The sequence below is a fragment of the Paenibacillus sp. EKM211P genome (assembly GCF_011066175.1).
GTDB classification, from domain to species: domain Bacteria; phylum Bacillota; class Bacilli; order Paenibacillales; family Paenibacillaceae; genus Paenibacillus; species Paenibacillus polymyxa.
Map to the genome: position 1 here is coordinate 57,672 of NZ_JAAMNS010000018.1, position 57,671 is coordinate 115,342.

At 44.6% G+C, this 57,671-nt stretch carries 52 protein-coding genes and 1 pseudogene (2 of these 53 cut by a window edge); 11 read left to right on the plus strand and 42 right to left on the minus strand.

The genetic code is table 11. The features are described 5' to 3' along the window. Positions 1-552, plus strand: the 3' portion of a protein-coding gene (locus G9G57_RS21525) for a DUF421 domain-containing protein (protein ID WP_019687077.1). Its footprint begins 318 nt before the window's first position; 552 of the gene's 870 nt are visible here — the last part of the coding sequence; its start codon lies off the left edge, out of view; it ends in the stop codon at positions 550-552. A gap of 120 nt (positions 553-672) precedes the next feature. On the opposite strand, the gene G9G57_RS21530 is transcribed toward G9G57_RS21525, so the two are convergent. Beyond that, positions 673-1,002 carry an antibiotic biosynthesis monooxygenase family protein gene (locus G9G57_RS21530; RefSeq protein WP_164965530.1) on the minus strand — a complete coding sequence of 110 codons (330 nt, stop codon included), beginning with the start codon at positions 1,000-1,002 and terminating at the stop codon, positions 673-675. A 131-nt stretch (positions 1,003-1,133) separates the two neighbouring features. Between G9G57_RS21530 and G9G57_RS21535 the strand changes: the two genes are divergently transcribed. Continuing rightward, a complete protein-coding gene (locus G9G57_RS21535) occupies positions 1,134-2,000 on the plus strand; it encodes a LysR family transcriptional regulator (RefSeq protein ID WP_164965531.1) in 867 nt (288 codons plus the stop codon). Here the strand turns inward: G9G57_RS21535 and G9G57_RS21540 are convergent. Then, positions 1,997-3,193 (minus strand): GTP-binding protein, encoded by a 1,197-nt coding sequence (locus G9G57_RS21540; protein ID WP_164965532.1) that lies wholly within the window; start codon positions 3,191-3,193, stop codon positions 1,997-1,999. The genes G9G57_RS21535 and G9G57_RS21540 overlap by 4 nt on opposite strands. A gap of 183 nt (positions 3,194-3,376) precedes the next feature. On the opposite strand from G9G57_RS21540, the gene G9G57_RS21545 reads away from it, so the two are divergent. Further along, entirely contained in the window at positions 3,377-4,357 is a 981-nt protein-coding gene (locus tag G9G57_RS21545; protein ID WP_164965533.1) for a DMT family transporter, read from the plus strand. Between the two features lie 69 nt (positions 4,358-4,426). Here the strand turns inward: G9G57_RS21545 and G9G57_RS21550 are convergent, their stop codons facing one another. The 6 genes from G9G57_RS21550 to G9G57_RS26060 all read right to left on the minus strand — a co-directional run bounded on the left by G9G57_RS21550 (position 4,427) and on the right by G9G57_RS26060 (position 11,353). After that, entirely contained in the window at positions 4,427-5,401 is a 975-nt protein-coding gene (locus G9G57_RS21550) for an aldo/keto reductase (protein WP_164965534.1), read from the minus strand. Between the two features lie 272 nt (positions 5,402-5,673). After that, the gene (locus tag G9G57_RS21555; RefSeq protein WP_113050554.1) at positions 5,674-8,349 is read right to left on the minus strand and encodes a YhgE/Pip domain-containing protein; all 2,676 of its coding nucleotides are present in this window, start codon (positions 8,347-8,349) and stop codon (positions 5,674-5,676) included. 446 nt (positions 8,350-8,795) lie between these two features. Next, a complete protein-coding gene (locus G9G57_RS21560) occupies positions 8,796-8,969 on the minus strand; it encodes a hypothetical protein (RefSeq protein WP_164965513.1) in 174 nt (57 codons plus the stop codon). A 309-nt stretch (positions 8,970-9,278) separates the two neighbouring features. Next, complete coding sequence (locus tag G9G57_RS21565; RefSeq protein ID WP_017428360.1) at positions 9,279-9,908, minus strand: sugar O-acetyltransferase; 630 nt, start codon at positions 9,906-9,908, stop codon at positions 9,279-9,281. A gap of 69 nt (positions 9,909-9,977) precedes the next feature. Continuing rightward, complete coding sequence (locus tag G9G57_RS26055) at positions 9,978-10,526, minus strand: MATE family efflux transporter (protein WP_232795417.1); 549 nt, start codon at positions 10,524-10,526, stop codon at positions 9,978-9,980. 101 nt (positions 10,527-10,627) lie between these two features. Continuing rightward, positions 10,628-11,353 (minus strand): MATE family efflux transporter, encoded by a 726-nt coding sequence (locus G9G57_RS26060; protein WP_238799332.1) that lies wholly within the window; start codon positions 11,351-11,353, stop codon positions 10,628-10,630. Positions 11,354-11,473: 120 nt separating this feature from the next. On the opposite strand from G9G57_RS26060, the gene G9G57_RS21575 reads away from it, so the two are divergent. Continuing rightward, a complete protein-coding gene (locus tag G9G57_RS21575; protein ID WP_019687072.1) occupies positions 11,474-12,364 on the plus strand; it encodes an AraC family transcriptional regulator in 891 nt (296 codons plus the stop codon). A gap of 197 nt (positions 12,365-12,561) precedes the next feature. Here G9G57_RS21575 and G9G57_RS21580 read toward each other — a convergent pair whose 3' ends face one another. From G9G57_RS21580 to G9G57_RS21610, 7 genes and pseudogenes are all read right to left on the minus strand, one after another. Continuing rightward, positions 12,562-13,362: a Cof-type HAD-IIB family hydrolase gene (locus tag G9G57_RS21580; RefSeq protein ID WP_017428357.1), complete on the minus strand. Its 801-nt coding sequence runs from the start codon at positions 13,360-13,362 to the stop codon at positions 12,562-12,564. Continuing rightward, on the minus strand, positions 13,355-13,543 hold the full coding sequence (locus tag G9G57_RS21585) for a hypothetical protein (RefSeq protein ID WP_113050553.1): 189 nt from the start codon (positions 13,541-13,543) through the stop codon (positions 13,355-13,357). The genes G9G57_RS21580 and G9G57_RS21585 overlap by 8 nt, the downstream gene beginning before the upstream one ends. 172 nt (positions 13,544-13,715) lie before the next feature. Further along, a pseudogene (locus tag G9G57_RS26065) lies at positions 13,716-14,015 on the minus strand (transposase); the annotation flags it as partial. A gap of 203 nt (positions 14,016-14,218) precedes the next feature. Then, the gene (locus G9G57_RS21595; protein ID WP_016821089.1) at positions 14,219-14,827 is read right to left on the minus strand and encodes a DUF2062 domain-containing protein; all 609 of its coding nucleotides are present in this window, start codon (positions 14,825-14,827) and stop codon (positions 14,219-14,221) included. A 134-nt stretch (positions 14,828-14,961) separates the two neighbouring features. Further along, complete coding sequence (locus tag G9G57_RS21600; RefSeq protein ID WP_016821088.1) at positions 14,962-17,415, minus strand: glycogen/starch/alpha-glucan phosphorylase; 2,454 nt, start codon at positions 17,413-17,415, stop codon at positions 14,962-14,964. 46 nt (positions 17,416-17,461) lie between these two features. Beyond that, the gene (glgD, locus tag G9G57_RS21605; protein WP_016821087.1) at positions 17,462-18,565 is read right to left on the minus strand and encodes a glucose-1-phosphate adenylyltransferase subunit GlgD; all 1,104 of its coding nucleotides are present in this window, start codon (positions 18,563-18,565) and stop codon (positions 17,462-17,464) included. Positions 18,566-18,588: 23 nt separating this feature from the next. Continuing rightward, positions 18,589-19,734, minus strand: coding sequence for a glucose-1-phosphate adenylyltransferase (locus tag G9G57_RS21610; RefSeq protein ID WP_016821086.1), 1,146 nt, complete (start codon positions 19,732-19,734; stop codon positions 18,589-18,591). Between the two features lie 255 nt (positions 19,735-19,989). Between G9G57_RS21610 and G9G57_RS21615 the strand changes: the two genes are divergently transcribed. Further along, on the plus strand, positions 19,990-20,127 hold the full coding sequence (locus G9G57_RS21615; protein WP_013370876.1) for a hypothetical protein: 138 nt from the start codon (positions 19,990-19,992) through the stop codon (positions 20,125-20,127). Between the two features lie 128 nt (positions 20,128-20,255). Here the strand turns inward: G9G57_RS21615 and G9G57_RS21620 are convergent, their stop codons facing one another. The 6 genes from G9G57_RS21620 to G9G57_RS21645 all read right to left on the minus strand — a co-directional run bounded on the left by G9G57_RS21620 (position 20,256) and on the right by G9G57_RS21645 (position 27,498). After that, positions 20,256-21,068 carry a DUF3891 family protein gene (locus G9G57_RS21620; protein WP_016821085.1) on the minus strand — a complete coding sequence of 271 codons (813 nt, stop codon included), beginning with the start codon at positions 21,066-21,068 and terminating at the stop codon, positions 20,256-20,258. A gap of 135 nt (positions 21,069-21,203) precedes the next feature. Next, a complete protein-coding gene (locus G9G57_RS21625) occupies positions 21,204-22,004 on the minus strand; it encodes a response regulator transcription factor (RefSeq protein ID WP_113050552.1) in 801 nt (266 codons plus the stop codon). Further along, positions 21,994-23,916, minus strand: coding sequence for a sensor histidine kinase (locus G9G57_RS21630; protein WP_016821083.1), 1,923 nt, complete (start codon positions 23,914-23,916; stop codon positions 21,994-21,996). The genes G9G57_RS21625 and G9G57_RS21630 overlap by 11 nt, the downstream gene beginning before the upstream one ends. Positions 23,917-23,960: 44 nt before the next feature. Then, positions 23,961-25,607, minus strand: a complete 1,647-nt coding sequence (locus G9G57_RS21635) for an extracellular solute-binding protein (protein ID WP_016821082.1) — start codon at positions 25,605-25,607, stop codon at positions 23,961-23,963. A gap of 26 nt (positions 25,608-25,633) precedes the next feature. Beyond that, a complete protein-coding gene (locus G9G57_RS21640) occupies positions 25,634-26,521 on the minus strand; it encodes a carbohydrate ABC transporter permease (protein WP_016821081.1) in 888 nt (295 codons plus the stop codon). Positions 26,522-26,535: 14 nt separating this feature from the next. Further along, complete coding sequence (locus G9G57_RS21645) at positions 26,536-27,498, minus strand: ABC transporter permease (RefSeq protein ID WP_016821080.1); 963 nt, start codon at positions 27,496-27,498, stop codon at positions 26,536-26,538. Between the two features lie 255 nt (positions 27,499-27,753). Between G9G57_RS21645 and G9G57_RS21650 the strand changes: the two genes are divergently transcribed. Further along, the gene (locus G9G57_RS21650; RefSeq protein WP_016821079.1) at positions 27,754-28,644 is read left to right on the plus strand and encodes a hypothetical protein; all 891 of its coding nucleotides are present in this window, start codon (positions 27,754-27,756) and stop codon (positions 28,642-28,644) included. A 168-nt stretch (positions 28,645-28,812) separates the two neighbouring features. Here the strand turns inward: G9G57_RS21650 and G9G57_RS21655 are convergent, their stop codons facing one another. The 4 genes from G9G57_RS21655 to G9G57_RS21670 form a co-directional block, all read right to left on the minus strand. Beyond that, on the minus strand, positions 28,813-29,670 hold the full coding sequence (locus G9G57_RS21655) for a DNA-binding protein (RefSeq protein ID WP_016821078.1): 858 nt from the start codon (positions 29,668-29,670) through the stop codon (positions 28,813-28,815). Positions 29,671-29,847: 177 nt separating this feature from the next. After that, entirely contained in the window at positions 29,848-30,294 is a 447-nt protein-coding gene (locus G9G57_RS21660) for an acetyltransferase (RefSeq protein WP_016821077.1), read from the minus strand. A gap of 124 nt (positions 30,295-30,418) precedes the next feature. Further along, entirely contained in the window at positions 30,419-31,918 is a 1,500-nt protein-coding gene (locus G9G57_RS21665; RefSeq protein ID WP_045243827.1) for a UxaA family hydrolase, read from the minus strand. A 17-nt stretch (positions 31,919-31,935) separates the two neighbouring features. Beyond that, the gene (locus G9G57_RS21670) at positions 31,936-33,429 is read right to left on the minus strand and encodes a tagaturonate reductase (RefSeq protein ID WP_164965535.1); all 1,494 of its coding nucleotides are present in this window, start codon (positions 33,427-33,429) and stop codon (positions 31,936-31,938) included. Between the two features lie 314 nt (positions 33,430-33,743). On the opposite strand from G9G57_RS21670, the gene poxB reads away from it, so the two are divergent. After that, complete coding sequence (gene poxB, locus G9G57_RS21675; protein ID WP_164965536.1) at positions 33,744-35,468, plus strand: ubiquinone-dependent pyruvate dehydrogenase; 1,725 nt, start codon at positions 33,744-33,746, stop codon at positions 35,466-35,468. A gap of 102 nt (positions 35,469-35,570) precedes the next feature. Here the strand turns inward: poxB and G9G57_RS21680 are convergent, their stop codons facing one another. The 3 genes from G9G57_RS21680 to uxaC all read right to left on the minus strand — a co-directional run bounded on the left by G9G57_RS21680 (position 35,571) and on the right by uxaC (position 39,637). Continuing rightward, a complete protein-coding gene (locus G9G57_RS21680) occupies positions 35,571-36,575 on the minus strand; it encodes a LacI family DNA-binding transcriptional regulator (RefSeq protein ID WP_016821073.1) in 1,005 nt (334 codons plus the stop codon). Positions 36,576-36,661: 86 nt separating this feature from the next. Beyond that, positions 36,662-38,062, minus strand: coding sequence for an MFS transporter (locus tag G9G57_RS21685; RefSeq protein WP_016821072.1), 1,401 nt, complete (start codon positions 38,060-38,062; stop codon positions 36,662-36,664). Between the two features lie 150 nt (positions 38,063-38,212). After that, a complete protein-coding gene (gene uxaC, locus G9G57_RS21690) occupies positions 38,213-39,637 on the minus strand; it encodes a glucuronate isomerase (RefSeq protein ID WP_164965537.1) in 1,425 nt (474 codons plus the stop codon). 514 nt (positions 39,638-40,151) lie between these two features. On the opposite strand from uxaC, the gene alsS reads away from it, so the two are divergent. Both alsS and budA read left to right on the plus strand, forming a co-directional pair. Continuing rightward, positions 40,152-41,861 (plus strand): acetolactate synthase AlsS, encoded by a 1,710-nt coding sequence (gene alsS, locus G9G57_RS21695; protein WP_026065499.1) that lies wholly within the window; start codon positions 40,152-40,154, stop codon positions 41,859-41,861. A gap of 163 nt (positions 41,862-42,024) precedes the next feature. Then, the gene (budA, locus tag G9G57_RS21700) at positions 42,025-42,771 is read left to right on the plus strand and encodes an acetolactate decarboxylase (protein WP_016821069.1); all 747 of its coding nucleotides are present in this window, start codon (positions 42,025-42,027) and stop codon (positions 42,769-42,771) included. 155 nt (positions 42,772-42,926) lie between these two features. Here the strand turns inward: budA and G9G57_RS21705 are convergent, their stop codons facing one another. The 6 genes from G9G57_RS21705 to murI all read right to left on the minus strand — a co-directional run bounded on the left by G9G57_RS21705 (position 42,927) and on the right by murI (position 48,442). Beyond that, entirely contained in the window at positions 42,927-43,412 is a 486-nt protein-coding gene (locus G9G57_RS21705; protein ID WP_164965538.1) for a tetratricopeptide repeat protein, read from the minus strand. Between the two features lie 147 nt (positions 43,413-43,559). Continuing rightward, positions 43,560-44,540 carry a S8 family peptidase gene (locus G9G57_RS21710; RefSeq protein WP_164965539.1) on the minus strand — a complete coding sequence of 327 codons (981 nt, stop codon included), beginning with the start codon at positions 44,538-44,540 and terminating at the stop codon, positions 43,560-43,562. 193 nt (positions 44,541-44,733) lie between these two features. After that, on the minus strand, positions 44,734-46,128 hold the full coding sequence (locus G9G57_RS21715) for an MATE family efflux transporter (protein WP_019687056.1): 1,395 nt from the start codon (positions 46,126-46,128) through the stop codon (positions 44,734-44,736). Positions 46,129-46,192: 64 nt separating this feature from the next. Continuing rightward, positions 46,193-46,618, minus strand: coding sequence for a metallothiol transferase FosB (fosB, locus tag G9G57_RS21720; RefSeq protein ID WP_164965540.1), 426 nt, complete (start codon positions 46,616-46,618; stop codon positions 46,193-46,195). 14 nt (positions 46,619-46,632) lie between these two features. Continuing rightward, on the minus strand, positions 46,633-47,484 hold the full coding sequence (locus tag G9G57_RS21725; RefSeq protein ID WP_107734189.1) for an aminoglycoside phosphotransferase family protein: 852 nt from the start codon (positions 47,482-47,484) through the stop codon (positions 46,633-46,635). A 103-nt stretch (positions 47,485-47,587) separates the two neighbouring features. After that, positions 47,588-48,442, minus strand: coding sequence for a glutamate racemase (gene murI / locus G9G57_RS21730; RefSeq protein WP_045243833.1), 855 nt, complete (start codon positions 48,440-48,442; stop codon positions 47,588-47,590). Positions 48,443-48,681: 239 nt separating this feature from the next. Between murI and G9G57_RS21735 the strand changes: the two genes are divergently transcribed. Beyond that, a complete protein-coding gene (locus G9G57_RS21735; RefSeq protein ID WP_016821060.1) occupies positions 48,682-49,308 on the plus strand; it encodes an FMN-dependent NADH-azoreductase in 627 nt (208 codons plus the stop codon). Between the two features lie 139 nt (positions 49,309-49,447). Here G9G57_RS21735 and G9G57_RS21740 read toward each other — a convergent pair whose 3' ends face one another. The 8 genes from G9G57_RS21740 to zwf all read right to left on the minus strand — a co-directional run bounded on the left by G9G57_RS21740 (position 49,448) and on the right by zwf (position 57,334). Then, positions 49,448-49,957 (minus strand): hypothetical protein, encoded by a 510-nt coding sequence (locus G9G57_RS21740; protein WP_019687054.1) that lies wholly within the window; start codon positions 49,955-49,957, stop codon positions 49,448-49,450. A gap of 174 nt (positions 49,958-50,131) precedes the next feature. Continuing rightward, positions 50,132-50,287 carry a hypothetical protein gene (locus G9G57_RS21745; protein ID WP_013370850.1) on the minus strand — a complete coding sequence of 52 codons (156 nt, stop codon included), beginning with the start codon at positions 50,285-50,287 and terminating at the stop codon, positions 50,132-50,134. A 510-nt stretch (positions 50,288-50,797) separates the two neighbouring features. Next, complete coding sequence (locus G9G57_RS21750; RefSeq protein ID WP_164965541.1) at positions 50,798-51,883, minus strand: lactonase family protein; 1,086 nt, start codon at positions 51,881-51,883, stop codon at positions 50,798-50,800. 69 nt (positions 51,884-51,952) lie between these two features. Beyond that, on the minus strand, positions 51,953-52,399 hold the full coding sequence (locus G9G57_RS21755) for an OsmC family protein (RefSeq protein WP_019687051.1): 447 nt from the start codon (positions 52,397-52,399) through the stop codon (positions 51,953-51,955). A 55-nt stretch (positions 52,400-52,454) separates the two neighbouring features. Beyond that, complete coding sequence (locus G9G57_RS21760) at positions 52,455-53,663, minus strand: MFS transporter (RefSeq protein WP_164965542.1); 1,209 nt, start codon at positions 53,661-53,663, stop codon at positions 52,455-52,457. 384 nt (positions 53,664-54,047) lie between these two features. Continuing rightward, a complete protein-coding gene (locus tag G9G57_RS21765; protein ID WP_017428335.1) occupies positions 54,048-54,722 on the minus strand; it encodes an SOS response-associated peptidase in 675 nt (224 codons plus the stop codon). 157 nt (positions 54,723-54,879) lie between these two features. After that, a complete protein-coding gene (gnd, locus tag G9G57_RS21770) occupies positions 54,880-55,773 on the minus strand; it encodes a phosphogluconate dehydrogenase (NAD(+)-dependent, decarboxylating) (RefSeq protein ID WP_044785625.1) in 894 nt (297 codons plus the stop codon). Between the two features lie 58 nt (positions 55,774-55,831). After that, the gene (gene zwf, locus G9G57_RS21775; protein WP_164965543.1) at positions 55,832-57,334 is read right to left on the minus strand and encodes a glucose-6-phosphate dehydrogenase; all 1,503 of its coding nucleotides are present in this window, start codon (positions 57,332-57,334) and stop codon (positions 55,832-55,834) included. A gap of 291 nt (positions 57,335-57,625) precedes the next feature. On the opposite strand from zwf, the gene G9G57_RS21780 reads away from it, so the two are divergent. Beyond that, a protein-coding gene (locus G9G57_RS21780) for a winged helix-turn-helix transcriptional regulator (protein ID WP_014599691.1) crosses the window boundary here: on the plus strand, positions 57,626-57,671 show its 5' end (the start). 275 nt of this gene lie beyond the right edge of the window; the window shows 46 of its 321 coding nt (coding positions 1-46); it begins with the start codon at positions 57,626-57,628; its stop codon lies off the right edge, out of view.

Here is a 57,671-nt window from a genome sequence, read left to right on the forward strand (position 1 = left end):
AATCTGAGAAAAGAGCGACTCACCCTGGATGAACTCATGGAACAGCTTCGAAGCAAGAATGTATTCAAAGTAGCTGATGTAGAATTTGCTCTTATGGAAACTAGTGGCGAAGTCAATGTGCTGTTAACCAAAGACAAGCAGCCTGTGACGCTTAAGGATCTGAATATGCTGCAGCTACCGGAGAAGGAACCTACAGCAGTCATTATGGATGGACAACTTATGGAGCAACAAATGGCATACATGGGGATTACTCAGCAATGGCTGGATGCCAAGCTAAAGGAAAAGAGTCTAACGGTCAAAGATGTGTTTTTTGCCCAGGTGGACACACAAGGAGAACTATATATTGACCAATATAGCGATAATGTACAACAATCCAAGGTACAGGACTCTAATCAAGCCGTGCTGACTCTATTAGAACAGTGCACTACTGAACTGCAAAAGCTCGCATCTGGCTCCAGTGAGCAGCAAAGAAAACAACTATACGAACAATGCTCACAAAGTTTGAAAGAAGCTATACAGGAGATGAAGCCGGTAAATACATCTAACTCCTAAGCATATACACATAGCCCGTAAGAGTATAAGCATAGGAACAAAAAAAGGAGCGTCCTGCCAGCCGTTTATGGCTTGGAAGACGCTCCTTTTTTGATGACATAGCCACTGTGCATTTCATGTTTACACTGTAAAAAAATAATCTCGTTCTACCTTGCTCACTCTTAAACCGAATGCTGTATACCACTCGGATTTCCCTTTCTCCTGTGCTACCTTGTGCAGCTCGTTATCCTTCCAATGTTTTATAGCGTCCAAGGACTCCCAATAGGACACTGTGATGCCCACTCCGTTTTGGTCACGAACACTTTCCACACCTAGAAAGCCAGGTTGCTTGGCAGCCAGTTCCACCATTTTGTCCCCCATCTTTCCGTATCCACCATCCCCTTCCGAACGTTCAGAAGTAAAAATAGCTGCATAATAAGGGGGCAGTGGTGTCTTTGCAATTGAACTCATAGGTACCTCCCAGAAATTAATGATTAATCGGCATTTTTCTCAAGTTCGATTATAACCACAAAGCTGAGATAAAAAAAATGAATATATGTGATACTATGTATGAATATATTTCATTCTAAGTTGGAGGACATATGAATTTGTTTAAATATAAGGTCTTTCTTAGCGTAATAGAAGCAGGAAGCTTTACCAAAGCAGGAGAACTTCTCAATCTTACACAATCCGCTATTAGCCATGCCGTTTCCGCTTTGGAGCAGGAATTGGGCCTGACTCTTTTAATTAGAGGACGTTCAGGCATCCAATTGACCAGCAACGGAGAACGTCTGATGAAGCATTTCAGAGAAATCATACAAATGAATGAAAAGCTGTATCAAGAGGTCGCCCTCATCAAAGGATTGGAAACCGGAACTGTAAAGATAGGCACATTCTCAAGTGTATCCATCCATTGGTTGCCTGGGATCATCCAAAAGTTTAACGAGCAGTTCCCACTTATTGAACTAAAGTTGCTTGACGGGAACTACCATGACATTGAAAATTGGATAGCCAGCGGAGAAGCTGATTTTGGCTTCGTTAATTTGCCTACTCTCGATGGACTGGAAGTATTACCGTTAAAAAAAGAAAGAATGCTGTGCGTACTTCCATCTAATCATGTGCTTCGGGAGCAAACAAGCATACGTGTGGATCAGCTTCTCCATGAGCCCTTCATTATGCCGGCTTCAGGCTGTGACACAGATGTACAGAGAATTTTTTCCCAGCATAAGCTTGTTCCGAAAATCAAATATGAATTAGAAGATGATCATGCCATTATGGCTATGGTGCAAAATGGCCTGGGCGTAAGTATCCTGCCCGAAATGATTTTAGTTCAAAACCCTTATGAAATTTGTATTCTGCCCTTGGATGGACCATATTTCCGTTCCGTTGGTATCGCTACTGTCTCCTTAAAGAACCTGGCTCCAGCCGCCAAAAAGTGTATGGAGTTTATTACTGAATGGATCAACTAGTTTCTTCCTGTTGTCCAAGGCAACGGATTCTCAAAGCGTGACCAGTCCATTTCCATTTCGCTATCGTTCAGCAGACATTCATCTAGCTCTTCTTCCAAGTTCAGCCGATTCATTCCGATACCGATCATAACGATTTCGTTCAAGCGGTCTCCCCATTGCTCATCCCAATGGTCTAGAACCTCAGGGTTGGCCGCGACGATTTCCTGCTGTTCTTCTTCTGGCAACGCCGCAAGCCAGCTTCCCGCTGGACCAAATTGAATAGATGGCCCTGCCTGGCTGATACTCGCTGCCCAATCCTGGGGGGCTGCAATCCAGGCCAAACCCTTGGCGCGAACGATTTCCTCCGGCCAGTAGCTCATAAATTCTGCCAATCTTGCAGGATGGAACGGTCTTCTGCGGCGATAAACAAAGGAGTTGATTCCATATTCGTCCGTCTCCGGTGTGTGGCTTTCCAGCTCCAGCTCGCGAATCCATCCAGCGGATTGACTAGCTTTGTCAAAGTTGAACAGCCCCGTATTTAAAATGTCCGTAGGCGTGACCTTTCCCTTGGAGGTGCGAATGATTCGGGCTTCAGGCTGCAATCTCCGCAGCACACCCTCCAGCTTGTCCAGCTCTGCGGGCTGAACCAGATCGCACTTATTCAGAATCAATACATCACAAGTTTCAATCTGGTCAATTAGCAAGTCCGAGATATCACGTGTGTCATCTTCTCCAGTAGCCTGCTTGCGATCCAGCAGCGTTTCTCCTGATTCAAAGTCATGCCAGAAACGGTACGCATCGACTACAGTCACCATACAATCCAGTTTTGCCAGCGAAGCTAAATCAATGCCTGTTCCTTCATCAGCGTATGTGAAGGTTTGAGCGATGGGTACGGGTTCACTGATGCCTGTAGATTCGATTAATATATAATCAAACTCACCTTGTTCCGCCAGCTTCTTGACCTCAAGTAATAAATCTTCACGCAATGTACAGCAAATACAGCCATTAGACAACTCGACCAGTTTTTCTTCTGTTCGGGACAAGCCGCCCTCTTTTTTAACCAGCTCGGCATCTATATTCACTTCACTCATGTCATTAACGATGACTGCTACTTTCATTCCGTCTCGATTGTTTAATACATGATTCAGAATCGTCGTTTTTCCTGCACCCAAATACCCGCTCAACACGGTTACCGGGATTGGTTTCTTATTCATTGCTGGTGCACTCCCTTTAATATTGGTTTATTATTATTTTAATCGTAATTATTACTATTAAATCAGCATTCAGAAATATACATTATTCCTTTTGCTTTGTCAACTGTAAAGAAACTCTTGAAATGAATGATCTTGAGTCATTAATATGAGAAATAACGACACTTAAAGAATTAGGAGAATGCTATGCGCTCAATCTGGTTAGGTGTGTTTGCAGCTTTCTTTTTTGCTTTTACATTTGTTCTCAATCGGTCTATGGAGCTGTCTGGGGGAAGCTGGATCTGGAGTGCTTCGTTACGTTATCTGTTTATGGTTCCTATGCTGTTTGTCATTGTCATGGCCCAGCATAAGCTTAAGCCTCTGTGGAAAGTTATGAAGGAACAACCGGGAAGGTGGCTGTGGTGGAGCTTCATCGGATTTGGTTTATTTTATGCTCCGTTATGCTTCGCATCGGCATATTCACCGGGTTGGTTGATCGCAGGAACTTGGCAAATAACCATTATTTCCGGTTCTTTGCTTGTTCCTTTATTTGCTGAGGTTGTCCATACGGAGAACGGACCTGTCAAAGTGCGAGGAAAAATCCCTATCCAAGGACTATTGATGTCTCTGATTATTTTAATCGGAATTATTGTGATGCAGGTCGAACAGTCGCAATCTATTTCTACTCAAGATTTTTTATTCGGTATATTGCCTGTCATACTGGCTTCTTTCGCATACCCTTTAGGTAATCGTAAAATGATGGAAGTTTGTGCGGGGCGGTTAGATGCCTATCAACGTGTGCTCGGAATGACTATAGCCAGCCTGCCTTTTTGGTTATTGCTTTCGTTATACGGGGTTTTTAGCACAGGATTGCCAAGCAAGGATCAGACCATACAGTCTGCTCTGGTGGCCGTGTTCTCAGGGGTCATTGCTACGGTTTTATTTTTTAAAGCTACAGATCAGGTACGTGGAAATATGCAAAAGCTGGCCACAGTAGAAGCCACACAATCGCTGGAAGTGCTTTTTGCACTAATGGGGGAATTAATCTTTTTGTCTATCCCCATCCCATCTGCTTGGTCATGGCTGGGAATGTTCATCGTCATCCTTGGTATGAGTCTGCATAGCTATGTATCACATCAAAAAACGACTGTTCAGCAAATACGATCTCAAAAGGCAGATTCCGTTTAGTGCAAAAGCAGCAGATCATAGAAGAGGCTAGTGATCTGCTGCTTTTTGCCGATTTATGATCAATCCATATTACCAAGCGTAGGCTTCTGGTGCAGGTTTTCCCGGACCCGGGAAAATCTCATCCAGCTTGGCAAGCACATCTTCACTTAATTTAACCTCAGGTACCCGCAGCGTATCCTCTAACTGTTCTAATGTACGTGGTCCGATAATTGGAGCCGTCACGGCCGGATGAGATAGCACCCAAGCCAGGGCAATCACGTCTTCCTTTTCGCCCAGCTCGCGGGACAACGCTGCAAATTGCTCCAGCTTCGCACGATTCTGCTCTACCTTTTCCTTGGCACGTGCGCTGCGGGAACCAGTACCTGCTAATGCATTGCGTCCCAGCAGTCCGCCCGCCAACGGACTCCATGGAATCACACCCAGACCCAGCTCTTGAGCTGCCGGTAATACTTCAAGCTCAGCTGAGCGTTCGTTCAGGTTGTACAAATGCTGCTCCGATACCAGTCCCAGAAAACGCCGTGCCTTCGCTTCGGCCTGCGCCACCGCAATGTGCCAACCCGCAAAATTACTGGAACCGATATAGCCAACTTGTCCCCGATCCACCACGGACTCAAATACGCCCCATAGCTCATCCCATGACACGTTGCGGTCAATGTGATGCATTTGATATAGCTCTATATGGTCTGTTTGCAGACGTTTCAGCGACGCATCCAAATGACGGCGAATTTTGTATGCAGATAAGCCCGACCCTGCATTGGGTCCGTCATTTTCATTTTTCATGTCTCCATATACCTTGGTTGCCAATACGACCTTCTCGCGTCTTCCACCACCCTGTTGGAACCATCGTCCGATAATTTCTTCTGTCCAGCCTTTACGGTCATGGCCATATACATTAGCCGTATCAAAGAAATTAATGCCCGCATCCAGCGCGGCATCCATAATTTTAAAAGCATCCTTTTCTTCAGTTTCCGGTCCGAAATTCATTGTGCCTAGACATAACCGACTAACCTTCAAGCCTGACTTTCCTAAGTATGAATATTCCATACTATCTCCCGCCTTTGCTTAAGGATTTTTTGAAAATTCCGAAAAATTGCATAAAAAAAGACCGTACCTACTTCATTCACCAGAATAACCCCCTTTGAAACACCCCAAAATGCATTTGAAAAGGTAGATAGCGCATGCAAAAAAGCCTCCGCACCATGCCGAAGCATTACATGCGGAGGCCACCCCTACATACTACACGCCGAATGTTAAGAAAGTGACTTTATGGCGGAGCCGCTCACCTCAGCCACCGTAACTCACTCTCTTTTTAACAATCAAGGAATTAATTTTGTTTCTTTCGCTCGCTCTGCCATTTTCTTCGTATGCTTGCTGAGCGGCTTCTTAAGTACTAATCCAAACAAGAAGCAAATTCCGATAAACACAAACAGCATCACTACATCTCGTGTTACCGTTGAAGGCAACATTCCTCCTACCGTTTCCCGTAGTAGACTAACCGCATAGGTGAACGGTACGAACGGATTCAGGGTCTGAAAGAAAGCTGTACTCGTCGCAATAGGAAATGTGCCCCCTGAACTGGAGAATTGGAGCACCAGCAGGATGACTGCCAGACCCTTCCCGATATTGCCGAACACCGAAACCAAAGTATAGGTCATGGCCGTAAACACTAGACTGATCAGCATAGAGGAGAGTACAAATGCTACTTTGGCATCCACATATGTTCCCAACAGGAACAAATCACCGAGAGATACGCTCAGCGCCTGAAAAATACCAATTGTAGAAAACGTCATGAGCCGTCCAAAATACACCTGGTAGCTTTTATATTGACCTTCCGGGTCATCCACATCTACCCTGAACATGGAGACCAGCAGCATCGCACCTACCCAAATCGATAATGTAGTGTAAAAAGGTGACATCGCAGAACCATAGTTAGGAATCGGATATATCCGCTCCTGCTTCAGTGATACCGGACTACCGAGGAAATCACTTTCCTTTTTTACATCTCCCTTAAGCAACGCAATAGCTCTTCCGAGGGCATTTTCGCCCTTAAGCTTACGGATCGTGTCTGCTGCCTGACGTATGGAATCCTCGGCAGCAGGAAGATCGGTTCTGACAAAATTGGCTACCTGGTGTACCGCTTTTTCAGCTTCAGGAAATTTGTTTTCAATCAAATCCGCCATTTTAACAAACTGTTGTTCCGCTTTCGGCAAATCATTACGTACAAAGTCTGCCGCCTGATGAATTTTACTTTTAACCGTAGGTAAATCGTGCTTCACGAAGTCTGCTGCTTTGTTCACAGCATTCGTAAACTCGTCCATGCGTCCCTGAATCGTCGTAGCGGCTTCATGCAGCTTTTGGCGATATTGTGGCAAGTCCTGCTGGAGACGTGTTAGCTCTTGCTGGCCGAATTCAGCTGCGGCCTGTGCATCATTTAATAGCTTATCAATATTCGGGAGCTGTTCTTGAGCTGTGGTCAACACATTGGCAGAATTGCGGGCAACAGATTTGATTTGATCCAGCGCTTTTTGAATGGCAGGAGCATATTCCGTATCATAATTGTCCAAAATGCTGTCAATTCCGCTACTGATTTCTCCTGCAAGGCGGTCAGCATCATCCAGCAGATTTTGGGCAGGCTTCTCACCACGCTGAATAGCATCCCCAATGCTAGTGACCGTGCTATTCAATCGGCGGAAGCGATCCTCTACCCCGTTTACCCGGGAAATAAGTGAATTCAGTGGCTGGCTAGGCAAATATCCGTTCACACGGTTCAGCAGTTGAGAAATATGGTCCAGCACACCTACGGCAGTCGTGAGCCTACCGCTAATCCGATTCGCCGCAGCTTGTGCTGCTTTAGGATCAAAATCCACACCACGAATGATGCCTGTAATCTGTGAAACTTCATTCGCAATTTGTTGAACCAGCTGTAAATCTTCTTTAACTATGGTTCCGATCGAATCAAGCGCACCTTCGTTTTTATCCAGAAAGTCAAGTATACCAGTTGTAAAATCCTTGCCTGTATCGGCTATTTTCTGTACTTCCGGCAGTGCTGTCCGGGCAGCATTAATGACCTTTAGGGCCGTTTGCGTGTCCTCCAAGGCGGTAGCGAGTGCACTTTCTACCTTATTGAAATTCTGATCCAGCTCAACAATTCGATCACCGGCTTTTTGAATATCGGGCAGTTTTTTTTGTATATCCAAAATAACTGCGGCCACCTTGTCCAGCTCAGGCAGGTTTTTGTCAATTTTAAGCACTAGGTCGCCAGCACGGTTGATTTCAGGGATTTTTTTCTTCAATGCAATGATCTTTTGGCCCTGAGCCTTAATTTTCGGTAAATTCTGCTCCAGCTCTAATGCCTGCTTACCCAACCGATCGATATCAGGCAACCGATTATTCAGCTCCAACACCCGATTTTCAATGTTGCGAATCGTCGGCAACTCCTCTTCCAGCTTTACTCCGGCTTCCTTTAATTTCGTCAAAACCGCCTGGCTGGCCGTTTCAATAAAGTTTTGGCTAATTTGGTTTGTCAGAGAGGTTGCCCCTGAAGAAGTAATTTTCGGAGCGACCGCGTTGATTTTTTCATTCACAGCATAATCAATCTCCGGCTTCTGCGGATTTTCTGTAAGCACACTCGTAATTTTCTCTGAAAAATCTTTTGGGATCAGCAGGCTGGCATAATAATCACCGTTCAGCACCCCTTTTCGCGCTTCCGCTTCATTGACAAAAGTCCAACCCAGCTTCTTGTTATTTTGAAGGCTATGTATAACCTCGTCGCCGATATTAATCTTTTTACCATTTACCTCAGCACCCTGATCTTGGCTGGTTACTGCAATTTTAATACCAGATGTATTCGCATATGGGTCCCACATTGCTTTCAAATTCACCCATGCGTAGACGGAAGGCAAAAGAATGATGCCAATGACTAATAAAGTCCCGGTCGATACTTTGAATACATTTTTCCAGTCTGTTAAGTAGATTTGCCATATCTTCCGCAACTTCACCACTCCTCATATGTACATTAACCTATCGTCCAGTGTTGTATGCACACGTATTGTAAACGATTTGAGCGGCTGAAGCGAATGTAATAAACGAACTCCATTTGCAGGCATAGCCTCCAGCGAATAAAAAGCATCCTATTTATTGATTTGGGGACTCCCCCCCATTTGTGAGACAGGGATCAAAACATTGGTTCTTCGCCTTTTCGATACCACCTCATTCATGTTTGTAGCTGTGCCTTATTCTTTATTCCCAGTTGCTCCATAACCTCTCTTATCGAAACTCTTGCCAATCTCATTTCAATAGCTTTCATCTTTGTTTCTAAGGATAACTCACTCTCGTTGCCAACGTAAAAACACCACCAAGGTTATCTTCATATCTTACGACATGGCTTGATTCTCTTGAAGGTGTTTTGATTTGTCTCACGTTATGAGGGCTGTTCCTCTTAAGCTGAAGGCAGTTCTTTCTTTAGTTTGCGTCTTAGTTTATATTTTGCCAGCAACATATAAAGAGACGGTACCACAAATAAAGTCAGAAGTGTAGAAAACAGCAAACTGCCAGTTACCGCGATTGGAATCATGCAGCCGACCACGTTGATCGGTTGCCTTTTAAGTTTCATTGAGTTATCGTCTCCCGTTAGCTTAATAATGCATTGCTATCGATTTGATACAATATGCTGATCATTTTGATGCGCATCTTCATTAAAGTAATGTTCAAACTGTTTTTCCATTTTATCGGCTACCAAGTTTGTGTGGCGTGAATGCACAATTGCTGTAATGACAAAATAAAGGGAAACTATTGTTAGAAAAAAATAAAGTATATTCATCGAAAAACCCCTCTCAGAAGGTAGATGATCGAAGATTGTATGGTTCCATTTGACTTTATGTGAGCTGCATTTTTATTTTATAAAACTATTGGTCACTTTTTCTTACCATTCAACTTGATCAAAACGCATGTCTTTATAGTAGAACTCCCTATCATGATCCGTAATCTCACGAAGAACTCTGCATGGATTTCCAACAGCTATTACATTCGCAGGGATATCCTTGGTTACCACACTACCAGCACCAATTACACTCCCTTTGCCAATCGTGACTCCTGGAACAATAATCGCTCCGCTCCCGATCCATGCCCCATCCTCAATGACCACTGGTAATGCAAACATCCCGCCTTCTTTGCGCTTTTCTGGATGTACAGGATGATTCGTTACAGCAATCGTTACATTCGGGCCAAACATGACATCATTCCCAATCGTAACTTTATAGTCGTCAACCACGGTTAGATTGAAATTGATATATACATTATTTCCTACGGTCGTATTTGAACCATAAGACATGCGAATTGGCGGCTCCATCCATACATTTTCTCCAATGCTTGCAAAGAGTTGTTTCATTAACGTTTTGCGCATTTCAACATCATCCGGATGCAAATTATTAATTTCATAGCATATTGCCTTACCACGCTGGCGTGCTTTCGCCAACTCTGCAGCCTCTTTCGGATAATTAGCATCGTGATCTGTAAATAATTGTTTGCTAGCCATTCGTTCTTGGATATTCATGCAACATTCTCCCTTATAAATGCTTGTATTTATTAGAGTAAATTGCACAACCCTTAGTTATGATCAGGTTTATGCAAAGTTTCTAGTTATGTTGTTAAGCCACTTAAACTGTCGATATCGAATAAAAGCAATGGGTAATTTAATCATCTCGTCTAAGCTGATGACGATATACAAAAAGATAGGCGGCACTTGCCAAACAAAAGCACATAGGTAACTAAGCGGCAGAATAATAAGCCACATGACAACAGTGTCGCACCAAAATCCAAATTTGGAATCCCCACCAGCCGTAAATATACCCGCTATAGTTGTGGAGTTTAACGATTTGGCCATACAATAATACGCACTAATGTAAAGCATTCCATCTAGGTAACTTTGAGCAATTGAATTCAAATTGACGATGGAGTATACCAATGGTTTAATGAACAGAATCGTGCAGCCTGCAATAACTCCAAATATCAAAGCATAAAAACACATTTTGTTGCCCGCATGCTTTGCCTTCTCGATGTCACCCTGTCCCAAATACTTTCCAACAAGTACAGAGCCTCCAGTAGCTATGCCTCCACAGAGAACAACTGCTAGGTTTTTAACTACAGACGCTATCGAGTTAGCTGCTACCATATCGGAGTTCACATGGCCAATAATTGCAGCCGTAGCGGTAAGAGCTCCTCCCCATACAATATAATTCCCCTGTACAGGCAGAGTATATTTTAAGAAATCTTTTAATAAATTTCGTTGATGCCATCACGTACAGGCAAACGAAAACGAATGCCCCCCTTGGTTACGGAGTGAATCATACAACATACTAGTTCAATAATCCGTGCTAAAACCGTGGCAAGAGCTACTGCGGAAATGGCCAGTTCGGGTCTTGATGGGAATAAAATAAAAATGCAAAAGGCATTGAACAAAATGTTTAAGATCAAACATAAGGAGCTAATCCACGCACTGAGTTTTGCATTTTCCATACTTCTAATCACACTGAGATACATCTGCGATATTCCCATCACGAGATAAGAAAAGGAATTCATTTGTAAAAACTTAGAGCCATATTGAATCAGTTCAGTATCATTGGTGAATAAATACATAAGTGCCTCTGGAAGAAAGAAGGAAGTCAAAAAAAACAAAATGGAGATACAAAAGGAGAACATGCAAGCAATACTAAGAATGCGCTGTATGGTTGGTAAATCCTCCCTTCCCCAGTATTGCGCAGTCAGGATACTTGCCCCCGCTGACATCCCCATGTAAAACAATGTTAATGCAAAAGTAATTTGCCCTGCGAGTGATACGGCTGACATTGCAGATTGACTAATCATACCCAGCATAAATACATCAACGGATATCACGGTTGCTGATATTAAATTTTGTAATGCAATGGGAATGACGAGCATCATTAACTCTCGATTAAAATCACGATTGCTAGATCCTCTAAATTGTATACGGTTTCTCACCTATACCCTGTCCTCTCGTTGATTTCCACAATATAAGAATAGGATAGTATCATTGTTATTTCCATTAAAATTGGCTATAATTTTATAAAAATCGTATATATTCAAAGGATGATTTTGTTGATGACAAATTTAGAGGTGTTTTCTGATTTATCAGAACGTTTAAATTATAATATTCCTGATTTACCACTTTACGTAAGAAAGGGAAGCCTTCATCAATTTAACAATCATACAGCAGTAGCGCATTGGCATGTGGACGTGGAGTTTATCTACGTATTAAAAGGAGCGATGGATTTCTCTGTTAATGGAACTATCACTCGATTGCAGCAGGGAGATGGACTTTTTGTGAATAGCCAACGTTTGCATTTCGGTTATTCTCTTGCAGACCACAACGATTGTTTATTCCTTGTCATCGTCATTCATCCGTCTATCCTTGGTGTAAAGCCTTCATTTGTTCAAACATACTGGGGGGATAAGTTTAGTTTAATGATGGATGATTTTGTCGTGCTTACAAATCAGATTGATTGGCAGCAAAGAATATTACTTTCCATTCAAGAAATCTATCAGGAAATGCACAAGGACCATACTCCTCCCAATCCGCTTCGTCTGGCATCACAAGCTTTATCTTTGTGTGCTACTATAGGGGATCATTTGCAACCCATTTCTGGGCAATCTGGAGTATTGACACATGTTCAGGAAATGACTCGTTTCATTCATCAAAACTATGATCAAAAAATAACTCTTGAGGAGATCGCATCTGCAGGAGCTGTTTGCAGAAGCCGTTGCTGTACATTATTTAACAAATATGTGGGCCAGACGCCCAACAACTATGTCACTCAATATCGCCTTCAAAAAAGTTGCGAAATGTTAAAAGAAACACGAAGATCCATTAGTGAAATCGCACTTGCCTGCGGTTTTCAAAGTGCTAGCTATTTTTCGTCCATTTTCCATAAACAGATGGGTGTAGTTCCGCAAAATTATCGAAAACAAGTTTCGAATAACGATTCAACTTGAATGGAAGTAATACAAGCTGTTTTGGAATAATATGGATTACAACAGTCTTTCAACTCAAATATTATTTTGTCAAAAGCGTAATATAGAAATTCAAACAATAAGGAGTACGGGCACTGCAACTCAAATAATAAAGAGCGGGGCAATCACACCATTGCCCCGCTCTTTTACAGAATGCAATACCATTTGACAGACAAGGGTCACTGCAAATCCAGTATTTTTTGAATCGTGAGAAGAACACCATTTTCTTCGTTTGACTTAGTAATGAAGTTTGCTGCCTTTTTAGTATTTTCACAAGCATTACTCACTGCAAAGCTGTATTTCGCGATTGCCATGAGTTCCACATCATTCTCGCCGTCACCAAATGACATTGTTTCCTCGTATGTGACGCCCAACATTTCTTGCAGTTTCTTTACTGTCTCACCTTTATGCGTATGCAATGCCGTGATATCCAGCCATCTAGCCTCAGAATCAACAATATAAATTTGTCCACCCAACGTATTCTCAACATGTGCTCTTAATGCTGTACTTCGCCCCTCCGTGTCGAAGACCGTGATTTTGATAAAACGGCTATCTATGTTTGCAAAAGAGTCTGTTTTTAATACACGTTCATAGGAGCCTTTAACAACTTTATACATATCTTCTGAAATGGAAGAATGAACGTACGCAGCATCACTTGCACATACAATAAGCGTCATATTGTTGTCGAAGTCTTGAATTTGATCAATCGCCTGTAGAGCTAGATCCCGATCAATACTAAACTCTTTAACCACTTGGCCATCTTTTTTAATTCGAGCAGCACTGTCACCCAGTATCCAAACTCCCTTGCCATGTTCGTCAAACAATTTTTCAACACGTTCACATTGTTTACCTGTACATGCGACAAATGTGACTCCTTTTTGCTGCATCTCTCCATAAACTTTTTTGAAAAGTTCGACATCGTACTGACTTTTATTGTTCAGAAATGTTCCGTCTAGATCCGTGACTACAAGTTTAATCATACTTATGCCCTCCAGTTTTTTGCTTGTCTTTTTTGTCCTTTTGATTAAAATGATCTACGTGTTTCACTTGCATGTTTTCCACAAGAATTTGAATTTTTTGCGAATATACAATTGCGCTGATGATAAAATACGAACCTATCAAAATGCATGTGGTCATTATAATTCCCACTAATATTCCCATGAATATTCGCTTCCTGTGAAGTTCATAAAGGTCTTTTTTTATATACTTTATAATGAATGTTTAAAAAGTATCTAAAAAAATTCAAAACGAGTTGGTAACATGCTTATCTATGATCTCTCGCTACAAAACAAGATTAAAATATGTAACTGGTTTCATGTCAATAAATTAATTTCAGTACATCAGACTTTAGCGTGGAATGAAACGATTCGATAGGGGCATAATCAGCAGGTGTTCCTTTACGGGACATGCTCATGGTCATGCCTTTTCCCTTTACTACAGCTTGATAAGCCTGTGACGTATATACGCTTCCCTGAACGCTGTGGAGCAGCATGCTTGTCTATTTTGGAAGTTGATTCAGCGTATCCACAACCAAGGACGTATCTTGCTTGTCCGCTATACTGTAAGCCACAGTCTACCCATTGTACAGGTCTAGAATGCTAGAGAAGTACAATATCTTTTCGCCAAACGGTAAATTTTTCCCACAACAGTAGTGGTGCCTTTTTTAAGAATGTATATTCGTTTTTCTATATTTTTATGGTATATCCATCCAAGTTAATCCCAAAAAGAGACATACACATAATCCTTAGACGTGGCATAAAAGTAAAGATTTGCTTAACCCAAAAGAAGCCCCTCAAAGCCTAAACGATAGGCTCAAGGAGCTTCTGATGCACAACATTATCCATTCTTCAGCAATCTGGTCGGCGAAAATCCTGCGCCATGACGCAGTTTCCGCTTTTCCAACCGTTTGTGCAGCGAACGGTTATACAGAACCTGAATGACAAAATACGAAATTATGCCCAGCACCACACCGAAAATAGACATGCCGATCAGGATGTGGAGGCCTCCGTGCAGTAAGTCTCTGAATACAGACCAGTTGCCGTGGAAAAGCTCCATAAAAGAATGCTCGTGAAGTCGACCGCCCCTGACATGTACCGGATAATGTGATGGATAAATCCAAGCTCCCAGTTGCTTGGCGAATGGCATCAGTACAATCGGCAAAAAGGTCAGCTTGCCGACAACGTTACCCACAATGGCGGCAGGCAGCGAACCACCGGACAGCCGAACAATCGGGTAAAACACGAGGTATACGAGAGAGGCCGTGGAAATTACGATCATCTCCAGACCAAAGCCAATGGCGAAGCCCAAAGAGATCTTTTTAACTCCACCAGGGGCGCGCAACAGCTTAATAAAATTCAGACGAATCGCCCGCCATATATTTTGAAACACATTGTATTTCTTCCTTGATTTATGAGGTTTGAGCCTTTTCGGATTGAACTTTATCAATAGGAGGACTCCTTCAACAGTACAAATTCAAGTTTAGGAATGAGTTCAAATAACTCCCCATCCTTACTTAGTCTATACTGTCATTATAACCCTCAGCGTTCGAAAAGCAATGCTATTCCGCCTGTTTCGCTATTTTAGAACACAATTCGCTTATTGACATCGCTGGATAGAGGTACAAGGTCCCAAATCTCAGCCGCGTATTGCTGGATTGTACAATCACTGGAGAATTTCCCGGAATGGGCCATATTTACAATAGCACGTCGTGTCCACTCCGAAGGATTGCGATACACCTGTTCAATATGAACCTGCGTATCTACATAAGCTGCAAAATCCTTAAGCACAAAGTATTCATCATTATGATCAATCAGAGATTGATAAATGGCCTCAAATTCCCGTTCATGCCGCGTAAAAGGTGCATCGTTTACCAGTTGATCCAGCACTTCACGCAATCTTTCATCACTGTTAGCTGTTATGCGTGCCGAATACTGTCCATTCCGATAGTAGTCCTCAATCTGATCTACCTTCAATCCAAAAATGAACATGTTGGCATCGCCTACCATTTCATGCATTTCAACATTAGCTCCGTCCAATGTACCCAGTGTGAGCGCGCCGTTCATCATAAATTTCATGTTCCCTGTGCCTGATGCTTCCTTGCCTGCCGTAGAAATCTGTTCACTGACATCCGCCGCAGGAATAATCAGCTCCGCCAGCGAGACCGAATAATTTTCAAGGAAAACGACTTTCAGCTTGTCCTTAACATCTACATCCCGATTGATCGTGTCCGCCACATTATTTATGAGCTTAATCGTCTGTTTAGCTAGAAAATAACCAGGGGCTGCTTTCGCGCCAAAAATAAATGTGCGTGGCGTAACATCCAGCGCAGGATTACTTTTGAGCTGGTTATATAGATGCATCACATGCAAAATATTGAGCAGTTGTCGCTTATATCCGTGCAACCGTTTGACCTGTACATCAAAAATGGAGGATGTATCGAGTCGTACGCCCTGTTTTGCAAACACATGCTCAGCAAGCCTGACCTTATTATTTCGCTTAATCACCTGAATCCGTTCTTGGAACGATTCGTCCCCACTGTAGCGAAGCAGGTCAATGAGTTCGCGTGGACGGGTTCTCCAGCGTGTACCGATAGTCTCATCATACAAGCTTGCCAGCTCCGGGTTGGCATGCATCAGCCAGCGTCTATGGGCAATTCCGTTTGTTTTATTATTAAACCGGTCAGGATACAATTCATGAAAGGACTTCATCTCTCGTTCCTTCAAGATTTGCGTATGCAGTGCAGCTACCCCATTCACACTGTAGCTGCCGACGATGGCCAAATGAGCCATACGAATTTGTTCACCATGAATAATCGCCATTTCACCAATTTTGATGTCCTGACCCGGATAACGCTCTAATAGCATAGCACAATAACGTTTGTTCATTTCTTCAATGATCAAGTAAATCCGAGGAAGCAGTTCTCTCACCATGTTGACGGGCCATTGTTCCAGCGCCTCACTTAATATCGTATGATTCGTATATGAAACGGTCCGTGTCGTAATATCCCATGCTTCGTCCCACCCCAAGCCTTTCACGTCCATCAAAATACGCATCAGTTCCGGTATAACCAGTGTCGGATGGGTATCGTTAATGTGCAGTGCTATTTTATCAGGCAATTGACTGTAAGGTAAACGAAGCTTCTCAAACGTACGCAAAATGCTCTGTAATCCGGCCGAGCAGAGGAAATACTGCTGCTTCAAGCGAAGCAGCTTACCCTCATAATTGGAATCATCCGGATAGAGAAATGCCGAGATGGACTCTACCGATCGATTGTAATCGAGAAAGCGGTAATATCCGCCCTCGCCTCGAATCGGTCCTCGAACGGGATCAAGCGCGGATTCCGCACTCCAAATCCGTAGCGTATTCACCTGCGCATGACCATAGCCGACCAGCGGAATATCGTAAGGGACGGCCCAGACCGTCTCGGCATCCTGTGTCTCGAACACAAGACGCCCCTCCTGTTCACGAGTTTCCACACGTCCCCAAAAATGAACCTCGACCTTTTTGTCAGGACGACGTTCCTCCCATACATTCCCTTTCTGTAGCCAGTAATCCGGCAGTTCCACCTGATTTCCGTCTACAATACGCTGCTCAAACAGGCCATATTTATATCGAATCCCGCAGCCATGCCCTGCATAGCCAAGGGATGCTAATGAGTCCATGAAGCAAGCCGCCAGACGGCCGAGGCCCCCATTGCCTAGCCCTGCGTCTGCTTCCTGTTCCTCGATTTCCTCCAGATTCCATCCCAATTCCCCCAATGCCTGCCGAACCATATCCAATACGCCCAAATTCAGCAAATTACTGCCCAATAGACGACCTATTAAAAATTCCAATGAAAAATAATAAATCTGCTTCACTTGTCCTTCTTTGTAGGCTTGGTTCGTTTCTGCCCAATTCTTGCCGACTTGTTCACGAATCATGCCGCCCAAAACCTTATATACGTCTTCCGACTGAGCCTCCTGCATCGGTTTACCCAGTCTTCCGACTAGTTGCTCTCGAAAGGCCTGCTTAAATGCTTCTTTATTGCTGAACAAAGTGGTACCTCCTGTTAATTCCGTTTTAATGGCTAAGTATGATCTTTTAAATCACGCTATTCTTGGCAATCACATAGGGAACTTTAATGTCTCCAATCAGAGTTCGATCTGGTGAAAGCTGTACATCCTTATCTAAAACCACATTCTGCACAACTGCGCCTTTACGGATGATACATTTTTGCATAATAATCGAGTTGCTTACCCGCGCGCCTTCCTCTACTTGCACGCCACGAAAAAGAATGCTGTTCTCGACCTTCCCCCCAATGGTGCAGCCATTGGCAACAAGGGAATGATCCACCTCGGCGCTGTACGTATAACGCGTCGGAGCTTCATACTTGATTTTGGTATGCACCGGCTGATTCTGGAACAGGGCTTGATATTGCTCCTGATCCAGCAGTTTCATGCTATTTTTATAATAGCTCTCGATAGAATTAATAACTGCATGATAACCATCATAGCGATACGCGTAGATGCGCAGGCCACTTGGATTTTTCTGAATCGCATCGCGAAAGAAATGATTATCCTGATGAGCAATGCAATGCTTTACCTGATCCAGATACAAGCTTTTGTCCATCACAAACATTTCTAGATAAATATTATGATGATCCTGCTCCTGATGAATACCGGTCACTCGTCCGCTGTCGTCAATCTCAAGCCGTACACACGGTGCATGCTCAGTTTCGAGCTGGTGAATGGGTTTATATACGAGGGTGACATCCGCATTCTTTTCCAGATGATATCGGTATACATCCTCTAAATCAACCTTGTTGATATGCTGAGTTCCTGCATGAACAATGGTTTGCCCCGATGAGCGATGGAAAAAATCCAGATTATTGTGCACATGCTGCAAGTCCCCACGTGATGTGTCCGTCGGATCGTTCCAGTCCGGTGGCAAAATAAACAACCCACCCCTTCTGCGGTCTAAATCCCATGGCCGACCTTCACCCAAATGATCCAGCAGCGAACGGTATTTGCGGCGGATAAACAGTGCAATATCTTGCATCCCTGCATGCATCATATTGGATAAGGTGAAATCAATGAGCCGATATCGACTAGCAAAGGGTACTGCTGCCCCGCACCGGAAATAAGTCAACTCCTTCAATTGATCCAATTCGTGATCCAGGTTGATCACTCCAATGAGCCGGCTCATAGCGGACACCGTCCTTATCCGAGTTATATTCGTGCGTGAAGCTGGCTTTCCTGATCGAACAAAATAATCTCATCCAGGCTATCTTCAGGTCCAATGACTGCGTTGTCTTCAATAACCATGTTCTCATTCACGATGGCCCGGTGAATACGTACATTGCGTCCGATTTTTACATTCGGCATGATGACAGAATCGGTAATAACGCTCCCCTCACCGACTTCAACCCCATAAAACAGTACGGAGTGTCTTACTTCTCCATCCACCATGCAGCCTTCATTTACGATGCTGTTTTTCAGGATCGCCCGCTGGGTGATATACTGGGCAGGTTGATTGGGGCTGCGGGTATAGATGCGCCAGAACGGGTCATTCAGATCTAGCGGCGGGTCCTGAACCAGAAGATCCATATTAGACTCCCACAAGCTCTGAATGGTGCCCACATCCTTCCAGTACCCAGCAAACGGGTATGCATACAGCGACCGGCCATGCTGAAGCAATAGTGGAATGATGTCTTTACCAAAATCATGTGAAGATTCAGAATCACTTGCGCTTTCCAGTAAGTAGTGACGCAACACATCCCATTTGAATAAATAAATACCCATAGAGGCCAATGTGCTTTTCGGCTGTTCAGGCTTCTCCTCAAAGTCGTATATCTTCAGGTCCTCATCGGCGTTCAGTATCCCAAATCGTTGGGCCTCCTGAATCGTGACATTGATAACAGAAATGGTGCAATCGGCTCCCTTTTCCTTGTGATAGTGGAGCATTCGACTGTAATCCATTTTATAAATGTGATCCCCTGACAGAATGAGCACATGCTCCGGGTCATACTGATCCAGGAAATGCAGGTTCCGATAAATCGCATCCGCTGTCCCACGGTACCAATTGTTTCCATTCTCTTTCTCGTGCGGTGGTAAAACGAAAACTCCTCCATCCAGGCGATCCAAATCCCAGTCGCTGCCTACGCCGATATAGGAGTGAAGCACCAACGGCTCATATTGAGTCAATACGCCCACGGTGTCTATTCCCGAATGAGAGCAATTGCTGAGAGGGAAATCAATAATACGATAAGTTCCTCCAAAAAATACTGCCGGTTTGGCCAGTGTGCGGGTTAGTCCTTTGAGTCTTTTGCCTTGTCCGCCGGCGAGCAGCATGGCAACCACTTCCTTCTTTCTCATAACAAAGACCTCCCTGTCATGTGCGTCTGAAGCAATTGTGGCAGGATATTTGATAATATCCATTAAACGTGAAAAGACAGTCGTAATCGTTTCATTACCAATGGAACGGGTAAGATGTGATGGAAAGGGTAAATCATAGTTATGCGGAACGAGTGCAAGGAATCACTAAATCGTAAAATCCCGTTCATCATTTCACATTTTGGATGCTTTTTAGGCATTAGCGTATGACAACATGATCATAAGGAGGCGTTATTGATGAAGAATAAAAAATGGGTAGTAGCAGCATTGGGAATGGGTGTTACGTATCTGATGAAAAATAAAGGAGCGCGTGATAAGGTGTTGAATAAGGTACAGACGATGGTCAACCGTGCAAAAACATCTGCAAAATCTTAATCGTAAATTTTAAAGCCAGAAACAAACGAGCCTCTCTGAAAAATTGTTCAGGGAGGCTCTGCTCTGACGCTACTCAGCAACCACGAACAATGCACAACACATCGGTTCGAGGCTGAATCATTAGACGTTCAGGCATTCTCCTTTTGCTCTTCTACTTCCATGATATGTTCGATGGTAAAGGTTCGATGCGTGCATTCGGAGGAACGGTACGCTTCTAGAAGACCCGAGGTACGAATGTTCTCTTTACTCACCTTCTTGAAGGTATGAGTAATCTCTACTTTACCCTTGAAAGGGAAAAAGGACAGACCTACTGTCTGGTCCGATAACCACTCAGCCCGAACCCGTCCGCTTTCATGACGAACAGCCGGGAAGCTCAAACCTTCAGCAAACCATTCATAATCTGCTGTAGGAGTACCCGGCTCTCGGCTGCATAAAAACAGACTCAATTCGTCGCAAAATAACATTCTCCGTACATCTGTCCGCACTTGATGTTCGAAGGTTACACTGCATGTCAGCTCCTGTTTGAGCCTCTGGCGACGCTGTTCCTCTGCCTCTTGATAAGCATGCGTAATCTGCTTGTCCTGAGCTTTTTCATGCTCGGTCCGGCCGACGAGCTCCTTGTACATCAAGCTGCACAGCAACGCCGCATACGCATTCTCTTGCTCGACTTCATCAATCCCGAGACGATAAAAAACAAAACGTGGACTAAGCGGAAAATCGATAAACGTATAAGGTGCTGACACATAATCATTCCAGAAAGGAGCAGCGTCCAGCCTAATCCAACCCCGGTCATGCTCCCTCGCTGCATATATAAAATCCTGTTTATGACGTCTATTTTTAAAGGCACTGTCTCCCCATTGTGAAGCCAACTCACCTGAAATACGGGCATGGTCATGCTGCGTCGTCATGATATAAGCTTGATCCGTTTCATAAATAACCATATGCTATCCCCTTCCGTTAGGCGTCTATCTGATATGTGTACAAACTTTCTGATCGAAGGCCATGGTTATGTTTACCTTCATTCATTATATCAGGATAAGGGTAAAAAGGCAGTGAAGTTTTCTCCATCCTTACTTTCAATTACCCCTTAGATTCTTCAGCCGAAACTGCTGCGGAGTCATCCCTTCCAGTTCACGGAACACCTTGTTAAAATGCTTGGCATTGTCAAAGCCCACAGTAGCCGCAATTTCATAAATCTTGCCCTCTTGACGCCCTAGCAGCTTTTTGGCTTCTGCAATGCGCAGTCTTTTTAAATATTGAACAAAACTAAGACCTGTATAGGCTTTGAACGCCTGACTAAAATACGTATAATTCAAGGATACTACATTAGATACTACCGCCATGTTCAAATCCTCGCTGAAATGAGCATGGATGTACTGGATTGCTCTCGTCAAGCTGCCGCTTCTATCGGCAATCGCACTAGCAACGTTCGTTCTTCCAGTCAGTCTATCTATCTCCCCGCTATTCACACAATCGTTTATTAGAGAGTTCCTTTGCTGTAATTCTTCGTTCAAAACTGCTAACGCACTGAACAGTTCCTCTCTCACGATCGGCTTCAGCAAATACTCCCGCGCTCCACAACGAATCGCTTCCCGCGCATATTGGAACTCGTCATATCCACTGAGAATGATTACTAAAGGTCTGTCTCTTGGCTCCAGCTTGCGAATATGCTGCATCAGCATAATTCCATCCATAACAGGCATACGGATATCTGTTATCACCAACTCGGGTGAAAACTCCTTTACATGCTGCCAGGCTTCGCCTCCGTCCTTGACCAGCACGCATTCATAGAGATCGGAATACTCCCGTTCGATCATAGCTTGTAGCCCCATTCGAATGTTCTTCTCGTCATCTGCAATCAACAGCTTAATCGTCATGGTTCGCCCCCCTCGTGATGTGACGTCTAGGCAAAATCAGGGTTACTGTCGTCGATTGTCCAGGAATGCTGGCCAGTTTTATGCCAAACCCTAGGCCATACTGCATACTCAAACGGCGATGCACATTATACAAACCGATCCCCCTATTTACCCCTGGCTCGTGGGAACCCATATACGTCTGTTCCAGACCAGCCATGATGGCGTTTTTTCTTTCTTCAGACATCCCCACTCCGTTATCCTGTATACGCAGTTCAACGATATCTTGCTTGGAGAAGGCTTCAATGGTGATGCACAGCGGGCTTTGTAATGCACTCCAACCGTGCTTTATCGCATTTTCGACTACAGGCTGCAGCGACATTTTCAGTATTTCCAGTTCCATAAACGTCGACGACAGGCGAATGTCCAGTGCAATTTGGTTATCATGGCGGATGTTCATAATGGCTACATAATGCTGAATATGACGGATTTCATCCCGCAAAGAAACACACGACCCAGACCATTGGAGATTATAGCGCATCATCGAACCAAGGGAGGTGAGCGCATCCGACAGCGGATACTGTCGCTCGATCTCCGCCATCATTTTTAGATTTTCCAATGTATTATAGAGAAAATGGGAATCAATCTGATGTTTGAGTCCCTGTAGCTCGGCCTCCTGAGCAGCGGCCTGCTTCTGTACAGCCTCAGTAATGAGCACGTTAATCCGACTTAGCAAACTGCGAAAATATAGTGCTAGCTCCGCGACTTCTCCCCGCCCATATACCGGGATTGTAAGCTGAAAGTCGCCCTCCTGCTGTACTTTTTTCATAGATTCACGCAGTGTATGCAGCTGCTTGAGAATAAGGGCGTGCAAGGTATAAGAAATGACGGACATTAGCAATATTAATATACAAATAATGAGCAGCATGGCATTGCGTTTTTGACGAAGGTCACCCAGCGGACCGTCCAGCGCCACTACATTTAGCAGATAGGCATCTAGTCCTTCTATATAACGGTACAAACCAAGATAGGGCTTATTTCCATAGGTAAAGTCAAAAGCACCACCCTGTCCCTGAACGCGGGACTGTAACAGATGGTGCACATGGGACAGAGGGATCGGAATGGGATCAGGTTGAAAGGAAGCTGTAGCTATATCGGTAGAAGACACTGATTTTCCACCGTTCAGGATGAACATTTGCCATGCATAATCACGTGGTGCGGTTCCGAATACTCTAGGTGAAAAGAGCTCCAGCCTCATGTTGGTTTCCACCAAGCCTGCGTGTTTTCCCCCGCTAGCCTGAATTTCACGCAGCAATGCTATATACCGTACCGCTTCACTTTCCTGCCCTGCTTGCCCCAGCAATAAGCTCTTAGGTCCCTTGTATATATCCCACCATATTTTTCCTTGCTGATGTTGAGCCGTTGTCAGCCAGGAAGCCTTGGGCAGGCGTGATTCATTGAAAATCATGGGCCATATTTCATGTGCCTGGGGATTACTCGTATACAGCCGGATATTCTCTACGTTGGGATTGCTGTACAGCAAGTGCTGTAAATTGGGAAACACATTTAAGTTGAATTGAACCAGTTCATCGCTGCTTATTTCACGTTCCTCGGTTAGATAACGAAGTACGTTGCGATCTGAAATCGCAAGCTGTGCGGTCCGCTCCATAATTTCCATATTGCTGTGAATCTGGGCCAGCTCTGTATCCAGTACATACTGATTTTGTACGGTAATGTCATGCATGGTGTTCTCGTACAATTGATGAAAGGTATATAGCGAGAACAATACCACCGGGATTAAAATGACGCCGATATAAGCGACAATGAGCTTGACTTGAAGGGAGCAACCGCCTAGCCGATCGGCCGTATCCGTCAGCCACTGCCATATATGGCGGCGCAGCAGGCTCTTCAGCTGTGAACGTACACGGCCTGACATGAAATCACATCCTTAACATTCAATAGATAAATGATTGAGCGAGATCATTTTGTGAACTGTTCCATTTTTTTGAGGTTTTCCTCATAGGCTTTTTGTTGATAAGCCATTACTTTGTCATAGCCTGCTTTTCTGCGGTCTTCCAAAAAGCGGGCAAACAGCTGATCGAACTCCTCATCCGAGGAAGCTAGCAGCAGCTTCGGTAATGCCTTGCCCCAAATTTTGTCTATCTGGCCTGAAGCAATGCCTTCTGCCGAGGTTCCGGTCGGTTTGATATTTTCATATTGGGAGAAGCTGTGGGTCTTGCCTTTCGTCCAATCTTCCGGCTGCTTATACGGCTCGACGCTGGGCGGCGCCCACTGCAAATTCATATTCGTATCCATCAGCATCCAGAAAGTGAAGGAGGCGCCATACTTTTTGTCAAAAGCAGAGCGATCCTTGTTCAGCAGTTCCAGTACCTCCGGCTTGAAGGCTGGCTTACCGTTAACCGTGTCCCACAGCTTTCCTTGCTCCCCTAGATATAGATCACGGTTCCCTTCCTCGCTAATCAGATAAGTCAGAAATTCAATAGCCCGCTCCTTGTCTTTGACATCCTTCGAAATGAGCGTCACCGTCCAACCGGAAATGCCCGGACCGGCCAGCGTCGGCGGGTCCAGCTTACTGTTGGAGGGTCCATCCACCGCAATGTAGACGGAGTTCGGGTCCTTCGCATGTAACATCACCTGTTGTGTAGCAAAGTCGGAACGCTGATATAGCATGGCAAAATATCGGCCTTGTGCCACCTTTTCCTCCATTTGCGGACGTTTGTCGATAAATACGTCCTTGGCGATTAGGCCCTGCTCGTTCGCTTGACGGAATGTTTTGAGCCAGCGAATGTATTCTTCGTCTGAACGACGGTCGTACAGCTTCCCATCCTTTTCATGCGGAATGGCTAGAAAATTGAGTAAATAGTCTTCAAAAGAATAATTCCCGTTATCCGTAAATTCGTGGAATCCTATCGGGATCAACGGCTGACCGTTCACCTCTGGAAATTTCTCTTTCGCTTTTTGAAGCGCTTTCAAAAATCCTTTCGGTGTTCTCATATCCGGCTTGCCAATCGCCTCATACATATCCTTCCGAACCATAAACGTCTGATTGGAGACAAAATTTTGGCCGTATTTTTGGTAGTCCTGCGGTGAAGAGGACGCGTTGGGATACCCATATACATTCCCGTCTGTTTGACGATACCAGGACATTTTGGCCGGGTCAGCCATTTTAATCAGATACGGATCGTATTTCTCGGCCAGCTTGTTAAGCGGGAGAACCATCTTGCCCTCGATCATTTTTTTGACCGCATCTTCCCCCCAACCAAGCGTGACAAAATCAGGCAGCTTACCGGAGGCGAGCATGGTATTCAGCTTTTCATTTTCATTCCCAGCAGGTACGATAAAATTGACACTGACTCCAGTCTTTTGCGTCACATATTTCGAAGTCATGTCCGTCCCCCACTTGTTCGGGAACCAGGAAAAATTTAAATACCAGTCAAACGTAATCGGCTCTGTATCGGCCTTCCAGCCTGGCGCATCTGCCGAAGCCTTAGTCTTCTCGTCCTTCAATTCCGTGACAGCGCCACTTCCACCGGATGTACATCCCACGAGCGTTCCTACCAGTAGAACAACAGCTAACAGCCCCTTCTGCCATTTGCGAATGTTCATCATAAATCTCCCCTTTGGATGATATGCTAGCCCTTAACCGAGCCGATCATTAGCCCTTTGACAAAATATTTTTGCAGAAATGGATATACAAGTACAATCGGCAACGTTGTTATGACCATCGTCGCCAGCTTGATGGACTGCGAAGTAACGGACTGGGCGACAATCCCGGGTGCGGCAGACATCATTTGATTAGAGCTGGATTGGGCAACAACTCGGTACAAATACGTCTGAATCGGCTGAAGATCCGTATTATTGATATAGATCATTCCTGTAAAATAATCGTTCCACTGGTACACCCCATGAAACAACGAAATGGTCGCTACTACAGGCATCGATACAGGAAGTACGATCCGGCAGAAGATGCTGAAGTCGTTAGCACCGTCTATTTTCGCCGCCTCCTCCAACGCATCCGGCAGCTCCCGGAAAAAAGCCATAAAAATAATAAGGTCAAAAAAGCTGAACATTGCAGGAATGATGTACACCCAAAAGCTGTCCAGCAGCCCAAGATCACGGATCAGCAAATACGTAGGAATCAAACCTCCACCGAAAAATAGGGTAATGGTGCCGATCAGCATATACAGCTTACGCCCGATCAGCTCTCTACGGGAATATGCATATGCAATCATTGCGGTAAAAAACACATGTACAATCGTGCCAATTAGCGTCTTGGCAACCGTTACCCCCATCGCAGTCATGATGCCGCTGTTGGCAAAAACAGCCTGATAGCTATCCAGACTAAAGAGTCTCGGCCACCAGTAAATGCCGCCTCGCATTGCGTCAGCTCCTTCGTTAAAGGAGTTCACCAGCACATACCACACGGGATATAAGGTCACAAAACAAATAACCAGCATGAAGATGTTGTTGAAGAAATCGAATATCGCTTCGCCTGCTGTTCTGCGTCGCAATAACTGCATACATCCGTCCTCCTTCAAAATAGAGAGGTATTATTCATCCGTTTGGTCACCGAATTGGCTATCAGCAGCAAAATGAGAGCAAGAACTGATTTTAGCAATCCCACCGCAGTAGAATACGAGAAGCGTCCCTGCTGAATGCCCACCTGATATACATAAATATCAACTACATTACTTGCACTTTCATTTAGCGAGTTACGCAGGACAAGAATTTGATCAAAGTTGGAGTTCAATATGCCGCTGACCGCTAAAATAAACAAAATGGATATTGTGCCCTTGATGGCGGGAAGTGTGACGTACCACATTTTCTGAAACCGTCCCGCTCCGTCAATGGTGGCTGCTTCGTACATGTCCGTAGATACGCCCGCCATGGCTGCCAAATAAATAATAGCTGACCATCCAAGCTCCTTCCAAATATCCGAGCTGACGACGATAGTCCAAAAATAGCCTGGCTCCGCTAAATAACTAATCGGCTGGTCGATCCAGCCCCAAGCCAGCAACAGTTGATTGATCATCCCGGTATCTGCCAGCCATGTGGTTAAAATTCCGCCAAGAATGACCCATGATAGAAAGTGAGGAAGGTACGAAATGGTCTGAATAGATTTTTTAAACCGCGTAGACCGGATTTCATTTAGAAACAGAGCAAACACAATAGGTAACGGGAACCCGATTGCCAGCTTGAGCAGGCTAATGCCCAGTGTATTTTTGACAATATACCAGAAGCTATCATCCTCTAAGAAGGCACGAAAATGTTCTAACCCCGCCCATGGTGCGCTTGATATAGTACCAATAATGTCAAAATGTTTGAAAGCAATCAAAATGCCGTACATCGGAATGTAATGGAAAATAATCATCCATACCACTCCAAGCAGTGCCATGGTCTGCAAATGTCTTTGTTGAGCCCATCTGCGCGCTAGTGATGTCCCCTTCCTCGATCGAACCGACGGCTGTGGCTGTGGATTTTTCCATCCTGTACTCATGCAGAAGACCTCCCTTCTTCATAATGTAAGCACTTACATTAATTATTTTAGGGGCTTCTGCTTTTAATGAGTAGTACTGGATTTTTTGATTTTGGTGTCTAAAGTTCAGGTGAAGATAGGACAATACGCAAAAAAATTATTCCAGCCCTTGGATTTTCTATTTCTATTAATTTACGAAAAAGACTATCAGATGGTACGATAAGACTATATAGAATTCCAATCATTACCTATGTACCTAGATCAGGAGGATTAAGAATGGAAGAATTAGTTCGTTCGATTCAGAAACAGGTTCGGATTAAAAGGTTTGCCTGCTGGGCAGGGTTCTTCATGTTTGGCCTGTGTACTTTAGTCGGCGTGGCAGCTCAGGAATGGTTTATGACCCTCCTGGGGCTCGGGATGACAGTCCTATCGATTTATGGATTGACCATGCTGCGCGGTATGACAAAGTTAAGTAAAGAGTATCAGCCAGGAAAGGGCTATGGTTATTATCGCCGTACGGCACAACAAAAGCTGCGTTATTTGACTTGGGGACAGTGGTTACTCGGCGGCTTTATCGTTTTGATGTTCTTTATATACCACGTCCGCCTTAGTGCTTTTCTTATAGCTATCTTGGGGATCTTGACCATTCAATTCAGTATCAAAAAACGAATTAAAAATCATCAGGAGCCCGACGTCACAGAGTTGGATGAGTTTGTACGGATGGGGATTGTCTCTCCGCATGAGCAAACTATTGGAGTGTATAAAGATTTCCTACACCTTAGCCATACGTTTCAGGGTAACCAAATTGTTATCGTTACTGACAAACGGCTGATATCTGTGTTTGTAGAGGAACAAGGACGTGCGTTGAAAACAGAAATACTACTTTCAGGTATAAACAAAGTACGCGCCATCGGTACGGGTTTTCAGGGTCAAGGTTTATTACTGTCTGTAAGCAACCGTGACCATAACGAGCTTCACATTCATATGGTCGGGAAAAGCATTTACTTTTCGCCAGAGCAATTCGTGGGTTGCTTGCTACGAGCACTGGACGCAGCATTAAAAATTGGATCATACAGTACAGAAGAAACATTCCCCGCTTACCAACAGACAAGGATTTCATTGCATCCATTAGAACAAGGTTTGTTGCACAAGCCTACAACCGCTTAAATATTCCTCATAAAAAACGCTAAATAGCAAGCAAGCTCTGATCTTCATGAGTTTACTTGCTATTTGGTTAATCAAAACATCCTACTTTTTACCATTCTCACTTATTAATGATTGGCTCCATGATAAAACACGGTGATGAGATCATGACTAGTAACAAACACCAGCAAACTAAACAGACTGAGCGACAACGGGCGTGAAATCAATTTTTTCATCCTTTAACACTCCTTTTAGAATAGTTATATATTGGTCTTGCTGTGTTGCCGTAGCTTGGGATCTGAAAATCTCAAATATAGCAGTACATTTCCTAAACTCATGCTCATGTTCCATACCCAGAGTATCGGACAGCTTGAGAGATTGCAGGATATAGCCCAACGCAACCCTAAACTGCCGCAGTTTTATATAATAAAGAGCCAACTGATAGCAGAAGCGAAAATAATATGAAACATTCACAGGCTCTTCAAAATATTTAAAATCCTCAATTTGTTCGGCAAATGATTCAAGCACGCGCTCCAAAGGATAGTCGTGTCTGGTCGCTCCCTCAACAATGGAAAGAAGTCCTGGTAACAGCTCTTCCGGATTGTCACGAAGAAATTGAACGTATTCCTGCAACATTTCGGAACGACCTGACAAAATATCAAGAGCATATAAATTAGCTCTCGCAGCATGGCGATAATAATCCACTTCTGCTTCTCCATATGGATCGAGACCATTAAACCAGCCTAACTCTGCATATTTTTCAATGCAGTCTCGGGCGGCCTCATACTTGCCCTGTTTTTGGAAGGCCATGCCTTTCATAAGATGACTGTAGCCGTAATAGTAGACTAACGGCCGTTTGGTATGTATCGGTTGTATAGGTTTCTTGAATGCTTTGTAGAGCTGCCACTCTTGATACTTCTGGTTGACGTGGTAATACAGCTGATCGCATAAAGCGATCATATGGGTACCATCCATAAACGAAAAGGACAGCTTAATCATGTTAACAAGTGTGTCTAGATCTGTGATGTCGGAGTGAACAAGATCATCCACCCTCCCCACCTCCTTGTCCGACTTTTGTACTCATCAAACAAACCATGATCTATATCCCAATCAAAAATAACTTAATTACGTATTTATAACGTAATTAAGTTATATCATGAAATCAAACATATGACAAGGAAAATTATAAAATATTCCAGTTTTCAAAATGTAGATCCTATAGAGCATTCATTTGTTCAGTTCCATATGAAGCAACGGAAATGCCCGGCCTGATCCATCCAGCGCAGATCGTCCTGTTTGTTTAAAGCCATAATGTCTATAGAAAGCATGCGCCTTCTCGTTTTGCTCATTCACATCTACTTTGAGGTGCGTCCCTTTTATTTTTTCAGCATGCTTGATAAGTCGGCTGCCTGTGCCCTGTCCATGCCGTTCTGGGTCGACAAACAGCATCTCTATTTTCTGCCCGTCCAGCCCGATAAAACCCGTGGGCTCCTGAAGTTTAGTACATTCTACCCAAACTTCAAGTTCTCTAAAAGCGCCGTTACTTACGATGTGATGGTAAAATTGAATGTCCTCTTCAGACAAAAATGTGTGCGTTTGGCGTACTGCCCGATGCCAAATATCTACGAGTTGATCATGATTTTCTTCTCGATAAGCAATAATGTCATGTTGCACTGTATTTCCCCCTTATGCGAATATCCGTATAGTATGGTTTGCAGTAAGTCTAACATGTGTATTTAGCAGCATTCAAACACAAAAAGGAGGCGGATTCTTCCGCCTCCTTTTAGGTTACAACCCTTTACAATGTAACACCATTTTTGAAGATAGCAAGCTCCCTGAAATTGTTTTTCTCATTATTCACCCAGGTTCCACTGGCTACATCAATAATGTAATCGACAAAGTTGCGTAGCGCATCTTCCATACTGACATCCTCCACCAGTGAACCAGCGTTATAGTCGATCCAGTGAGGTTTAGCCTTATATAGCGGCGAGTTGGTCGACACCTTCATCGTCGGAACGAAGGAGCCAAAAGGCGTGCCGCGCCCGGTTGTGAATATGACGAGCTGACAGCCCGCTGCAGCAAGCGCCGAAGAAGCAACTAGATCGTTCCCCGGTGCGCTGAGCAGATTAAGGCCCTTGGTCTTGAGACGCTCTCCGTACTGAATGACATCGGTGACCGTGGAGGACCCGGATTTTTGCGTACAGCCCAGTGATTTATCCTCCAGTGTCGTGATGCCGCCTGCTTTATTGCCTGGTGACGGATTTTCGTATACTGGCTGCTTATAATCCAGAAAATATTGTTTAAAATCGTTAATCAAATGTACGATCTTATCGAATACTTGCTCATCGGCAGCGCGCTCCATTAAAATCGTCTCCGCGCCGAACATTTCGGGTACCTCCGTCAGTACGGTCGTTCCACCCTGTGCTGCCATATAATCCGACAATCGTCCAAGCAGTGGATTGGCAGTAATACCCGACAGACCGTCAGATCCACCGCATTTCAAGCCGATGTTCAGCTCAGACAAAGGTACAGGCTCCCTTCGATCTTCTTGCACAGCTGCAAAAATTTCATGGAGCAGCTTTACCCCTTCCTCCACTTCATCCGACACCTCCTGGGAAAGTAAAAACTTCACCCGCTCCGCGTCATATTCCCCGATGGCTTCTTTAAATTCTTTCATTTCATTGTTCTCACAGCCCAAACCAAGTACTAGTACGCCACCTGCATTCGCGTGTTTCACTGCATCAATCAAAATCGTGCGCGTATGTGCATGGTCGTCGCCCAACTGAGAACATCCATAGTTATGCTTGAGCACAAGTGCATTTTCAAAAGGTGAGATATCTCCCACTTCCTGCTTGAAGCGGTTTAAAATGAGTTCGGCAATTCCGTTCACACAGCCTACCGTCGGCACAATCCACAACTCATTGCGAATCCCTACACGACCATCCTTGCGCCGAAATCCTTGAAACGTCCGACTCTCCTGTTCATAAATATGAGGAGCTGGCTTAGGCTTGTAAGTATATTCCTCCACACCTGTCAGATTCGTTTTCGTATTATGCGTATGCACATGTTGACCTGCCTGAATGGGCTGAATGGCATGACCGATGGGATATCCGTATTTCAGGACATGCCCACCTTCAGGGATGTCCTGCAACGCAATTTTGTGCCCACGCGCTACATCCTCCGCCAGCTCCACGCATTGTTCTTGTTGTGCTCCCCATGCCAGCGTCTCTCCCTGTTTGTAATCACGCAAAGCGACAGCCACGTTATCTTGATCATGAATTTGAATGAATTCCAGCATTCCAGTCTCCTCCTTGCTTATGCTCCAGGTACGCTGTTCCCGGTTAGAGAATCGAGCGTCTCCTTCATTCCTCTGCTTGTAATTTCATACACGTGCTGCGCCGTTTGTTCAGCCAGCCCTTCGATCTGATTCAGATCTTGACCCCACCATGTCTGTTTGCTGAGTACCTGCTCGGTCAATTGCTTCGCTCCAGCGAGAGATCCGTCATACGTACTCCACAGTTCGCCAAACGTGCTCAATACTTCCGCTTCGTCGGCCAATGCAATCGACTCACCATTTCTGTCTCCCCGGTAAAATACGAGTAAGGATGCTAGCGAAAATACGATTTTGGCAGGCAACGCCTTACGCTGTGCCACATACTGTAGCAAGGATGGCAAGTTCCGTGTCTTGAACTTGGATACCGAATTCAATGCGATGCTCATGACATAATGACTTACATAGGGATTACGGAACCGTTCAATCACATCGTCGGCATATACATTTAATTCCGCTGCTGGCGAGTCCAGTGTCGGAATAATTTCTTCTCGAATCAACGACTGGATATATTCGCCCATAACCTTATGCTCGACCGCTTGCCCCACTGTATCCAGGCCATATAGATAGGCTACAGGGGTAAGCGCCGTATGTGCTCCATTCAAAATGCGCACCTTCCGTGTACGATATGGCGCCATATCGTCGACAATCAGTACATTCAATCCAGCCAAATGAGCAGGTAATTCTTCTTTAAGCCACTGTGGCCCTTCAATAACCCATAAATGATACTGTTCGCCCACAACAACCAAATCGTCCTTGTAACCCAATTCCGCTTGGATTTCATGAATCCGGTCTTTGGGATAACCAGGTACAATCCGATCCACCAAACTGTTGCAGAACGTATTCGCTTTCTCTAGCCATGCAATAAATTCGGCCCCAAGCTCCCATTGGTTCGCATATTTCAGCACGATTTCCTTGAGAGCGTCTCCATTACGGTCGATGAGTTCGCACGGAATAATGACCAGTCCCTTGCTTTGATCGCCCTTGAAAAATTGAAAGCGCTTGTACAGAAAGGCGGTCAGCTTGCCTGGAAAGCTTTTTTGCGGGCGATCTTCCAATTGATCCTCAGGTGCATAAGCGATCCCTGCCTCCGTTGTGTTTGAAACAATAAAGCGCAGCTCTGGCTTTTGGGATAATGCTTCATACTCCATGAATTCCGGGCCGTATGGATTAATACCACGAGTGACGCACTCCACAACGGTATGCTCTTTCATGGCTTTCCCGTCCTTAATTCCTTCAAGGATAACCGTATAGAGACCATCCTGTACGTTAAGCTTCTCCACAAGGCCTCCTGGCTGCGGTTGTACAATCACAACCCCTGTATTCCATTCTGCCAGCTTATTCATTTTGTCAAATTGCCAGTCTACAAAAGCACGCAGGAAGTTCCCTTCCCCGAATTGCAGTACCCTCTCGGGATGTGGTTCTGTAATGATAAAGCTTTTTCTGTTTAATTGGTCTAATTCATCTACATGTTTCATCTGGAGTAGCCTCCCACTAGTACCATAATGATTTCACCGTTATTTTATCACAATGCACACGTTAACAAAATAGTTTTATCAACATTTTTAGTTTAAAAAAATAATAATGACAATAATATGAACACGTTAACATATACGTTTATATAAAAATATGCAAGTATATTGTCCTTCTTGCGTTGTTTCGTACCTGTTCCAAGACGGTTAAGGCTAACTATTACCCTATCCCGAGACCTTGTTCATATATACATTTCAGCAGAATAGACGCAAGAAAGCACGGGCAGGATAACACTACTTACTAGGCAGGAGGAGCATCTATGAAGACAATCGCAGATACTATTGTACAAGTTTTAGTTAATGCAGGGGTCAAGCGGATCTATGGCATCGTTGGAGATTCATTAAATAATATGGTGGATTCCATTCGCAGCAATGGTCAAATTGAATGGATTCATGTAAGGCACGAAGAAGTGGCTGCCTTTGCAGCTGGAGCAGATGCTGATCTTAGTGGCAGCATTGCCGTATGTGCCGGTAGTAGCGGCCCCGGGAATCTGCATCTGATTAACGGTTTATATGATTGCCACCGCAATCGAGTGCCTGTACTTGCTATTGCGGCTCATATTCCAAGTGATGAAATCGGAAGTGAATATTTTCAGGCTACACACCCTGAGCATCTTTTTGGAGAATGCAGTCACTTTTGTGAGGTAATTACCACACCGCGTCAAATTCCAAGAACAGTGACCATGGCTATTCAGGAGGCAGTTTCACGTTCAGGTGTTTCCGTCATTGTTCTTCCCGGTGACGTAGCAGCTTTGGAAGCGGAAAAGGTGCCCACTCCTGAACATGTCTATCACCCCACAGCACCTGTCGTCCATCCGTCCGCTTCTGAAATTTCCCGGCTGGCCGAATATTTAAATAACGGTAAACGAATTACGCTGCTATGTGGCGCTGGTTGTGCTCAATCTCACGACTTGCTTATGCAGCTGTGCGACAAGCTAAAGTCTCCCATGGTATCCGCTCTGCGAGGCAAGGAATATCTGGAATATAACAACCCTTATTATGCTGGATTGACGGGGCTGATCGGGTATTCTTCCGGGTACCATGCCTTGATGGATTGTGACGTCCTGCTCATGCTCGGAACAGACTTTCCTTACAGACAATTTTATCCTGAAGATGCGATTGTCCTACAGGTAGATATAGATCCTTCCCATCTCGGCAGACGAACTCCGTTGACGTATGGTTTATGCGGGGATGTAAGGGCAACGTTGGAAATGCTGCTTCCTCATTTAACGTCGAAGCATGATGCCAAGCATCTGGAAAAAACCGTCTCCCATTATGCCAAGGTACGCCAGGAGCTGGACGATCTGGCGGTAGGTAAGCCAGGCCATATGCCGATCCATCCGCAATATCTCGCCAAGGTTATCAGTGATGCCGCCCAGGAAAATGCTATTTTCACTTGTGATGTCGGTACTCCCACAGTATGGGCAGCACGTTATTTGCAAATGAACGGTCAGCGCCGACTTTTAGGTTCCTTCAATCATGGTACGATGGCAAATGCACTGCCGCAGGCGATCGGTGCGCAAGCCACTGAGCCTGACCGACAGGTGATTGCCCTCTCAGGCGATGGTGGACTCACGATGCTGATGGGCGACCTACTCACCCTAAAACAGCATCAACTGCCTGTAAAAGTTATTGTTTTCAACAATGGCGCTCTCGGCTTTGTCGAGTTGGAAATGAAAGCAGCCGGATTCTTGGAAAACGGGACTGAACTGGTTAACCCTGATTTTGGTGCTGTAGCACAAGCCATGGGACTTAAGGGCATTCGGGTTGAAGATCCGACCATGCTGGAGGATGCCATTCAGCAAGCATTGGCTCATGACGGCCCTGTTGTGGTAGATGTGGTGGTGAACCGCCAGGAACTATCCATGCCACCTAAAATTAATCTTAAGCAAGCAGAGGGCTTTACACTGTGGATGATGAAAGCCGTGCTGAACGGACGCGGGGACGAGATTGTTGAACTGGCTAAAACCAATCTCTTTCGTTAAATACATGACGAAGCAGTGCTCATTTCAACAAAAAAGGGGCAGGAACAGTGCTTGAGCATTGTTCCTGCCCCTTTGGGGCTTGCCTCTTTTACATAACAAAACTCAGCGTAGTCTGTCTGCCGTCGATTTCCGCTTCATGAGCGCGGTTTCCATAAATATAAGCTCGCCCTCATTGGACGGTGACTGAATTCGTTCCAGAATGCAAGCGGCTCCGCGCTCGCTAATCTGCTCAATCGGTCTTTTGACCGTCGTTAACGGTGGAGTCGTATACATTGAGAAGCCGATATCGTCAAACCCAATGATAGAGATATCCTCCGGTACTTTCAAGCCATTTTCAAATACCGCATTCATCGCACCAATAGCCATATCATCGTTAGAGCAAAACACTGCTGTCGGTGGTTCTTCCAAGGCAAGCAGTTGCTTCATTGCCAGACTTCCGCTTTCCGTATCATAGTGACCCTGCACAATATATTCGTGTCGGATCGGCTTACCACGATCAATTAATGCATTCATGAAACCCTCGCGGCGTTGCTGGGTCGACTTGAAGCCTTCTACCCCCTCGATAATCGCAATGCGTTCATGCCCGCTTTCAATGAGAAAGGAAACAGCTTCATAGGAGCCTTCCTTATCATTAGAAATCACATTTACAATCCCAGCCCCAGACACCTGCCGGTTCAGTACAACTAGCGGAATGCCTTGACCTAGCACATGATAAATAAAAGGGTTGTCCGCTTCGCTTTGACTCATCAGAATGATGCCATCAAAACGCTTGCGATGAATAGCAGAAAAATCAGCGTAATCGTCAATTCCTCGCACAAACAGATTGTAATCCACCCCAATGACGTTGTTAACTCCACGGATGGTATCCGCAAAAAAACTGGAGCTGGTGCCTTCTGAAATACTGGTGAAAAACAGGCCTATCGTATGCGAGCGCTGGAGAACCAGGCTTTTAGCATTGTAATTTGGAATGTAATTGAGCTGCTCTGCCAACTCCATAATTTTGCGTTTCGTATCTTCTTTAATCAGCGGGCTGTTATTGAGCGCCCGGGAGACGGTTGTATGGGAAACATTAGCCAGTTTGGCAATGTCTTTAATAGTAGCTGCCATATACGTATCCTTTCCTTAGTAAGGCTCTAAAAAATTATATACTCACCATACCACAGGAGCCGCCCGGAAAAGAAGACCTTCACAAATTATACGCGGTTGTCCGCATGTCGACGCTGTAATTCTTGAACCATTTCTGCATGTCTGCTGTCCGTCAGTTTGTACATTTTACCGATTACTAGCATAGCCAATGCCAAGGCAACAGCCGGATAAAGACAAAGCAAGGCTTTGATTCCAAGCAGCGTTCCAGAGGATTGAATCACATTCGGTACATATCCTACAAGCGCCAGTCCAATACCCGATAGAAAGCCGGACAAGGATTGAGCCAATTTACGTGAAAAGTTAAATAGTGAGTAGGTAATCCCTTCCTTGCGCTCCCCGGATGACCATTCGCCGTAATCAATGATATCGGACACGAATGCCCAGGTAACCCCGTTGGGAATACTAATACCAATGAACGAAATACTCGCCAGAATTGTGAAAATATATACGTTGGAAGGCATCAAAAAGTTAATCGAATCGGCTATAACGCTAACTAGCATCCCTAAGATTGCTGTTTTACGTTTACCAAAACGCCGTACCAGTTTGGGCAGGAACAATACACCCAGCAGTGACGAACCGATAATAATAAAATTCATATACGCCATTAATTCTACATGTCCCAAATTATATTCGGCAAAATAGATCAACAGTGCGGACTTGATATTGTAAGCGGAAATGGTGAAAATCGTCATTAAAACGAGCACCAGCAAGGGTTTATTATTCGTAAAGGTGTGCACAATCACGCCTAAAGATAGCTTCTCTTTTGGCCCGGACTGGCTAATAATACGTTCTTTCGTTCCTCGGTAACATATGATGAAAGCGATCACACCAATGAATGACATGATCCCCATGACCACCGGATAGCCAACATGATGGTTAGGAAACAATAAAATAAGCGGCATGACCACGACACTGGTTACGAATAATGCGCCTAGTGATCCCGCCTGACGGAAAGATGACAACGAAGCACGTTGCTGAGTATCCTGCGTAATGGCAGCACCCAACGAGCCGTATGGAATGTTTACAATAGAGTAACCAATCCCCCAGATCATATAGGACGCGTAGGCGTAAATGAGTTTGCCTGTGGGTGAAATATTCGGCGAAATAAAGGTAAGAACCGTAAGAATTGCTAGGATAACGCTTCCAACGACAAGAAAAGGTCTAAATTTTCCGCGTGTACCGATATGTTTGCGATAATCAACAAAGGACCCTACAATGGGATCACAGACGGCGGCGAACAGCTTGCTGACCAAGAAAATGCCTGCGGCGGCTCCTGCAGAAACCCCTGCTACATCCGTAAAAAATTTCAGCAAATACAACTGCCCCAAATCAAACATGAATCCGTTTCCAAAGTCACCCATACCATACGAAATCTTTTCTTTCAGGCTAATATGCTCACCTGTCTTGTTGTCAGTTTGGACGCTCTCCTGCACGATAGGCACTCCCATACCTACACACTCCTCTACACTTGTAATTATTTTCACATACTCATTGATATCTATTTTGGTTTTTAATTGCTCTTGCCGGGAGATGGGTACAAGCTCCTAGCAAGAGCTCCTTTTCTCTGAAGTTAGTGAGTCCTCACTTTAAATGTAGCGTCACTTACTATGAACAACCGTTGGGAAGTTAAAATATTGCTCGGCGTTATTGTAGCAAATATTTTGTACCATGGCTCCGAGCAGTTCCAGATCCTCAGGGGCCTTGCCCTCCTGAACCCACGTTCCGATTAAATCGCAAAGGATACGGCGGAAATATTCATGACGTGTGTAAGATAGAAAGCTGCGCGAATCCGTCAGCATGCCAATAAAGCGGGATAGCACTCCGTAATTAGCCAGCAGCTTCATCTGCTCCTGCATGCCTTCGATATGGTCATTAAACCACCAAGCGGTACCAAACTGGATTTTCCCTACTGTACCACCGGATTGGAAGCTGCCTGCGAGACTTGCCAATACTGGATAGTCAACCGAATTAAGCGAATACAAAATGGTTTTTGGCAATCCTCCTGCCAGTTCCTGTGCGTCCAGTAGTGCTGCCAGTGGACGGGCGAGGGAACCATCATTAACAGCATCGTAGCCTGTATCCGGTCCCAAACGACGGAACATCGCAGTGTTGTTGTTACGCAGCGCGTGAATATGGTACTGCATCGCCCAGCCGTGTTCTGCATACTGTTTGCCAAGGAAGACCATCACGTACGACTTATATTTCGCCTCTTCCAAAGGAGTCACACGGCCTTCCTCCAGCCCCTTGCTGAATATGGCTGCTGCTTCCTCCGGTGTTGTTTCTTCAAAAACTACAGTATCCAGCGCATGATCAGATACCCGACCTCCGGCAGCATGAAAATGGCGCACCCGGCTTGCCAGCGCATTCAAAAATCCTTCAAACCCGGAAACGTCCAATCCGCTGACTTCACCCAATCGAGCCACCCATGGCTGGAAGGTTTCACGATTAATTTCCAAAGCTTTGTCGGGGCGGAAGCTTGGCAACACAGCTACTGGGAAATCGGTCAGCTTGCTGATTTGTTTGTGGTATTCGAGATGGTCGGTCGGATCATCCGTGGTGCACACGACAGTTACCTTCGAGTTCACAATCAGATCACGTGCCCCATAGCCCGGACCCTGCAGCTTTTGGTTTACCTTTTCCCAAATCACAGGTGCGTTCTGTTCATTCAGCAACTCGTAGACACCAAAAAAGCGTTGAAGCTCCAAATGTGTCCAATGGTACAACGGGTTGCCGATCAATGTAGGTACAGTTTTGGCCCAGGCCAGAAACTTGTCATAATCTTCACCATCACCCGTGATCAATCGCTCCTCGACCCCATTGGCCCGCATAAGTCTCCACTTGTAATGATCACCGTACAACCAAGCTTCCGTAATATTCTTGAATTTTTTATTTTCATAAATTTCTTGTGGACTTAAATGACAATGATAGTCAATAATCGGCATATCCTTGGCATATTGATGATACAAGGTTTCAGCCGTTGGATTGCTCAACAAAAAGTTTTCGTCTAAAAACGTTTTGGTCATTACTTTCTCATCCCTTCTATAATCGTGTTTCTTAATTAATTGTTAACGTTAACAAAAATATTTGAGCTCTACTTACCTTTTAACAATTACATTCTCCATAACATAGAAATCCACGTGGTTATACAGGATGAAAAAGCTATAATATGATTCCTGTACATCCTATCACGCTGGATTACTTCACCTTAAATTTAATGTTTACGTTAACAACAATTACATTGTAACCGCTATCCTTTGTGGAGGAAAGTGATTTTTATCATGTGAGCGGATAAAAATGATCTGCCCCATTTGAGGAGAACTGTTCTAAACCTTCTCGATGACCGAGACCATAAGAAAATTCCACAAATTTTAATTTCCGCGATAAATCAAACTTTGAAAACGTTTTATACGATTTTCTCTTTTTTTCTGAAAATTTCTTTCTTGAAAATACCAGTTATTGTATTATAATTGCAATATACATCCATTGATTTACATTAAAAGTATTTCATTAGTTTATTTCACACACGAAGAAGAAGAGGTGGTAGCATTGAGTACAAAAGTGCAAGCTGTTCAAACTAAAACTAAAACCAAATCCGATACAAAAGGAGCCGACCTTGTTGTCGACTGTTTGATTAAGCAAGGGGTTACGCATATTTTTGGCATTCCAGGTGCCAAAATCGATTCTGTTTTTGATGTTCTTCAAGATCGGGGTCCAGAATTGATCGTATGCCGCCATGAACAAAATGCCGCCTTTATGGCAGCAGCGGTCGGTCGATTAACTGGTAAGCCGGGTGTATGCATTGTTACCTCGGGTCCAGGCGCGTCTAACTTGGCGACAGGACTTGTCACCGCGAATGCAGAAAGTGATCCTGTCGTCGCCATTGCAGGTGCAGTCCCAAGATCGGAACGCCTGAAACGCACACATCAATCTATGGATAATGCCGGACTATTCGAACCTATCACTAAATACAGTGTAGAAGTAGAACACCCTGATAATGTACCGGAAGCCATTGCTAATGCATTTCGGATTGCGACCTCAGCCCAGCCTGGAGCCACATTCGTCAGCCTGCCGCAGGACGTGTTGACTTCGTCATCCGAAGTAACAGTCATTGAGAAGGTTTCCCTTCCCCAGCTTGGGACTGCACCCGCCGAGCTCATCAAACAAGTCGCAGACCAAATCAGAAAAGCCAAACTGCCCGTACTTCTTCTCGGTATGAAAGCCAGCACGCCTGAAGCCACCGCAGCTATCCGTGCTCTTATTCGAGATACAGATCTGCCTGTTGTCGAAACCTTCCAGGCCGCTGGAGCCATCTCCCGTGAACTGGAAGACCACTATTTTGGAAGAGTGGGGCTGTTCCAAAATCAACCGGGTGATATGCTGCTTGGAGCCGCAGATTTGGTACTGACGATTGGCTATGATCCTATCGAATACGACCCAAAAAACTGGAACATCCCGGCAAATCGAACACTCATTCATCTGGATGACCATCAAGCCGATATTGATCATGATTATCAACCGGACTACGAGTTAATCGGGAACATAGGTCTGATTGTGAGTGGCCTCGCAGAAGAGTTGCCTACCTTAAAGCTACCTAAATCCTCCTGCGACCAATTGAATCGTCTACGCCATGATCTGAACGAGCAAGCAGCTGTTCCAGCCCACAAGCATGATTTTCTGATTCATCCATTACAATTTATTCGCACACTTCGCAGTCTGATTGATGATAACGTCACAGTCACCTGTGATGTCGGTTCACACTACATTTGGATGGCACGGTATTTCCGTTCGTATGAACCGCGACGCCTGCTATTCAGCAACGGAATGCAGACGTTGGGCGTAGCACTGCCTTGGGGGATTGCCGCTACACTCGTCAACCCCGGTCAAAAAGTCGTGTCTATTTCTGGAGACGGAGGATTTCTGTTTTCATCCATGGAGCTCGAAACCGCTGTACGTCTTAACTCACCGCTAGTGCATATTGTATGGAGAGATGGTACCTATGACATGGTCGCCTTTCAACAACAGATTAAATACGGCAGAACGTCTGGCGTAAAATTTGGAGATGTCGATGTCGTGAAATATGCGGAAAGCTTTGGGGCCACTGGATTACGCGTCCACTCTCCTGAAGAACTGGAAAACGTATTGCAGCAAGCTCTTCATACGGATGGCCCTGTGGTCGTTGATATTCCGATTGATTATCAAGATAATATCCAGTTGGGACGCAAACTGCTACCAAATCAATTAAACTAACTTTTACCGAGACTTTCTCGTGACGGTTTCGTGACAATTAAAGAGCAACACGTTATTTTTTATAATTTTTTTGAGGTATTTGTGTTATTTACTGAAACATTACGTTTATTATTGAAAAAGAAAGAAAATGAATGCATACAATTACAAAAGGAAGTGTATTACCATGACCGTTGCAGGACTGGAAACCAAGCAAGAAACTGATCATGATATTTACCAAACGTCCACTATGCTTGCTCTATTAGATGGTCTTTATGATGGAGTTGTTGCCTTTGAGGAGCTGCAAAAGCACGGGGATTTCGGAATTGGTACCTTTGATCAACTGAATGGCGAGATGATCGCGTTCGATGGTGAATTTTATCACTTGCTTCCAGACGGTACGGCCCATCGCGTAAAACCGGAAGAAACTACTCCGTTTTCCACCGTCACCTTTTTCCGCGAAGATTTCACATATACTATTGACCATCCCATGCATCGTGAAGAGCTGGAAGCTTTGCTGCTAAAGCTATTTCCAAGCCGTAATCTGTTCTATGCCTTCCGTATGGATGGCACTTTTCGTGAAGTAAAGACACGTACTGTGCCTCATCAAGTGAAGCCTTACAAACCATTTATCGAAGCAACCAAGTCACAGCCTACCTTTACTTTTAATGACGCTTCCGGCGTGATCACAGGCTTTTGGACACCTGCTTATGCCCAAGGGATTGGAGTAGCCGGATTTCATCTCCATTTTATTAATGATGAACGCACTGGAGGCGGGCATGTTTTTGATTTTGTTGTCGACAAGTGCACAATCCGTATTTGTCAAAAATCCAATCTACATCTTGTGCTGCCCGATACACCAGATTACTTGAAGGCTAATTTGTCCAGAGTAGACTTGGAGAAAGAAATCGCTGTTACTGAAGGTGCACAATAATTACGCATATAGCTCATCAAGGTACGGTCCCTTAGCTAGACAATAAAAAAGCAAAAGATCACAGTCAGAAAATGAGGCTACTGCTCTCTGACTGTGATCTTTTTATGTAGGAAACATATATAAACAATGCCGCTTATGCTCTCACTCCGGCCTACTTATTCCTCGATCTGGTCTAACTTATCAGCATAATATTGAATGGCACGGGAGTACTCCTGTAATGTTATGTCTGCGGTCGTTTCAGCCAACTCCATGAGCAGCCCCTCCATGGCCTTCCCGTGTTCCCCCAGATTATATAACACCATAGCGTAGAATACCCGAAACGGTCTGTAATCCGGAAATTCGTTCATTCCTGTGTCCAACCACGCTTTCGCCTTGGCGTAATCCCCTAATACACGATATGTACTGCTTAATCCTAGGATGGCTCCTCTCCTGGAATCTTCGGCTAGTGCCATACCTAGGCTTTTTTCATAAAAGGGAACCGCCTCCCTTTCCATGCCCAATACGTCGTGCGTCCAGGCTGTCTGATACCATAACTCCGCTTCTTTCGGCTCCTGCTCAAGGGCCTCTAATAAAAGCTCACGTGCTTCCATTGCCTGTCCTGTACGTCTTAGATCGCTGACTTTTGCAATCATTTGTTCCATGCTAATTCCCCGCTTTTTTCTTGACTATTTCCTTGAGATACATGTTACCCGACATTTGAATACGATGTAAATGGAGATTCTCAAATATAATGAAGCGCACAAAAAGACTCTCCGCTTAGGAGAGTCGTTATAGTCCGTTGTTACGACTTATTTAACCTTCAACGATGCTGTACTCAATATTTCCGCTACACGTTGCGTGTCGAAAATACGGGAAAGCTCCTCCACTGCTGTCAAGTACAGCAGGCCGTTGCCCTCCATCTTAGGAGAATTGCCGAGTGGAATTGTGCGTTTGATGAGTTGGGCGTATAATTCCGGTTCGGTGAGATCACGCTCAAAGCTCGCATTCGCCTGCTGCTTAATCAACGCCAATGCACCTGCTACGTGCGGAGTAGCCATCGATGTTCCGCTAAAGGTCGCATATTTCCCGCCCGGAACTGTGGACAAAATATCTTCTCCTGGTGCAACCAAATCCACCTCATTATTAGAATTACTGAACTCTGAGGCGTGTCTGTCAAAGTTGATAGCACCTACGCTGATCACTTCATTATAACAGCCAGGGTAGCCGAGCTCGTCCGTTCTGGCGTCACCGTCTCCCTCATTTCCAGCTGCACAGATGACCAGGATTTGGCTGGCTACAGCCTTTTTTACTGCTTCATGAAGCTCAGGCACATCCTCAGGGCCGCCAAGCGACATTGAGATGATGTCTGCCTTTTGCTCAATTGCATAATAGATACCTTGGATGATCCAGTCATATTGACCCGAGCCCTGCTTGTTTAGCACTTTGATGATGAGCAGATCTGCCTCTGGGGCGACACCTACGACACCATTCTCATTTTCCGCTGCCGCAATGGTTCCTGCCACATGTGTACCGTGACCGTTGTAATCCTTGAAATTTTCCGGATCACCTTCATCATCATCCGTGAAATTGCGGCCACCAATAATGCGTGCCTTCAGATCCGGATGGTCCGCATCACAGCCCGTGTCCAGTACCGCCACCTTTACTCCTCGGCCTCGAGTCTGGTTCCATACCGCAGGTGCCTGGATCATCTCCACCCCTCGCGGTATTTCATTCACTTGTTGCTCCTGCTTGATCACTTGGTAAGGAATGATATGCACTTTACGTTCCATCTTATTCCCTCCTTCATGGATTCAATTGGAAACCATCCGTCTTTGAAACTTTGAAAACCTCTACTGCATTCGAGGTTACTATATTCTAGCAATTTTTGAAAAGTTTGAACATCCCAATTTGCTTATTTTTGCAAAAAAAACAGACATCAACCAAATCAATTGGGAAATGTCTGCTCTAGTCCCTCTATGAGCCTTAGATTGATTCCGCTTGTAGCTCAGCCTTAGATAACAACGATTTGTGCTGCCATTTCCGGCCTTTCCAGCGTAAATAGTGAAAAATACCTCGTACCCATTCATCGCATGCATGTGCTATCCACACACCCAGCACACCATATCCCATATGAATGCCTAGCACATATGCTAGCGGGATTTTGATCCCCCACATTGAAATAATGGCCATCATTAAGGGGAACTGAACATCTCCTGCTGCTCGCAGGGAGTTAATGACCACGTGATTGAACACACGGCCCGGCTCCAGCAATATACAGAACAACAAAATCGCTGCCCCTAATTGAATGATCGCTGGCTCGTCCGTAAAGATTGCCATCACTTCATATCGGAAAAAGGATACAGCCACGATCACAGCAATCGTAATGACTAGTGACCATTTCAGGCTTCGCAAAAGTTGATGATATGCTTTTTCCTTGTCTCCAGCTCCAATCAGGCGAGCCACAATAATTTCGGTTCCCTCGCCAACGGCCATTCCAAATACCATAAAAAAGTACACAATCGTATTCGTATAAAAATGAGTTGCAATCGCTGTTGTACCCATAAAGCTGACAAATCGGGTCACCATCATTTGACTAAGCTGATAAGAAAGCCATTCCAGTCCGGCAGGAATCCCAATTTTCAGGATCGCCACCAGCTTGCTCCATTGAAGCTGTACATAATATTGGATACGAATCGGCGCACTTACACGTTTGTACAGCAGGATAAAAATCCACACACATGCGACGACGCGGCTAATAACCGTTGAAATCGCTGCTCCCGCCACTCCCATTTGCGGCAGACCAAACCAGCCGTATATGAGCAATGCATTTCCCACAACATGCAATATATTCATACCAATGCCTACGATCATCGTATCTTTGGTAAAACCATGCGAGCGAATGACCGGCCCTGCGGTTAGCATAAGGGCTTCCAGAAACAGCGAACCCCCTGCCAGCATCATATAGATTTCTGCATTTTCCTTGATGGTCGGAGTAATATGATAGAAGGATAGTAAAAAATCCCGGCTCACGATAAACATCAAACTCAGCGCCAGGCCAAATACCAGATTAAAGGTTAGTGCCGATGCGGTAACACGGCTTGCGTCCACATGCTTTTGCGCACCTAATAACTGAGCAATGATCACACCTACTCCAAGACCAAGCAGATTGAAGAGTATAATCGTAAATTCAATTAACTGTCTGGATACACCAACAGCCGATACAACCTCATCTGAAACATGGCTAAGCATGAACGTATCCACGCTACCCATTAAAATATGAAATAGCATTTCTATGAAGATCGGCCAAGTAATCGCGAAAACCGTCATCGTTTTAACGGCCTGCGCTTGCTTGGAGCCACTTTCCTGCGACAATGACATACTTCTGTATTCCTCCCGCTTCCGTATGTAAATCCAAATTTACTCATACATTTTTTGATAACGCTTACTTATTCGAAAAAGTCATATGTTTTTTATCATTTTTATAATATTCCAAGCGGTCCTGCAATTGTCCTGTGTGGAATTCGAACTTGTGTCCGTCTGGATCTGTAAAATAGACTGATCTTTTATCCTGTTCATTTCGCTCCCGTCCGGGCAGAATAGGGACATTAAGAGTTTTCAGCTTGTTTAGCATACTTTCAAAATCCGCTTCCGCTACTGAAAATGCAATATGCGTGTAGGAATGATGGATTTCATTTCTCGGAATATCCTCTTCCACATTGAGAGCCAACCACATTCCCAGGCAATCCAGATAAGCCAGCTTGCGTCCTTTAACGAGCAGTTTTCCATCTAGTACATTCTGATAGAATTGTATAGACTTCTCCAAATTAGACACCGAAAAGCAAATGTGATTCCATCCTTGTATGCTCATGCTTCCTATTCCTTTCAGCGAACCCTGTTCAGCCAGTAGTTCCATGCTTCTGTATATTGGTCTAGATCTTCCGGATGATGGCGAATGCAGGTAGCTATACGAAAGTATAATCCCTGTAGAACTTCCCTGTTCAGCTCATATTCCCCTGTCATCTCTGGACTAAGCTTCTCTACTGCCGGCAAAATGGTATCGATGGTCAGCCTATCCGGTGAAGAACAAAAGGCATATATCAAATCATACAGAGGTTCTCCCACCACTGGATCAGGGTCAATAATACCTGTCAATGTACCATCTTCGGCAAACACAAAATTATGTACTCCGAAATCGCCATGAAGCAAATATTTAATATTCCGTTGCGGTGATCCGGCCACAAGAGTATGGATGAACCGATGATTTTCTGGGGGTAAGACGTCTTGTATAATCTTTTCGGATTCTTTTGTTCTGTGGAGCAAAAAATCTCTCCATTCCACAAACGGATGATCCGAATAACCATACTTGCGTTCCTCTCGAAGGGATTTGTAGTGTGCAATGACCTCTGTCGCCAGACTGAGCAGCAAATCATCCTTATTTCTTTCACTATATTGCCTAGTGAACCCTGGCTTGAACGCATATACCAAATAACGATGCAGGGAATCTACATAAATCACTCGAGATAGCTTCTCAATCTGTGCATAGGTAAGCAAAAATTCTGCCTCGGCTTTTACAATCGCGGGATCATTTTGCTTAATGACATATCGTGGTCTGGTACCGTCCATGACAACAACCACTTCACTCGAAGTTCCGCCAGTCAGCGGTTTGAGATTTTGCATATGGCTTTCAAGTACGCCTGCTTCATAAAGCTCATTCAGGATAAATTGAATGTCCATGTAAAACCTCCCTATGCATCTGATCCATAAATAATACGACAAATAATGTGGCTGGCGCTTCAGATTGCTGATCTAGCCCACCTGTTCGCCAGCCATTCTTTTCTTACAAATATATTTTTTCATGCTCCGCATAGATTTCAAGCGCCCGCTCCATCTTATGGACATAGGCCTTATCCTGACTGGTACATAGAAAAGTGACATGTCCCTCCTGCAATTGGCCCGTTGTCAACGGAGCTGCCAGTAAATTACGCTCGGACAGCACCTGTTTCAAGCGTTTGACCGTTCCCTGGCTCCCGTCAATGAGCTGAATATGAGAAGGCAGCAGTTCTCTCAAAATTTCCTTATAGAATGGATAATGTGTACATCCCAATACGACCGTACCATAGACGTCTAAGTTAAACGAAGACAGCTTATGGTTAAAATAATTGAACAATTCCGTACGGTCAAAATTCAACTGTTCGCAATATTGTACGAGCTCCGGCAAAGGCAATGAGTCCACACTTCCGTGATCGTCAACTCTGGATACCAGTGCTGCATAACCGGATTGTTTTAATGTCAACGGTGTCGCCAGCACCAGAACTCTTTTACCATTGGCTCGGTTCATCTCGACCGCTGGCTTCACGGCTGGTTCCATTCCGATAATCGGAAATTTATATTCCTTCCTTAGCTCCGCCACCGCGATACTTGTAGCCGTATTGCAGGCAATCACCAATGCCTTAATATCCTCTTTTAGAATCGTTTGCACCGAAGCCTTGACATAACCAAGCACCTCTTGGGGTGTTTTCGTTCCATAAGGAACATGAAGCGTATCCGCCATGTAAACAAAATTTTCGTTTGGCAAACGTCTTAGCGCCTCAGACAATACTGTAATTCCACCCAATCCCGAATCAAAAAAACCTATCTTCAAGCTACTCACCTTTTTTCGTTCAACTATGGTGTTAAATCTTGATGGCACCATGTTCATTTCCTTCCTCGCCTATCCAAGCATACTCTTCATTAGACTTTACATTTAAATTTTACCGCAAAACTGATATTTTGCAAAAGAAACACGTAAATTTCACAGTGTAAAAAATAAAGCAGCTTTTCAAAGTAAATTTAATATAGAAGTGTTGACAGATATTATCTTTATATTGTAATATTACGTGGTAACTTACTAACTAAACTTACTTATTCAACTTACTTAGGGGGAAATAAATCATGTCTAAAGTATTATTTGTCAAAGCTAATGATCGTACAGCTGAAGAATCTGCAACAGTTAAATTGTATAACGCATTCGTGGAAAGCTACAAGTCTTCCCACCCATCTGATGAAATCACTGAGCTGGACCTGTTCTCCGTCGAGCTTCCTTATCTGAACGCTAACATGATCAACGGCACGTTCAAATCCGCAAGAGGCATGGAGCTGAACGCAGAAGAAGCTCGCCTGGCAAACATCGCTAATGGTTACCTGGATCAATTCTTGGCAGCAGACAAAGTCGTATTTGCTTTCCCGCTCTGGAATATGACGATTCCAGCTGTACTGCACACATACATTGACTACCTGAACCAAGCTGGTAAAACATTCAAATACACTGCTGAAGGTCCTGTAGGTCTTGTAACTGACACTAAAGTAGCCCTGTTGAATGCAAGAGGCGGCGTTTATTCCGAAGGGCCTGCTGCTGCTGCTGAGATGTCTTTGAACTTCATGAGCAACATCTTAACCTTCTTCGGTGTTAAAGACATTGTGAAGGTTGTACTGGAAGGACATAACCAAGCTCCTGACCAAGCACAAGAGATCGTTGCTTCTGCCGTACAACGTGCAGTAGACGCAGCAAAATCGTTCTAATTATATATATGAAAAAAAGAGGATGTCCGCACCCTTTACGGGATGGAAATCCTCTTTTTTTGCTACAAAATACAAAAACACGTGCTCCCCTGATCTGTGATCAAGTAAGAAGCACGTGTCTGTATGAGCTTACCTCTATTTAAGGAATGAACTGCTGCACGATTTTTACAACCCTACCGTCACGAAGCGTAACATGGTATGGAAATTGGCTGAGGTCCAGAACATCCTTTTTAGCAAAATCCTTCTCAAACTGTGCCAAAGGAATGGATTCGTTCCATTGCACGTCTGTGTCTTCTATATTCCCTGTGTGGTCATAAATCTGCACCTCTACCGTAGCATCTGGTGCAACCTGATACACGTCATTTTGTACGGAATTGTTTACGATGTAGTAGCCATCCGGCGCTCCATCCAATCCTGTATTTCCTTCATGCTCCACAAATGCTTTGTCTGCTGCTGCGCCTTCGTACCATTCAATCGGGTCTGCTGACAAATAAATTTGTCCATCGCGAATGTCCATTTGGTTTATATATACGGTCTCCTGATTTTCAGCAGCTGCTACAGGTGTGTAGCCTTGCGCTGTTGCCCCTGCCGTCGTAATCAGCATCATCATCAAAGTCAATACGGTCCATTTCGAAGCTAATTTCATCATGTCTGATCTCTCCTTGCCGTTTGGGTATGTACACGGTGTCTGTAAGCTTCATTACCCTTGTGTACCTATCATAAACTTTGAACGGTTAAAAAGTGTATCAGATACATAAAAAATAAGTTACGATTTTTTAAGACTTGGTCTTAAAACTTGATGACATGTCCTAATTTACCTTTGTTATTTTAGTAATCCCACCTGACGTGCCTGTTCCTCGGTGAGAATAAACTCTTCATTTTGCCATACCTCGTCCTCTTTGGTTACAGCAAACATCCCCATAATCTCTGTCCAGATTCCTTTGTCGGCGGCTTCCTTTTGTGTAATGATTATTTTCATATGAATCCCATCCTCCTCAAGAATGCGTGCAATGTGTAGCCCACTGCGCAAACAGATGGTTTCTCCGATCGCTACTCCAAATCCAACTGCTCGCTTCGTTACTCAGCTTATCCTTGCCATTAACATCTTTCATGAATTTATCCAAAACAACAACGATCTAACAAACTGATACCAATACTCAGACTAAAATATATCTTTTCGTTTCAAAGCTCCAACCCTTATATATGGGAGCCACAGTGCTTGTCCTAAATTGCAAAAGGGATAACTGTTCCGCTTATAACATATGTACCCTTTTCCCACCGAGATTATTCGTATTTTATTTATGATCTTAAAACTTTATATTACTTCCGTGGGTAATGATCTATTTGGAACGACTGGGTATAAAATAAAAACGGCTGCAGTTATCCTACAAGCCGTTTCTACTAATAAATTTTTATGTTTGGTCCGTTCTCGTAGCGGTCACGAGCCGCATACCGTTACTTCAATAATTCTGATGTTTTTGCCCTATTTTTACACGGAAAAGTAAAAAGGCTGTACGCATACAGGCTTGGACACAGTTACTTGTTGTCCAGTGTAGGTCAAGCGGCCGCTTGCCTTGTCCACTTTGAAGGTAACAATATTGTTGGTGTCGCGGTTAGCCACGAGCATATAATCACCATTAGGTGTCAAAGCAAAATGACGCGGATGCTCGCCTTCAGCAGATACATGCTCCACTAGACTCAGCTTGCCTGTTGCAGCGTCTACAGCGTACACTACGATGCTATCATGTCCACGGTTGGAACCGTACAGATAAGCTCCATCCTGTGAGATCGCAATTTCTGCAGTTGTGTTTTCGCCAGTAAAGTCAGACGGCAATGTCGGTACACTCTCCAGCTCAGTAAGCTTACCAGCTTCTGCATCATATGCGAAAGAAGTAATGGAAGAATCCACTTCGTTAATAACAAAAGCAAATTTACTGTTCGGGTGGAACGTTAAGTGACGTGGACCTGCACCTGCATGGGTTTTTGTTTCACCGTGCAGCACCAGTTGCCCTTTGCTGTCATCAATGGTATAAATACGGATCAGATCCAGTCCAAGATCTTGTACGAACAGGAAGCGGCCGTCCGGGCTAAAGAAGCTGGAATGTGGATGTGGACGATCCTGACGCTCAGGATGCGCTCCTTTGCCCTCGTGCTGTTTAACATCCAGCAACTCACCGATACGTCCGTCCTCAGTCAGAGACACCAGCCCTACCATACCTCCGTGGTAGCTGACCACAATCAGGTAACGATCGGATGGATCACGCTGAATGTGACAAGTTGTGGAGCCTACGTTTTCCGCACGATTTAGCAATGTAAATGTGCCTTTAACCGGGTCAATTTCAAAAGCAGAGGCTTCGCCTACCTTCGCTCCTGCAGCGGAAGTTGTCTCGCCAATAGAATACAGCTTCCGATTTTTAACGTCTACATTTAGGAATGTAGGATTTTTTAAGCCGGAGAACTCATCCTGTAGTGTCAGGGCTCCTGTCTTTTCATTAAAAGTATACGAATAAACTCCGTTACCTTCCAATTCGGCGTAAGAGCCTGCGAATACGAGCAATTTTTGTTGTGCTGTCATGGTTGTGTCCTCCTTGGATTAAAAAAATGATGGGCAATTGGAATGATTGCTCCTGTTACAGATATTGCTTTAAGAGGCGCGCTCCACCACAGGCTCTGTAGACAATGCTACATTTCCTGCTACGGCACGCGAGATCATGCATGAGGTTTCAGCCTGCTCTGCAAGGCGCAATGCTTGTTCGATTTGTGATTCTGCTGCATCGACGGACAATAGAACTCGCGGACGATGCACGATTCGGCGATATGTAAAAATGTTGTTCGTTACATCAACGATCCCTTCTGATTCCAGTGCCAGTGATACCACTGGGAGACTGGCACGCTCCATCATCGCCGCCAAAGTAATCAGATAGCAGGTAGCAGCTGCACCGAGCAGCATTTCATCCGGATTGGTGCCCACACCAGGGCCTCCCATCTCAGCCGGAATCGAAATCGCTGTTCGCAACTGTCCGGCCTCAATACGCCCGTCGCTGTTGCGCCCCCCGTTCCAGTCTGCCTTGAGCAGAAAGGTATGCTCCATTTCAGGTCACTCCTCTCTCTTGTATTATGAATCTTTACACAGGTGAATGTAAAGGTTAGTCAATCTCCTGATTTTTAGTTTCGGTACCCAGCAACCATACAGCAGCTGCTCCGATCAGGATAGCTACGAAGAAAATCGCAAAGATAGATGGTAACGCTATGCCTTGTCCTACGAGTATACCAACCACAAAAGGCCCGATTACGCCCCCAATACGGCCAAATGCAGCTGCCATACCCACACCGGTAGAACGAGCAGACGTTGTGTATAGCTCCGGGGTATAAGCATACATGGCGCCCCATGCACCGAGATTAAAGAAGGACAAGCAGATACCAGCAGCTAGCAGCATCCCTGCCGTTTCCGAAGTTCCAAACCAAATAGCGGACACTGCTGTGAGCAACAAGTAGATAATTAGTACAAATTTGCGACCCAGCTTTTCAATCAGATAGGCAGCGGTAAAATAACCTGGTAATTGTGCAAGTGTCATAATTAGGACATACTCAAAGCTTTTAACCAGCTCAAACCCTTTCATAAACATTATGCTTGGCAGCCACAGGAACATGCCATAGTATGAAAATACAACTGTAAACCATAAAATCCACAGCATTAGCGTAGATTTGCGATGGGGTCCGGACCAAATCGCAGCCAAGCGTGCACGTAACGGAAGTTTGACGCTTTGCTGTTTGTATCGCGGTGAATCCTCAATAGCTCTGCGCAAATAAAGAGCGTACAGGGCAGGTACTGCGCCGAGAATAAAGGCAAGCTGCCAACCATATTTCGGAATAACAAAATAGGCAATAAGAGCCGAAAGAATCCAACCTGCCGCCCAGAAGCTTTCCAGCAGCACAACCGCTCTCCCTCGTTCTTTCACAGGCACTGATTCTGACACCAGTGTCGAAGCAACAGGCAATTCTCCACCTAAGCCTGCGCCAGCAATAAAACGCAGCACCAGCAGCATACCGAGACCTGTAGCCAAAGCAGACAAGCCACTGGCAATGGAAAAGATCAACAGTGTCCACACTAATATAGCGCGTCTGCCGTAACGATCTGCCAAAATCCCTGCCAAAGCAGCCCCAAATACCATTCCTATCGAATTCATCGCAGTCAGCAAACCAATCTGCTCCGATCCGAGATGCCACTCCTTAGCCAATGCTGCGACTATAAATGAGAGCAGCCCCACATCCATAGCATCAAACAGCCAGCTTAGACCTGCGCTAAAAAGCAATTTCCTTTTCTTGGCTGGTGGTAATGAAGTTAATTCACTCATGATCCGCTCTCCCTTAAAAATGCATCGTATGTAGACGTATATTCAGGTGTCTTGTCACCTGTAGTCCAGCCTCTATTGTACCGCAAGCTTCCTCAATCCGCGAGCATTTTAACGCAGAAAAAAACGGAAGATTGCCTACGGCAATTCTCCCGCCTTCTGGAACCTGCCACTTACCGGTTTTGGACCAGACCGATGATCGTCACCATGAGCACCAGCAGCTGGATGAGTGTATCGTTACTCATTCCAATCGCCTCCATCCCATATGAGATACTCCTTCGGCCGTTTCCCCTCTCCCCGGATTATGACGCTTGTTCCCCACTACATACCTATGCAGGTGGCGGGAAGCTTATGATCAATATTAGACACAAATCTTCAAACATACATTTAAGGTTTAATCCAGGACCACTGCAAATCCATTTCCTGAATGCATTCACGACTATCATGTTCATCATTGGCCACCAGCGGGGTCACCGGATAGATGCTCATATCACCTTGCTCATACGTGCGCAATAAAGGCAGCAACTCATCAATGTTCTGGAGCGACGGATCTAGCCATGAATCTATTTGGTCTACTTCCAAAATAGCGGGCATACGGCTGTCAAATTCACGTATATCCGTATTAGCTTGAACCGTCATCATCGTACAGGTGCGTAACGGTTCCTTTCGGCTATCCTGCCATATCTCATATAGCCCCGCGACCGCAAACATTTTCTGTTCCGGCAATACCACTCGGACGGCACACATGCGTTTTCCTAATTTTCGCCAATAATAAAATCCATTGCACGGAATAATACAGCGACGGGTTTCCGCCATCTTGCGATAACTGGGATTTACCCGAACGGTATTCAGGTCTGCATTGACACAATCCTTGCCCCAATAGGGAATAAATCCCCAGCGAAATTCATCAAGCACCCGTTCTCCATCCTGATGCAGCACGATTGGAACATGCTGGGTGGGACTCATGTTATAACGTGTTTTATAATAATACATGACACGTTGTATACCAAAATGATCCCTGACCTCATCCAAATCTGCCGATAACGAAAATCTTTTGCACATATGCAATTCATCCCTCCGCCTTTTTTTACCTATTGTGCGGATATACAAGGAAAAATATGCATAAGGAAGAATTTTACAAAAATCTGATACTCAAAAACATATAGCAATATCCCCGCAGTCATGAAGCTACGGGGATAGATACTAACTTATATCGTTATTACTTCTTCTCTACAGCGTGGCCGCCAAATTCATTGCGCAGTGCAGCAACTACTTTTCCGTTGAATGTATCGGCATCCAGCGAACGGTAGCGCATCAGCAAGGACAAGGCAATGACCGGAGTTGCTGCCTGAAGATCCAGTGCTTCCTCAACTGTCCATTTACCTTCGCCGGAAGAGTGCATAACCCCACGGATTTCCTCCAGGTTTGCATCTTTGGAAAATGCGCGTTCTGTCAAGCCCATCAGCCAAGAGCGGATAACGGAACCGTTGTTCCACACACGCGCTACTTGTTCGTAATCAAAGTCAAAGTTACTTTTCTCCAGCACTTCAAAGCCTTCACCGATGGATGCCATCATGCCGTATTCCACACCATTGTGAACCATTTTCAGAAAATGTCCGCTACCGGATTTACCTGCATACAGATATCCATTTTCCACCGCTGTATCGCGGAAAATAGGCTCAACAACTGCCCAAGCTTCTGGATCGCCACCGATCATATAACAAGCACCGTTGCGCGCGCCTTCCATACCGCCAGAAGTTCCTGCATCCATGAAGCTAATACCATATTCTTTCAGACGGGCATGGCGAGCAATGGACTCTTTGTAATGAGAGTTTCCGCCTTCGATAATGATATCTCCTTTGGACAACATCGGTTGAAGCTGATCCAGTACAGAATCAACAATTTGGTGAGGAACCATAATCCACAGCACTCTAGGGGATTGAGTTGCTTGCACAAGCTCTTCCAAAGTAGAAGCACCCTTAGCTCCATATTCCTTCATTTCTTGGATTGCAGCTGCGTTGACGTCATAAGCCACAACTTCATGCTTATGATCGATCAGGTTTTTTCCAAGATTCAAGCCCATTTTTCCCAAACCAATTAATCCTACTTGCATTATAAAGGCCTCCTGCCGTAGCAAATATATATTTTGTATACACTTTTTTTATGTTGGGTTAAGCACGAACGACTGCTTTTTCAGAGCTTTCGGACTTTTCGTCCAACCACCATGTAAAGCCTTGTTCTTCCAACAATTGATCTGAAGCTTCTGGACCGTAAGAGCCTGCCGCATACGTGTGAAGCGGAACTTCACCACGGGCAAAAGCTTCCAGTACTGGTTGAACCCACACCCATGAAAGCTCCACTTCGTTCCAATGAGCAAAAAAGGTGGAATCACCGCGCAGCGCATCATAGATGAGGCGTTCATAGGCTTCTGGAACATCCTTGGCCTCGGAATGATAATTCATCAGAACCGTCTCCAGATGGCCATTGTTCAGCGGATCTCTACTGTTCAGACGTAGCGTTACCTTTTCATCCGGGTTAACATGGATGATCAGCAAGTTCGGGTCTGTCGGCTGCCCTTGAGCAGCATAAGGATCTGTGTTGTCCTTTTTAAATTCCACGACGATACGAGTGGATTTTTCTTTCATGCGTTTGCCAGTACGAATATAGAACGGCACACCCGACCATTGTTCATTATCAATCCAAAGACGAGCTGAAATGAACGTATCATTTTGCGAATCAGGTCCGATATCCGGCTCTTCTTTATAGGATGGAACTGCTTTTCCGTTGATTTCACCTTCGGTATATTGTCCTCTAACTACGTTGGATTTAATATCGGAAGGATCGAGGGCACGAAGCGCGTCCATCACCTTACTTTTCTCGTCCCGCACCTGGTCAGCTGTGATATGTCCCGGTTTGTCCATCGCCGTCATCATCAGCACCTGCAGCATGTGATTTTGTACCATATCACGAATAGCACCGGAGTGATCGTAGTATCCTGCTCGCTCCTCTACACCTACAGTCTCAGATGCGGTAATTTGCACATTGGCAATGTACTGGTTGTTCCATATCCCTTGAAGCAATGGATTAGCAAATTTCAAGGCTTCCAGGTTTTGAACCATGGGCTTACCTAAGTAATGGTCAATACGATAAATCTCATCCTCAGCAAAGGTTCTGCTCAGGCGATCATTCAGCTCACGTGCCGATTCCAAATCATGCCCAAATGGTTTTTCAATAATGAGTCGTTTCCAACCCTTTGTTTCAGCCAAACCACTTTCCCGAATATTGTGGGCAATCACATCAAAAAATTCCGGTGCCACCGATAAGTAAAACATGCGGTTCCCCGGAATTCCCAAGTCATTTTCACGTTGCTCAGCAAGCTGTAGCAGCTTTTTATAATCTTCCGGGTGGTTAACGTTCAATGCACAGTAACGGAAAGCACTTAAGAACTGATCCATCTGTGCACGGTCTTCATTCACATGTCTGGAAAAATCCTTAATGGATTGCTCTACATTACTTTGAAATTGCTCGTCTGCCACTTCACGACGCCCCATCCCAATTACAGAAAAGGAAGCCGGAATTTTACCTTCTACAAACAAATTATACAAGGCAGGGTAAATTTTGCGTTTGGCCAAATCCCCTGTCGCTCCAAATAAGACAAATGTCATTGAATCCATGAAATATTCCTTCTTCCCATTATAAAAGATGAGGTTATTAAAAGTTACCTGAGGAATTAACGTAACCCATAATACACCCAAAATAAGGGGCAAGTCAATCAAATTTTAGCGAAATCGTGAACATTCGATATATCCTGTAATGATAACGTTTTCTGTGGTATGATTGACGTTAGGAAAGAGAAAATACTGTTAAAATTGTCACAGTTGATACAATGCATTATAGTTACTATTGGTATACAGAGTTACTTTTAGTATACTGTTTAAAACAACAATGAAATTGAGGGGATTCAGATGAGCGACGACAGGCAGCCTAAGCTTTTGTGCGGTAAGGTGGAAC

Coding starts and splice junctions, on each gene's coding strand:
- G9G57_RS21750 (WP_164965541.1), bottom strand. CDS start 51,883: ATGACAGCACAACAAAAATTGCTCGTATTCGCAGGCTCTTACGCCGAA.
- G9G57_RS21665 (WP_045243827.1), bottom strand. CDS start 31,918: ATGCTGGAATTCATTCAAATTCATGATCAAGATAACGTGGCTGTCGCT.
- murI (WP_045243833.1), bottom strand. CDS start 48,442: ATGGTGCCATCAAGATTTAACACCATAGTTGAACGAAAAAAGGTGAGT.
- G9G57_RS21615 (WP_013370876.1), top strand. CDS start 19,990: ATGAAGAATAAAAAATGGGTAGTAGCAGCATTGGGAATGGGTGTTACG.
- G9G57_RS21585 (WP_113050553.1), bottom strand. CDS start 13,543: ATGGGAATATTAGTGGGAATTATAATGACCACATGCATTTTGATAGGT.
- G9G57_RS21760 (WP_164965542.1), bottom strand. CDS start 53,663: ATGAGTGAATTAACTTCATTACCACCAGCCAAGAAAAGGAAATTGCTT.
- G9G57_RS21640 (WP_016821081.1), bottom strand. CDS start 26,521: ATGCAGTTATTGCGACGCAGAACAGCAGGCGAAGCGATATTCGATTTC.
- G9G57_RS21725 (WP_107734189.1), bottom strand. CDS start 47,484: ATGGACATTCAATTTATCCTGAATGAGCTTTATGAAGCAGGCGTACTT.
- fosB (WP_164965540.1), bottom strand. CDS start 46,618: ATGAGCATACAAGGATGGAATCACATTTGCTTTTCGGTGTCTAATTTG.
- G9G57_RS21580 (WP_017428357.1), bottom strand. CDS start 13,362: ATGATTAAACTTGTAGTCACGGATCTAGACGGAACATTTCTGAACAAT.
- G9G57_RS21540 (WP_164965532.1), bottom strand. CDS start 3,193: ATGAATAAGAAACCAATCCCGGTAACCGTGTTGAGCGGGTATTTGGGT.
- G9G57_RS21550 (WP_164965534.1), bottom strand. CDS start 5,401: ATGGAATATTCATACTTAGGAAAGTCAGGCTTGAAGGTTAGTCGGTTA.
- G9G57_RS21685 (WP_016821072.1), bottom strand. CDS start 38,062: ATGGGAGTGCCTATCGTGCAGGAGAGCGTCCAAACTGACAACAAGACA.
- poxB (WP_164965536.1), top strand. CDS start 33,744: ATGAAGACAATCGCAGATACTATTGTACAAGTTTTAGTTAATGCAGGG.
- G9G57_RS21710 (WP_164965539.1), bottom strand. CDS start 44,540: ATGGAACGTAAAGTGCATATCATTCCTTACCAAGTGATCAAGCAGGAG.
- budA (WP_016821069.1), top strand. CDS start 42,025: ATGACCGTTGCAGGACTGGAAACCAAGCAAGAAACTGATCATGATATT.
- G9G57_RS21545 (WP_164965533.1), top strand. CDS start 3,377: ATGCGCTCAATCTGGTTAGGTGTGTTTGCAGCTTTCTTTTTTGCTTTT.
- G9G57_RS21670 (WP_164965535.1), bottom strand. CDS start 33,429: ATGAAACATGTAGATGAATTAGACCAATTAAACAGAAAAAGCTTTATC.
- G9G57_RS21735 (WP_016821060.1), top strand. CDS start 48,682: ATGTCTAAAGTATTATTTGTCAAAGCTAATGATCGTACAGCTGAAGAA.
- G9G57_RS26055 (WP_232795417.1), bottom strand. CDS start 10,526: ATGGTAGCAGCTAACTCGATAGCGTCTGTAGTTAAAAACCTAGCAGTT.
- G9G57_RS21680 (WP_016821073.1), bottom strand. CDS start 36,575: ATGGCAGCTACTATTAAAGACATTGCCAAACTGGCTAATGTTTCCCAT.
- G9G57_RS21650 (WP_016821079.1), top strand. CDS start 27,754: ATGGAAGAATTAGTTCGTTCGATTCAGAAACAGGTTCGGATTAAAAGG.
- G9G57_RS21630 (WP_016821083.1), bottom strand. CDS start 23,916: ATGTCAGGCCGTGTACGTTCACAGCTGAAGAGCCTGCTGCGCCGCCAT.
- G9G57_RS21715 (WP_019687056.1), bottom strand. CDS start 46,128: ATGTCATTGTCGCAGGAAAGTGGCTCCAAGCAAGCGCAGGCCGTTAAA.
- glgD (WP_016821087.1), bottom strand. CDS start 18,565: ATGAGCCGGCTCATTGGAGTGATCAACCTGGATCACGAATTGGATCAA.
- G9G57_RS21765 (WP_017428335.1), bottom strand. CDS start 54,722: ATGTGCAAAAGATTTTCGTTATCGGCAGATTTGGATGAGGTCAGGGAT.
- G9G57_RS21705 (WP_164965538.1), bottom strand. CDS start 43,412: ATGGAACAAATGATTGCAAAAGTCAGCGATCTAAGACGTACAGGACAG.
- G9G57_RS21610 (WP_016821086.1), bottom strand. CDS start 19,734: ATGAGAAAGAAGGAAGTGGTTGCCATGCTGCTCGCCGGCGGACAAGGC.
- G9G57_RS21755 (WP_019687051.1), bottom strand. CDS start 52,399: ATGGAGCATACCTTTCTGCTCAAGGCAGACTGGAACGGGGGGCGCAAC.
- G9G57_RS21575 (WP_019687072.1), top strand. CDS start 11,474: ATGACAAATTTAGAGGTGTTTTCTGATTTATCAGAACGTTTAAATTAT.
- G9G57_RS21740 (WP_019687054.1), bottom strand. CDS start 49,957: ATGATGAAATTAGCTTCGAAATGGACCGTATTGACTTTGATGATGATG.
- G9G57_RS21745 (WP_013370850.1), bottom strand. CDS start 50,287: ATGAAAATAATCATTACACAAAAGGAAGCCGCCGACAAAGGAATCTGG.
- G9G57_RS21625 (WP_113050552.1), bottom strand. CDS start 22,004: ATGACGATTAAGCTGTTGATTGCAGATGACGAGAAGAACATTCGAATG.
- G9G57_RS21635 (WP_016821082.1), bottom strand. CDS start 25,607: ATGAACATTCGCAAATGGCAGAAGGGGCTGTTAGCTGTTGTTCTACTG.
- G9G57_RS21565 (WP_017428360.1), bottom strand. CDS start 9,908: ATGAATATCCAAGAACGAATGGCTAGCAAACAATTATTTACAGATCAC.
- G9G57_RS21535 (WP_164965531.1), top strand. CDS start 1,134: ATGAATTTGTTTAAATATAAGGTCTTTCTTAGCGTAATAGAAGCAGGA.
- G9G57_RS21620 (WP_016821085.1), bottom strand. CDS start 21,068: ATGGTTATTTATGAAACGGATCAAGCTTATATCATGACGACGCAGCAT.
- G9G57_RS21530 (WP_164965530.1), bottom strand. CDS start 1,002: ATGAGTTCAATTGCAAAGACACCACTGCCCCCTTATTATGCAGCTATT.
- G9G57_RS21560 (WP_164965513.1), bottom strand. CDS start 8,969: ATGAAACTTAAAAGGCAACCGATCAACGTGGTCGGCTGCATGATTCCA.
- zwf (WP_164965543.1), bottom strand. CDS start 57,334: ATGGATTCAATGACATTTGTCTTATTTGGAGCGACAGGGGATTTGGCC.
- G9G57_RS21645 (WP_016821080.1), bottom strand. CDS start 27,498: ATGAGTACAGGATGGAAAAATCCACAGCCACAGCCGTCGGTTCGATCG.
- gnd (WP_044785625.1), bottom strand. CDS start 55,773: ATGCAAGTAGGATTAATTGGTTTGGGAAAAATGGGCTTGAATCTTGGA.
- uxaC (WP_164965537.1), bottom strand. CDS start 39,637: ATGACCAAAACGTTTTTAGACGAAAACTTTTTGTTGAGCAATCCAACG.